The sequence below is a fragment of the Brevibacillus brevis NBRC 100599 genome, assembly GCF_000010165.1.
GTDB classification, from domain to species: domain Bacteria; phylum Bacillota; class Bacilli; order Brevibacillales; family Brevibacillaceae; genus Brevibacillus; species Brevibacillus brevis_D.
Window position 1 is genome coordinate 5637672 of the sequence record NC_012491.1, and the last position, 55270, is coordinate 5692941.

At 43.2% G+C, this 55270-nt stretch carries 72 protein-coding genes (2 of these 72 only partly in view); 5 read left to right on the plus strand and 67 right to left on the minus strand.

The genetic code is table 11. The annotated features are described in order from the left end of the window. The 24 genes from BBR47_RS26640 to BBR47_RS26755 all read right to left on the minus strand — a co-directional run. Window positions 1-1666 carry the 5' portion of a sulfatase-like hydrolase/transferase gene (locus tag BBR47_RS26640; RefSeq protein WP_015893548.1) on the minus strand. 398 nt of this gene lie to the left of the window's left edge, so the window shows 1666 of its 2064 coding nt (coding positions 1-1666); it begins with the start codon at window positions 1664-1666; the stop codon falls past the left edge of the window. An 18-nt stretch (window positions 1667-1684) separates the two neighbouring features. Further along, entirely contained in the window at window positions 1685-2389 is a 705-nt protein-coding gene (locus tag BBR47_RS26645; protein ID WP_015893549.1) for a cytidylyltransferase domain-containing protein, read from the minus strand. Further along, window positions 2386-3435 carry a nucleotidyltransferase family protein gene (locus BBR47_RS26650; protein WP_015893550.1) on the minus strand — a complete coding sequence of 350 codons (1050 nt, stop codon included), beginning with the start codon at window positions 3433-3435 and terminating at the stop codon, window positions 2386-2388. The genes BBR47_RS26645 and BBR47_RS26650 overlap by 4 nt, the downstream gene beginning before the upstream one ends. A 2-nt stretch (window positions 3436-3437) precedes the next feature. Further along, window positions 3438-4070, minus strand: a complete 633-nt coding sequence (locus BBR47_RS26655; RefSeq protein WP_015893551.1) for an acetyltransferase — start codon at window positions 4068-4070, stop codon at window positions 3438-3440. Beyond that, on the minus strand, window positions 4067-5140 hold the full coding sequence (neuB, locus tag BBR47_RS26660) for an N-acetylneuraminate synthase (protein WP_015893552.1): 1074 nt from the start codon (window positions 5138-5140) through the stop codon (window positions 4067-4069). Before neuB ends, BBR47_RS26655 begins: the two co-directional genes overlap by 4 nt. A gap of 2 nt (window positions 5141-5142) precedes the next feature. Continuing rightward, window positions 5143-5811: a PIG-L deacetylase family protein gene (locus BBR47_RS26665; RefSeq protein WP_015893553.1), complete on the minus strand. Its 669-nt coding sequence runs from the start codon at window positions 5809-5811 to the stop codon at window positions 5143-5145. Between the two features lie 23 nt (window positions 5812-5834). Beyond that, window positions 5835-7007 carry a UDP-N-acetylglucosamine 2-epimerase gene (gene neuC, locus BBR47_RS26670; RefSeq protein ID WP_015893554.1) on the minus strand — a complete coding sequence of 391 codons (1173 nt, stop codon included), beginning with the start codon at window positions 7005-7007 and terminating at the stop codon, window positions 5835-5837. Further along, window positions 7004-7666, minus strand: a complete 663-nt coding sequence (locus BBR47_RS26675; protein WP_015893555.1) for a class I SAM-dependent methyltransferase — start codon at window positions 7664-7666, stop codon at window positions 7004-7006. Before BBR47_RS26675 ends, neuC begins: the two co-directional genes overlap by 4 nt. 12 nt (window positions 7667-7678) lie before the next feature. Next, window positions 7679-8365 carry a WbqC family protein gene (locus BBR47_RS26680; RefSeq protein ID WP_015893556.1) on the minus strand — a complete coding sequence of 229 codons (687 nt, stop codon included), beginning with the start codon at window positions 8363-8365 and terminating at the stop codon, window positions 7679-7681. Between the two features lie 114 nt (window positions 8366-8479). Then, window positions 8480-9652 carry a LegC family aminotransferase gene (locus BBR47_RS26685; RefSeq protein WP_015893557.1) on the minus strand — a complete coding sequence of 391 codons (1173 nt, stop codon included), beginning with the start codon at window positions 9650-9652 and terminating at the stop codon, window positions 8480-8482. Then, window positions 9649-10659 (minus strand): NAD-dependent 4,6-dehydratase LegB, encoded by a 1011-nt coding sequence (locus BBR47_RS26690; protein ID WP_015893558.1) that lies wholly within the window; start codon window positions 10657-10659, stop codon window positions 9649-9651. The genes BBR47_RS26685 and BBR47_RS26690 overlap by 4 nt, the downstream gene beginning before the upstream one ends. 12 nt (window positions 10660-10671) lie before the next feature. Next, window positions 10672-12540, minus strand: coding sequence for a motility associated factor glycosyltransferase family protein (locus BBR47_RS26695; protein ID WP_015893559.1), 1869 nt, complete (start codon window positions 12538-12540; stop codon window positions 10672-10674). Next, entirely contained in the window at window positions 12537-13109 is a 573-nt protein-coding gene (locus BBR47_RS26700) for a hypothetical protein (RefSeq protein ID WP_015893560.1), read from the minus strand. The genes BBR47_RS26695 and BBR47_RS26700 overlap by 4 nt, the downstream gene beginning before the upstream one ends. A 130-nt stretch (window positions 13110-13239) precedes the next feature. Further along, window positions 13240-14064, minus strand: coding sequence for a flagellin (locus BBR47_RS26705; protein WP_015893561.1), 825 nt, complete (start codon window positions 14062-14064; stop codon window positions 13240-13242). A gap of 170 nt (window positions 14065-14234) precedes the next feature. Continuing rightward, window positions 14235-14483, minus strand: coding sequence for a carbon storage regulator CsrA (gene csrA, locus BBR47_RS26710; protein ID WP_015893562.1), 249 nt, complete (start codon window positions 14481-14483; stop codon window positions 14235-14237). A gap of 11 nt (window positions 14484-14494) precedes the next feature. Continuing rightward, window positions 14495-14911, minus strand: a complete 417-nt coding sequence (fliW, locus tag BBR47_RS26715; RefSeq protein ID WP_015893563.1) for a flagellar assembly protein FliW — start codon at window positions 14909-14911, stop codon at window positions 14495-14497. Window positions 14912-14924: 13 nt separating this feature from the next. Next, window positions 14925-15503, minus strand: a complete 579-nt coding sequence (locus BBR47_RS26720; RefSeq protein ID WP_015893564.1) for a DUF6470 family protein — start codon at window positions 15501-15503, stop codon at window positions 14925-14927. Window positions 15504-15527: 24 nt separating this feature from the next. Beyond that, window positions 15528-16430, minus strand: coding sequence for a flagellar hook-associated protein FlgL (gene flgL, locus BBR47_RS26725; protein ID WP_015893565.1), 903 nt, complete (start codon window positions 16428-16430; stop codon window positions 15528-15530). Between the two features lie 17 nt (window positions 16431-16447). Further along, window positions 16448-17935: a flagellar hook-associated protein FlgK gene (gene flgK / locus BBR47_RS26730; protein WP_015893566.1), complete on the minus strand. Its 1488-nt coding sequence runs from the start codon at window positions 17933-17935 to the stop codon at window positions 16448-16450. A 12-nt stretch (window positions 17936-17947) separates the two neighbouring features. Then, window positions 17948-18439 (minus strand): flagellar protein FlgN, encoded by a 492-nt coding sequence (locus BBR47_RS26735; RefSeq protein WP_015893567.1) that lies wholly within the window; start codon window positions 18437-18439, stop codon window positions 17948-17950. Between the two features lie 72 nt (window positions 18440-18511). After that, the gene (gene flgM / locus BBR47_RS26740; RefSeq protein ID WP_015893568.1) at window positions 18512-18787 is read right to left on the minus strand and encodes a flagellar biosynthesis anti-sigma factor FlgM; all 276 of its coding nucleotides are present in this window, start codon (window positions 18785-18787) and stop codon (window positions 18512-18514) included. Window positions 18788-18897: 110 nt separating this feature from the next. After that, complete coding sequence (locus BBR47_RS26745) at window positions 18898-19326, minus strand: TIGR03826 family flagellar region protein (RefSeq protein WP_015893569.1); 429 nt, start codon at window positions 19324-19326, stop codon at window positions 18898-18900. Between the two features lie 87 nt (window positions 19327-19413). Further along, window positions 19414-20193 carry a ComF family protein gene (locus BBR47_RS26750; RefSeq protein ID WP_015893570.1) on the minus strand — a complete coding sequence of 260 codons (780 nt, stop codon included), beginning with the start codon at window positions 20191-20193 and terminating at the stop codon, window positions 19414-19416. Continuing rightward, window positions 20190-21212, minus strand: a complete 1023-nt coding sequence (locus BBR47_RS26755; protein WP_050763846.1) for a helicase-related protein — start codon at window positions 21210-21212, stop codon at window positions 20190-20192. Before BBR47_RS26755 ends, BBR47_RS26750 begins: the two co-directional genes overlap by 4 nt. Window positions 21213-21549: 337 nt before the next feature. Between BBR47_RS26755 and BBR47_RS26760 the strand changes: the two genes are divergently transcribed. The 5 genes from BBR47_RS26760 (at window position 21550) to BBR47_RS26775 (ending at window position 24517) form a co-directional block, all read left to right on the plus strand. Further along, window positions 21550-22917, plus strand: a complete 1368-nt coding sequence (locus BBR47_RS26760; RefSeq protein WP_015893572.1) for a helix-turn-helix domain-containing protein — start codon at window positions 21550-21552, stop codon at window positions 22915-22917. Then, window positions 22917-23045, plus strand: coding sequence for a hypothetical protein (locus tag BBR47_RS31855; RefSeq protein WP_269446210.1), 129 nt, complete (start codon window positions 22917-22919; stop codon window positions 23043-23045). Before BBR47_RS26760 ends, BBR47_RS31855 begins: the two co-directional genes overlap by 1 nt. A 127-nt stretch (window positions 23046-23172) precedes the next feature. After that, window positions 23173-23484: an aspartyl-phosphate phosphatase Spo0E family protein gene (locus BBR47_RS26765; protein ID WP_015891243.1), complete on the plus strand. Its 312-nt coding sequence runs from the start codon at window positions 23173-23175 to the stop codon at window positions 23482-23484. 127 nt (window positions 23485-23611) lie between these two features. Continuing rightward, window positions 23612-24025, plus strand: coding sequence for a hypothetical protein (locus BBR47_RS26770; protein ID WP_015891242.1), 414 nt, complete (start codon window positions 23612-23614; stop codon window positions 24023-24025). A gap of 24 nt (window positions 24026-24049) precedes the next feature. Beyond that, window positions 24050-24517, plus strand: coding sequence for a hypothetical protein (locus BBR47_RS26775; protein WP_015891241.1), 468 nt, complete (start codon window positions 24050-24052; stop codon window positions 24515-24517). Between the two features lie 113 nt (window positions 24518-24630). Here BBR47_RS26775 and BBR47_RS26780 read toward each other — a convergent pair whose 3' ends face one another. From BBR47_RS26780 to BBR47_RS26965, 43 genes are all read right to left on the minus strand, one after another. Beyond that, the gene (locus BBR47_RS26780; RefSeq protein ID WP_197535039.1) at window positions 24631-25053 is read right to left on the minus strand and encodes a hypothetical protein; all 423 of its coding nucleotides are present in this window, start codon (window positions 25051-25053) and stop codon (window positions 24631-24633) included. A 230-nt stretch (window positions 25054-25283) separates the two neighbouring features. Continuing rightward, a complete protein-coding gene (locus tag BBR47_RS26785; protein ID WP_015891239.1) occupies window positions 25284-26123 on the minus strand; it encodes a hypothetical protein in 840 nt (279 codons plus the stop codon). A gap of 135 nt (window positions 26124-26258) precedes the next feature. Then, complete coding sequence (locus BBR47_RS31030; protein WP_155801093.1) at window positions 26259-26459, minus strand: hypothetical protein; 201 nt, start codon at window positions 26457-26459, stop codon at window positions 26259-26261. Then, the gene (locus BBR47_RS31035; RefSeq protein ID WP_155801092.1) at window positions 26456-26602 is read right to left on the minus strand and encodes a hypothetical protein; all 147 of its coding nucleotides are present in this window, start codon (window positions 26600-26602) and stop codon (window positions 26456-26458) included. The genes BBR47_RS31030 and BBR47_RS31035 overlap by 4 nt, the downstream gene beginning before the upstream one ends. A 171-nt stretch (window positions 26603-26773) precedes the next feature. After that, window positions 26774-27190 carry a hypothetical protein gene (locus tag BBR47_RS30685; protein WP_155801091.1) on the minus strand — a complete coding sequence of 139 codons (417 nt, stop codon included), beginning with the start codon at window positions 27188-27190 and terminating at the stop codon, window positions 26774-26776. Next, window positions 27168-27575, minus strand: a complete 408-nt coding sequence (locus BBR47_RS30690) for a hypothetical protein (RefSeq protein WP_081437243.1) — start codon at window positions 27573-27575, stop codon at window positions 27168-27170. Before BBR47_RS30690 ends, BBR47_RS30685 begins: the two co-directional genes overlap by 23 nt. Before the next feature lie 20 nt (window positions 27576-27595). After that, on the minus strand, window positions 27596-28591 hold the full coding sequence (locus BBR47_RS26795) for a hypothetical protein (protein ID WP_015891237.1): 996 nt from the start codon (window positions 28589-28591) through the stop codon (window positions 27596-27598). 201 nt (window positions 28592-28792) lie between these two features. Beyond that, window positions 28793-29476, minus strand: coding sequence for a glycoside hydrolase family 73 protein (locus tag BBR47_RS26800; RefSeq protein ID WP_015891236.1), 684 nt, complete (start codon window positions 29474-29476; stop codon window positions 28793-28795). After that, entirely contained in the window at window positions 29476-29763 is a 288-nt protein-coding gene (locus tag BBR47_RS26805; RefSeq protein WP_015891235.1) for a phage holin family protein, read from the minus strand. Before BBR47_RS26805 ends, BBR47_RS26800 begins: the two co-directional genes overlap by 1 nt. Next, on the minus strand, window positions 29764-30021 hold the full coding sequence (locus BBR47_RS26810) for a hemolysin XhlA family protein (protein ID WP_015891234.1): 258 nt from the start codon (window positions 30019-30021) through the stop codon (window positions 29764-29766). 77 nt (window positions 30022-30098) lie between these two features. Next, window positions 30099-31274 carry a polysaccharide deacetylase family protein gene (locus tag BBR47_RS26815; protein WP_015891233.1) on the minus strand — a complete coding sequence of 392 codons (1176 nt, stop codon included), beginning with the start codon at window positions 31272-31274 and terminating at the stop codon, window positions 30099-30101. Beyond that, window positions 31261-31437 (minus strand): hypothetical protein, encoded by a 177-nt coding sequence (locus tag BBR47_RS31040; RefSeq protein WP_015891232.1) that lies wholly within the window; start codon window positions 31435-31437, stop codon window positions 31261-31263. Before BBR47_RS31040 ends, BBR47_RS26815 begins: the two co-directional genes overlap by 14 nt. Next, window positions 31434-33107, minus strand: a complete 1674-nt coding sequence (locus tag BBR47_RS26820; RefSeq protein WP_015891231.1) for a hypothetical protein — start codon at window positions 33105-33107, stop codon at window positions 31434-31436. Before BBR47_RS26820 ends, BBR47_RS31040 begins: the two co-directional genes overlap by 4 nt. A 16-nt stretch (window positions 33108-33123) precedes the next feature. Further along, entirely contained in the window at window positions 33124-33678 is a 555-nt protein-coding gene (locus tag BBR47_RS26825) for a hypothetical protein (protein ID WP_015891230.1), read from the minus strand. Window position 33679: 1 nt separating this feature from the next. Beyond that, entirely contained in the window at window positions 33680-34000 is a 321-nt protein-coding gene (locus BBR47_RS26830; RefSeq protein WP_015891229.1) for a hypothetical protein, read from the minus strand. 4 nt (window positions 34001-34004) lie between these two features. Then, window positions 34005-34364: a hypothetical protein gene (locus BBR47_RS26835; RefSeq protein WP_015891228.1), complete on the minus strand. Its 360-nt coding sequence runs from the start codon at window positions 34362-34364 to the stop codon at window positions 34005-34007. A 12-nt stretch (window positions 34365-34376) separates the two neighbouring features. After that, window positions 34377-34979, minus strand: a complete 603-nt coding sequence (locus BBR47_RS26840) for a putative phage tail protein (protein WP_015891227.1) — start codon at window positions 34977-34979, stop codon at window positions 34377-34379. After that, complete coding sequence (locus tag BBR47_RS26845; protein WP_015891226.1) at window positions 34972-36030, minus strand: baseplate J/gp47 family protein; 1059 nt, start codon at window positions 36028-36030, stop codon at window positions 34972-34974. Before BBR47_RS26845 ends, BBR47_RS26840 begins: the two co-directional genes overlap by 8 nt. Next, on the minus strand, window positions 36030-36467 hold the full coding sequence (locus tag BBR47_RS26850) for a DUF2634 domain-containing protein (protein WP_015891225.1): 438 nt from the start codon (window positions 36465-36467) through the stop codon (window positions 36030-36032). The genes BBR47_RS26845 and BBR47_RS26850 overlap by 1 nt, the downstream gene beginning before the upstream one ends. Further along, window positions 36464-36928 (minus strand): DUF2577 domain-containing protein, encoded by a 465-nt coding sequence (locus tag BBR47_RS26855; protein WP_041749438.1) that lies wholly within the window; start codon window positions 36926-36928, stop codon window positions 36464-36466. Before BBR47_RS26855 ends, BBR47_RS26850 begins: the two co-directional genes overlap by 4 nt. An 11-nt stretch (window positions 36929-36939) precedes the next feature. Further along, window positions 36940-37956 carry an XkdQ/YqbQ family protein gene (locus BBR47_RS26860; protein ID WP_015891223.1) on the minus strand — a complete coding sequence of 339 codons (1017 nt, stop codon included), beginning with the start codon at window positions 37954-37956 and terminating at the stop codon, window positions 36940-36942. A 4-nt stretch (window positions 37957-37960) separates the two neighbouring features. Further along, window positions 37961-38374 (minus strand): hypothetical protein, encoded by a 414-nt coding sequence (locus BBR47_RS26865; protein ID WP_015891222.1) that lies wholly within the window; start codon window positions 38372-38374, stop codon window positions 37961-37963. Window positions 38375-38394: 20 nt separating this feature from the next. Next, window positions 38395-40104, minus strand: coding sequence for a tape measure protein (locus tag BBR47_RS26870; protein ID WP_155801090.1), 1710 nt, complete (start codon window positions 40102-40104; stop codon window positions 38395-38397). A gap of 301 nt (window positions 40105-40405) precedes the next feature. Then, complete coding sequence (locus BBR47_RS26875) at window positions 40406-40789, minus strand: phage tail assembly chaperone (protein ID WP_015891220.1); 384 nt, start codon at window positions 40787-40789, stop codon at window positions 40406-40408. A 24-nt stretch (window positions 40790-40813) separates the two neighbouring features. Further along, window positions 40814-41248 carry a phage tail tube protein gene (locus BBR47_RS26880; protein WP_015891219.1) on the minus strand — a complete coding sequence of 145 codons (435 nt, stop codon included), beginning with the start codon at window positions 41246-41248 and terminating at the stop codon, window positions 40814-40816. Window positions 41249-41267: 19 nt separating this feature from the next. Next, on the minus strand, window positions 41268-42326 hold the full coding sequence (locus tag BBR47_RS26885; RefSeq protein ID WP_015891218.1) for a phage tail sheath subtilisin-like domain-containing protein: 1059 nt from the start codon (window positions 42324-42326) through the stop codon (window positions 41268-41270). 12 nt (window positions 42327-42338) lie between these two features. After that, on the minus strand, window positions 42339-42767 hold the full coding sequence (locus tag BBR47_RS26890; RefSeq protein ID WP_015891217.1) for an HK97 gp10 family phage protein: 429 nt from the start codon (window positions 42765-42767) through the stop codon (window positions 42339-42341). Continuing rightward, entirely contained in the window at window positions 42760-43203 is a 444-nt protein-coding gene (locus BBR47_RS29850; protein WP_015891216.1) for a phage tail terminator family protein, read from the minus strand. The genes BBR47_RS26890 and BBR47_RS29850 overlap by 8 nt, the downstream gene beginning before the upstream one ends. Next, window positions 43200-43817 carry a phage head closure protein gene (locus tag BBR47_RS29855; protein ID WP_015891215.1) on the minus strand — a complete coding sequence of 206 codons (618 nt, stop codon included), beginning with the start codon at window positions 43815-43817 and terminating at the stop codon, window positions 43200-43202. Before BBR47_RS29855 ends, BBR47_RS29850 begins: the two co-directional genes overlap by 4 nt. Beyond that, entirely contained in the window at window positions 43814-44089 is a 276-nt protein-coding gene (locus BBR47_RS26905; protein ID WP_015891214.1) for a hypothetical protein, read from the minus strand. Before BBR47_RS26905 ends, BBR47_RS29855 begins: the two co-directional genes overlap by 4 nt. Next, window positions 44080-44196 carry a Rho termination factor N-terminal domain-containing protein gene (locus BBR47_RS32045; RefSeq protein WP_081437242.1) on the minus strand — a complete coding sequence of 39 codons (117 nt, stop codon included), beginning with the start codon at window positions 44194-44196 and terminating at the stop codon, window positions 44080-44082. The genes BBR47_RS26905 and BBR47_RS32045 overlap by 10 nt, the downstream gene beginning before the upstream one ends. A 41-nt stretch (window positions 44197-44237) precedes the next feature. Continuing rightward, window positions 44238-45518, minus strand: a complete 1281-nt coding sequence (locus BBR47_RS26910) for a phage major capsid protein (RefSeq protein ID WP_015891213.1) — start codon at window positions 45516-45518, stop codon at window positions 44238-44240. Continuing rightward, the gene (locus tag BBR47_RS26915; RefSeq protein ID WP_015891212.1) at window positions 45500-46093 is read right to left on the minus strand and encodes an HK97 family phage prohead protease; all 594 of its coding nucleotides are present in this window, start codon (window positions 46091-46093) and stop codon (window positions 45500-45502) included. The genes BBR47_RS26910 and BBR47_RS26915 overlap by 19 nt, the downstream gene beginning before the upstream one ends. Further along, window positions 46090-47304, minus strand: coding sequence for a phage portal protein (locus tag BBR47_RS26920; protein ID WP_015891211.1), 1215 nt, complete (start codon window positions 47302-47304; stop codon window positions 46090-46092). Before BBR47_RS26920 ends, BBR47_RS26915 begins: the two co-directional genes overlap by 4 nt. 5 nt (window positions 47305-47309) lie before the next feature. Beyond that, window positions 47310-49004, minus strand: coding sequence for a terminase large subunit (locus BBR47_RS26925; RefSeq protein ID WP_419761090.1), 1695 nt, complete (start codon window positions 49002-49004; stop codon window positions 47310-47312). A gap of 22 nt (window positions 49005-49026) precedes the next feature. Then, entirely contained in the window at window positions 49027-49380 is a 354-nt protein-coding gene (locus tag BBR47_RS26930; protein ID WP_015891209.1) for a P27 family phage terminase small subunit, read from the minus strand. A gap of 550 nt (window positions 49381-49930) precedes the next feature. Further along, window positions 49931-50575 (minus strand): hypothetical protein, encoded by a 645-nt coding sequence (locus BBR47_RS26940; RefSeq protein WP_015891207.1) that lies wholly within the window; start codon window positions 50573-50575, stop codon window positions 49931-49933. A gap of 67 nt (window positions 50576-50642) precedes the next feature. After that, complete coding sequence (locus BBR47_RS26945; RefSeq protein WP_015891206.1) at window positions 50643-51365, minus strand: glycosyltransferase; 723 nt, start codon at window positions 51363-51365, stop codon at window positions 50643-50645. Window positions 51366-51510: 145 nt separating this feature from the next. Continuing rightward, the gene (locus BBR47_RS31420; RefSeq protein ID WP_015891205.1) at window positions 51511-51675 is read right to left on the minus strand and encodes a hypothetical protein; all 165 of its coding nucleotides are present in this window, start codon (window positions 51673-51675) and stop codon (window positions 51511-51513) included. A gap of 33 nt (window positions 51676-51708) precedes the next feature. Beyond that, a complete protein-coding gene (locus BBR47_RS26950) occupies window positions 51709-52365 on the minus strand; it encodes a hypothetical protein (protein WP_015891204.1) in 657 nt (218 codons plus the stop codon). A 22-nt stretch (window positions 52366-52387) separates the two neighbouring features. Then, complete coding sequence (locus BBR47_RS29860; protein WP_050763832.1) at window positions 52388-53164, minus strand: Rha family transcriptional regulator; 777 nt, start codon at window positions 53162-53164, stop codon at window positions 52388-52390. Between the two features lie 141 nt (window positions 53165-53305). After that, entirely contained in the window at window positions 53306-54685 is a 1380-nt protein-coding gene (gene dnaB / locus BBR47_RS26960) for a replicative DNA helicase (protein WP_015891202.1), read from the minus strand. After that, window positions 54678-55270: the 3' portion of an ATP-binding protein gene (locus BBR47_RS26965; RefSeq protein ID WP_041749435.1), read on the minus strand. 58 nt of this gene lie beyond the right edge of the window; the window shows 593 of its 651 coding nt (coding positions 59-651); its start codon lies beyond the right edge, outside the window; its stop codon occupies window positions 54678-54680. The genes dnaB and BBR47_RS26965 overlap by 8 nt, the downstream gene beginning before the upstream one ends.

A 55270-nucleotide genomic window follows, 5' to 3' on the forward strand; every position in this document is an offset into this window, starting at 1 on the left:
CATTGTTTCCTTTTATCATCAACGGTATCTTCCGGCGACTATCATGTAAGATGTTACTCTCTTGCTCTTTCTCATTCTCTAAAAATGTTTGTCCATGATCCGAGTGCAAAACCACTAAAATTTCGTCATTTGTATATTTATTACTAATATAATCAAATAGCGTACCTAGAAACACATCGACTCGTTTGATTTCTTGATAGTATTTAATAATTTTATTCTCATCGTATTTTGTTAAGACAGATGTTTCTCCTTTATTCTTGGTATCTATACGGTACCTAAGATCTGTATTTGTTTGACCATATAAAGTATCTTCAATTTCATCAGGTACATTATGCAGATCCATAAGTGAAATGGACACATATTTATTATGCTTCTCAAAAGCCTCCAAATGCTCTATCGCTTCTGCTATGACTTCTCCACAATCCATGCCCCCACAAAAGTTTTGATACACGATTCGATCAAATCCCTTATAGTATCCAAATGAAGGGGTAGTTCTCCAGTTCGTACATATTTTAGTTGTAAAATAGCCCGCTTTCTTTAAATAACCTGGTAACAGCTCATTGAATTTTTCGAAAGCAAAATTGTACGTTGGATGCAGTAGCTTATGATTAGTCGCATATTTGCCTGTATTGATACTAGCCTTACTTGGTAAAGTCCATTCGCTAGTCGCATAGCAATTTGTAGATATAAATCCATCCCTGAAGAATTTATTTGTGTTCGGCATTAGATTATCCATGCCTTTTTGTTCTAAAAACTTGAATGCTAATCCATCAATGAATATCTTTAGTATTAATTTTGGATCTTCAGGTTGCTCCGCAACTTCAATAGGATTCCCCACAAAGATATTTTTATTTGTTTTAATCTTCACGTTCCCTTTGTCCAATTTAAGATAGTGGTATCTGTTGTATACAAAGTGTTCCTCTTCAAATTGGAATTTTTCATTGTTGACGGTTATATCGACTTTTGTAAATGGTTCAATTAAGGAAATCGGAACTATAGCAGGATTCTTTAGATTTAAATCTATCTCTCCTTTATTATTCTTTCCTTTAAACAATTCCGTTTTAAAATAGATCGCAGTGCTATTATCAACATCCGCTACTTTAAAAGATTTGTACATATTAACCATTAACTCTTCATCAGTGCCTGCATGCAAAATGTTTCTTACTAAACTTTTGCCATTTTGATCAAGTGGGAACGCCCTACCATCATTCTCGTTTAATATACTTCGGCAACGCTTAATCTCACTATATACCTGTTCGTTATTAGTTTTAGAATTTGTTAAGAGCATCCCTGAGACTCTTTGTATATTATCTAGCGCTCTGTCTTTCTCTTCTTGTCCCCTAGCATATTTACAAGCATACGTATAATACTCCAGGCTTTTTATCGCTTCTTTAGTCTCATAAATGATACCAAGGTTATAATTCATCTCGTAATGAAATGGATGCTTTCCAATACCTTCTATTAATATTTGGAGTGCATCGTTAAATTCACCTATTTGCAATTTATATGACGCTAAAAAAGAATAATAATCAGCATCTCTTAGGTATTTGGCATATTCATCTATCATTTCTTTGGCTTCTTCCAAGCAACTACTGTTTAATAATTCTTCGATTTTACGATTTAGTGTTTTCAGGTATCCGATTAAGCTTTTAACCTCTTGCTTCATGTTGATGACACCTCTCCGTTAGCTATTTTGAAATTGCATGTTGTTTTCCAATATTGTTTCAATAATCAAAAAGTCTAAAGGAGTGTCCAAATCGTATGAGCGCTCTTTAGGCATTACAAAACCAATTGTTTCACTTTGCAAGAAAGATCGGGTTCCGTATAACCAATTTGCCGATGCGACATATACTGCTCCGTTTAATACATATACATCTGGAGCATCCTGTCTCCTCAAAACTGGCTGTTTCGAGTCAATTACTGGTTCTAACATAGCCCCTTCCGATAGTTGATACATCCAGAATGGCGATTTGTCAGTCATTGTAACGGATACACACGCATTCGCCTTCTCATTAATACACTTCTCTAAACAACTATCAATATCATCTGTATTCCTTAACGGGGATGTAGGTTGAAGCAATACAATATAATCAAAGCCAGGCAACAACTCCATTGCGTGGAGGATAGGATCAATACCGGGCGTATCATCTTGAGCAAGTTCAGAAGGCCGAATAAAGGGAACTTCACATCCCCACTTCCTAGCTACTTCTGCTATTTCCTCATCATCTGTCGAAACAACTAAACGATCTATATACTTAGACTTCTTCGCAGCTTCAATAGTCCAAGCAATTAGAGGCTTACTAGCCAATTCACGAATGTTCTTCCGCGGAACTCCTTTCGATCCACCCCGCGCAGGAATAATCGCAAGCACAGTTTTATTGTCGATCATCCAAATACCTCCGCAAATTCCATATTGGCTCGTTCAAAGTCAGATAATCTGCCAATATCCAGCCAATATTCTCGTATTGGAAAAGCAGTTGTATATAGATTTCGTTTAATTAAGCCATCAAATAGCGTAGGCATATCATAGAATTCATTATTTGGAATATAATTTAAAGTGGTAGGATCTAATAGATAAATTCCCGCGTTAACAAAGTACTTCTGAATTGGTTTTTCCTCAATGCCTATAAGCTTTTGCCGATCCAATAGAGCAACACCATATGGGACTTGTTGGCTAAATTCCCTGACACACATGGTTCCTATCGATTGATAAGAATTATGAAAATCTAATAGTTGTTCAAAATTAATTTTCGTTAAGAGGTCACCGTTAATGACAAAAAAAGGTTTGGTTGGGCGAAGAGGAAGTAAACTTAGCGCCCCTGCTGTACCTAATCTCTTATTTTCTTCGATGTATGATATTTGAACCCCCCAACGAGAGCCATCCCCAAAGTAATCTCGAATCATCTCCGCCTTATAATTTACAGAAATATAAAAGCGATAGAATCCATATTCAATAAAATTCATGAGGATCGTTTCTAAAACTGGTCGTTCTCCCACTTTTAATAGTGGCTTTGGACAATCATCGGTGAGTGGTCTAAGCCTTGAACCCAGTCCTCCAGCCATTAAAACGACAATATTATCACGCTTTTCCGGTTGCATTAACTCTTCCAATGTCTCAACTTGAATAACACTGCCATCTTCATCTAGAACAGGAATTGCCCGTAACGCTTTAAATTTCATTAGTTGCAGAATATTATCTTTTGAATCATAAATAGAAGCCACGATTGGGAATGGATTCATTACACTTTCAATTGGATCGTTTAATGTTTTGCCTTTTAACAGCCCTCTACGAATATCACCATCTGTAATTGTCCCTAGAAGCCGTCGGTTATCATCTACAACAATTCCTATTTGTTTTGCTCCTGAGTCTATGATTTCAAGCGCCCTTAAAATCTCTGTGGAAGGAGAGACTAGAATTTTTTCCCAATTTAACATAGCTATACCTCCTTTGCAGGAACACCAACAACTTTTACACCCTCTGTAACGTTTCGTGTTACCACAGAACCAGCACCTATGATACTGTTCTTTCCGATACGTATACCTTGTATTACCGTAGCACCTGCACCGACATGTACGTTATCGCCTATAATTACATCACCACAGATGATAGCCCCTGGGGATATATGAACGTTGTCACCTATAAGGCAATCGTGTTCAATCGTAGCCCTTGTATTAATAATTGTGTTTGCACCGACGATACATCCTGGCTGTACAATCACACCTGCCATTACCTGTACCCCTTCTAGTAGCGTCGTGTCTTTAGATAGAATCGCAGACGGATGGATTACATTTTCAAAATGATATCCACTATTTTTAAAGGAATAAAAGAGCTCTCTTCGAATACCCGGGTATCCTATTGAACCAATTCCATTAACCAATTTATATTGAGTAGGGTCGAAGCTTCGTATAATATCATCCGCACCCAATCTTTTCACTCCAAAAATAATTTTCATTTGATCTTCTGAATCAGGCGTTGTAAATCCCTTAACATCGAAGCTCGTCATTAGGAGGGTATTCATAAGCACTTTCGAATGCCCTCCTCCACCTAATACGATAATTGGCAGTCTCATTCTCTGATCATCTCGTCCTCTTGATAAGAGCGGACAGCTTTTTTTCCTAACCAAGACCAGTATTGTATTGGAGATATCCCTCCTGCTGGACGTTTTACGGTCAAATTTTCAACAGTGAATATTTCTCCCGCTGCTATATCTCGCGCTGCAACAAGACTTTTTTGGGCCACTTCTTTGTTTTTTCGTTCCGAACTCGTAGGAATCTTAGTTACCGATCCTAATGCGTCTTCCACCTCCCGGATAGACTTTACCAACGCACAGAGTTCTGTTGGATTTAACGAAGCCTTGTGATCAGGACCTGGCAATTCTTTATCTAGAGTAAAATGCTTTTCAATTACACTTGCTCCTCTTGCTACTGCAGCGATTGCAACAGAAATACCATTGGTATGATCTGACAATCCTACTCTAAGGTGAAAAGCGTTTTTCAGGGTATCCATAGCCTTAAGATTCACATCCCAAAAAGGAGTGGGATATTCTGTTGTGCAATGGAGCAATGTAACATTTTTTTGCAACATTTGTTGACCCTGCTCAGTGAAGTAGGCCAGATCGAACTCACTAATGGAACTAGGAGCAACGGAACTGGTGTACCCAAAGGCTAAAACACTTAAAGCTGATTCAATTTCACCAAGCGTACTCATGCCCGTTGAAAGAATAATTGGTTTTCCTGATTGAGAGACATGAAGCAGGAGGGGAGCGTTTGTCAAATCTCCCGAAGATATTTTGATAACTGGTACATCAAGTTCTTTAATTAGAAATTCAGAGCTTACATGGTCAAACGGGGTCGAAAGAAACTGTATTTTTTTTGCCAAACAATGCTGTACCAAAACTTGATGCTCTTGATGACTCAATTCCAATTTTTTCAGCATCTCAAATTGGGATTCCGAATTACCAGTATTAATCATTTGATAATCTGCCTTTCTGGCAGATTTGCTTACCAAATTTTCTGCTTTAAAGGTTTGGAATTTCACTGCGTCTGCACCCGCCGCAGAAGCAACATTAACTAACTCAACTGCCAACTCTAACGAACCATTGTGATTAACTCCTGCTTCTGCAATGATGTATGCGTTCATTTTCACAATATCTCCTTAAGCAACATAAATGCTTCTGCAGATTCGCAACCTGCGGCCACTCCCCGAACCCTCGCTTGCGCCTGTACTGCCTGGTTACTCCGTGGGAAAGGAAACTCCCCCATTTCGCTCTGAAATACATTCAGTATATCCAGCTTTTTCTCTAGATACGGCGTAATATCGCTAAACACGTTAGGTCGAAACCCGTTATTATCCGGATTAATACCAAAGTCAGTCTCTGACAGAGTTTCATAAGCAAGTACCTTTTTTACTGAACTGTATCGAAACCACTTGCTGCATGAAACTACTGCATCAAACACTACTTTATGATCTGAATGAACATCTCCTCGATAAGGTAAGTACATAATTTCCGGTTCTAATTGATTTATTACAGTTCCAATCTGAGCGACGATGCTCTGCATAGGGATTGTATCGAGATTAGTCGTAGGGAGCTTAAGGTTATATACATTGTTAAATCCGTACATTGTTTTAACTTTTGCTATTTCTCGCTCTCTCCGATCTATCTGCTCATCGGTGTGGCCAAGATTACTGTGCATTCCCGTTACAATGAGCCAACTTACTTCATCTTCATTAGCAATGTGTTTGAGCAACGTCCCCCCACAACCAAGCGTTTCATCGTCTGGATGAGGAGCAATAACTAGCACTTTTTTCATAATCACTTATCCCCCTCTTTCCTTTAATAGGTTATTTTTTTCGCAAGTAGTTTTTCACGAGACGGAAGTGACAACAAGATTTGCAATGTTTTATCGACCATAAACCCATCACCATATATAAACTGCTCATTTTCGAGTTCATTTCTATAGTCTACGTCGTAGAGTGCTTTTTGCAGCGCGCCTCTTACATCCTCCTCATTAGCAGGTACAAATTGAACGTTCTTTCCAGCAATTCTTCCTTTTTGACGCTCTCCGACGTTTACTGATGGTAAACATAGATACGGAGCCTCATGGATTGCCAAAGAAGAATTCCCAACCAAGCATCTTGCATTTCTTAGTAAATTCACAAATATATTACGCTCTAAATTCTTATATAAACATACCTGAGGATGGTGAGCATACTCTTGCAAAACTTGTACAATATCTTGGTAACCAGGATCACTGTTTGGAGACCCAATAAAAATGTGTAAGCCTGTTTGTATACATTGTTCAATGCATAATCTTAATTCTTCTGCAGTTTGGGCTACAGTTGAACTCAAAGGATGATATATAAGCACAATATAATCCTTTTTAACACCTTCTCCTAAAAGGTTAGCTATCTCCTCTACACCTAAGGCTGGTTCCATCCGCAAGCGATCGATACCTGGGCTGCCTACAGTAAAAACCCGCCAAGGCTCTTCCCCGAGCTTTTTAATTCGCTCCGAATGTTCTTCCATCATGGTCAAATGAACATGGCTTAGTTTTGTTGTTGCATGCCTAATTTGTTCATCGACATCCCCACCGGTTGGACTTGTATTATCACCGCCAGCTATATGCACTACAGGTATATTCATGTAAGACGCCGTTAAAGATCCGATGATTGCTTCTTCTCGGTCACCAAGGATTAACAATAAGTCAGGTTGTACACGCAATAAAGTCTGTGCAAGTGATTGCATTAATATGGCAGAAGACTTTGCTTTACTTGAAAATGAATCCGCGTACAGCAAGTTTTCAATGTGATCCACTATACGAAATTCATCTTTATCTATCTGTCGAACTGAATAATCATGCAAAGGAGACAAATGAGCACCAGAAACTATTACACCTAGATCGAAGTCCAGATGACTATCAATTCCTTTTAATAATGGATACAAAAGGTCATATTCAGACCTAATCCCAGTAAGCGCAAGGATATTTATTTTTTTATTACCACTCATAGATCTGCACCTTTTTCGTAACTCACAATCCAATGTTTACCATGATACTGTCCGAAATCATATCCAAATTCACCGATAGTCAACTTTTCATTAGGGAAGCATTTTGAGAGATCGTCTTTATCCAGTATTATGACGATTGCTCCTTCTTGACCGGGTACAGTAGATTCATATAAATTGTTACCCAAAGAACGACTATAGGTATGTGAAAAGTCGCCTATCGCTCCCATCGTTCCAAGAAATATTCCGCCCCTACGAAGCACCCTATTAATTTCTTTCATAGCAGCGTAAAAACCAGACCAGTCGTTATAGTATAAAACTTGCCAAGCAACAACTACATCGAATGAATTATCTGGAAAAGGAATTCTCCCGTCCGTTAATAACTTTAGATCAGGAGTGATGCCCATGGATTCCAATCTATTTGTTAATTTTTCGATGGCACTCTCACTAATCTCTACTCCAGATACTTGGAAGCCCTTCTTGCAAAAGTGTATAAAATCGGCTCCTCCACCAAAACCATAGTCTAATACTTTCTTGTGTTTCTCATTATTTAAAAGTCTATGTGAAACCCTAACCAAAATATCATTAGGATAAGTCATTCCATTGCTTGAAGAACTATAGATGTCGTCCCACAATTTCACATTTGTCTCTCTAGCATCCATTTCTTTCGCTCCCTATCTTTGATTAGAATACAGGTACTCCTGAATTAACTCTTCTGGCGAATTTAATAGCATATCAATCATAGACAATCCAGAAATAAATTCTCCTTGGACTTGTGGGTAAACAGGAGATATTGACTCAAGATAATATATTTCAACACCAGATTCGATAAATTTTTTTTCATTAAGGTAGCTTTTCGAACCATATCCACTGATGTACTCCGTTGCACACAGCTCCTTACAAATATTAAGAACTAAGTCCGACTTCTCTCCAGTAACCTGAAGCTCTGATAAAAAGACAACTTGAGTATTAATTTTTAAACTATCCATCAAAAAAATAAAAAAAGCTTGATTTGCTTCTAATAAGGTAGAATACCTTTGTTGATAAAGGAACTCTATTTTCTCAGCATATAATTCCCAATTTGGCGCTGAGCGATATGCGCTTTGAATGGATTTCCAATGCTTCATCATCCATCTATCCGACGCTAATCTCTTTTCAGAAATTACATCTGTTAAATTCCCTGTAATCGGTATTGTTAACCAATAGTCACTGTTTTTATCTCTTATTCTATTCCGATTTTGCACACCATTTTTTTGGTATTGAACACTATCCATCACAACGAAAACATCAGACATTGCAATTTTTTTAAAGTACGGTGCCCATGGTATATACTGGCTCTGATGTATAGATATTTTCTTCATATATACCTCCAAACAAGATTACTAATATAACAATTTGGTCAATCGCTAGTTTCTCGTAAAGGGGTATCACATTTGTAGAGTTCCACTAATGCCTGTAACTCCGCCTCATCATCCTTATCTAGCTAAACCTGGGCTACTTGGAATATTAATAATTCTTCTAGCTAAACTTCCAACTACATCTAAGTTCATCTTGGGGCAATTTTGATACATCGAAATCTCATGAAGCGGCTTCCAAACTGGTCTAGTCATGAAACCCGCCTCATTCGCTGCTTTAAGTAATTTCTCTTTTTCAGAAGCAAATTGTTCTTCTAACATAAGAACTTGTAGCCAATAATTGCTTTTTGCAAAAGAAGGCTCCATAAACAGCTTAACCCCATCTACCTGAAGAAAAGCATTAGCATACATGTTTGCTAAAGTACGCTTTTGTTCAATGAATTTGGATAACATTTCAAGTTGAGCACAACCTAAAGCAGCATTCAAATTGGGCATTCTATAATTAAAGCCTATGTGATCGTGATCGAACGCCCATGGGTGTGGCTTTTTCGCTGTTGTAGTGATATGTTTAGCCATCTTCCCTAATTCATCATTATTAGTGAGAATAGCTCCCCCTCCACCTGTTGTAACTACTTTGTTTCCGTTAAAACTAACAGCAGACAATTTGCCCCAATTCCCCGTGTGTCGCCCTTTATAATAAGAACCGAGTGATTCAGCAGCATCTTCAACTAGTTCTATCTTATAGCGATCGCAAATTTCTAACAAAGCGTCCATATCAACTGGGTGGCCAAAAGTATGCATAGGAAGTACTGCCTTTATTCTTCTTCCTGTGATCTTGTTATAGCATCCGTCTTTGCGTTGTACACTGATTTCCATTAGATAATGATCCAACTTCACCGGATCAAGTCCTAGTGTTTCATAACTGCTGTCCACAAAATGAGGAATAGCTCCGCAATAAGAGATAGCATTAGCACTGGCGATAAATGTTAATGCAGGCACAAGTACCTCATCATTCGGTTCCACACCAGCAAGTTTAAGACAAACATGTACTGCAGCTGTTCCATTTACTACTGCTATTGCATGTTTTACACCCGTATAATCTGCTAACATCTCTTCAAACTTATTCACATACTTTCCAACTGAGGAGACCCATCCAGTATCAATGCACTCTTTCACATATAACCACTCATTCCCCTGAAACGAAGGCTCATGGAGAGGAACAAAATGCTCCTGTTTAGAGGTTACTTTTTGCAACGCTTCTAAAATGGCCTGTATGCGAAATGTAGTTGTCATATATTGTACATCCTTGTCTTATAATTTTTCAGATTTGATGATGTAGTAAACCAATCAATTGTTTCTTTCAGCCCCCGTTTGAAGCCATCACGCTCACCGTAGGTTGGGTACCAACCAAGTAATTCTTTTGCTTTTGTGTTATCTGCCCACAGGCGTTCCACTTCGCTTTTTTCAGGTCTTAAGCGTTGGTCTTCGGTAAGAATTTCGATATTTACACTCATTAATTCTGCTATCAAATTAGCCGTCTCACCTATTGAAATTTCATAGTTACTTCCAATATTAATGACTTCGCCAATTGATTTTTCGGATTTTGCGACAGAAATAAATCCATTTACCGTATCTTTTACATAATTAAAATCACGAGTGGGGTGAATCGATCCCAATTTAATTGCTTTTTCGCCGCTTGCAATTTGGGTAATAATTGTAGGAATAACAGCACGAGCAGATTGTCGCGGTCCATAGGTATTGAATGGTCTAATAATTGAAACTGGTAAATTGAAAGAATTATAAAAAGATAAGGCTAATTGATCTGCACCAATTTTACTGGCTGAATAAGGTGACTGTCCTTGCAGTGGATGCTCTTCTGTAATGGGTACGAACTTAGCTGTTCCATAGACTTCACTAGTTGAAGTATGAACCACTTTTTCAATATTAAGTTCTCTAGCTGCTTGAAGAACATTTAATGTACCCTTGATATTAGTATCAACATATGTGTCAGGTGAATGGTACGAATATGGGATAGCAATAAGTGAAGCTAAATGAAGTACAACATCATACCCCGTCATCGCTTTCTTAACACCGTAAGGATCTCGAACATCACCTGCAAAAACGTTTAATTCCTTTGTAATTTCATGTGGAGAGTGATCTAACCATCCCCAAGAATTAAATGAATTGTAATTTACAAATGCACAAACATCGTATCCCTGACGAACTAATTCTTCTACAAGATGTGATCCAATAAATCCATCCGCACCAGTTACGAGTATTTTCTTTCCTCTTAGGCTCATCTTATCTCCCCGCTATACTAAATTTCTCTTCTCCAACACAATGTCGTCCATCTCTTCCAGCAGTTTTTTGGTAAGGAGCAAGTCCTCCTGGCACACTCTCAAATAATCGCCAAATTCATCTGTTACTTTCTTAGCTTTACTAACTGGATCAGGACTAAATCTTACTTCTTCGAATACATTCATCACTAATTGAAAGATAATATTATTCATTGGCTGAATGATTACCAGATTATATTTATTCTTCTGTAGTCTATCAAACATCTTGTCAAATACATTAAACAGCTTTTCTAACTGGGGCGTATTTCGCGTAGTAATATAGTGCTTCATTTCAGTTATGATGTCTTCAAAACGCCTGAATATCTTAGAGAGCTCTTCGGCACTACGAGACATTTCCAAAACCGTTTTCTTGAAATGTTCTAGATCATACTTAATGTCATGCTCAAGTTGTTCAAACCAATCATGAGCAACTACATTAGATGTGATTAAACTCGTTTCAATTATTTCTTCCAGACTCTTATAAACGGTCCCTTCTATGTGAGCTCCGCCCTTACTGCTATTCATAATTTTTGCAGTAGGAAATGCTGTAATTGCTTGTTCCATTTCCTTTCTCATATCTATATGCAACCGGCTACTAAGTGTAAGATTTCCCTCTACATCTACCACATTTAGTGCATTATTTTTTTGTTGATCACTTAATGCAGTATCAATATAATCTATTCCCTTTGCATAGTTAAGATCTGCTCGGTAAGCAAAATTTTGACCTACAAGGATAATAGGTGAAAATTGCTTGCGGAGTAGCACTTCTAAAGCAAGTGTTGCAACACTTGTAAAATACCCAATTTGCTCAATAGGTGCCCCATCGATTCGTTTCAAAAATAAATTGACTATACTATCTCTTTCCACCGAAAAATTCGCCATTTTTCCTGGATAATCCATTATTGTTTCAAAACCAATCGTGCTACCAAAAATCAGAGGAACTTGATCAATTCCTTGACTCTTAATGTTAGTAAATACCTTTTGATTCAAAATACTTCCGTCATATGAAAATGTTCCATCAGGTTCTATTCCCTGACTAAGTAGTGCATTAACTGCAGAGCCTACTGAAAAAATATAAGCTAAGCCATTGGATTTAATATATCGTAAATTCTCATACTCATCATTTAAAGACGGTCCTGCAGAGACAATTATCGCCGGTTTTCCTTTAAAGGCCTCTGACTCCTTACTCATGAAATCAGGAGTGCTCATCATATAAGGGATATTTCGAAAACCATTAATTATTTTTCTCTTGGCAAAAAGCTTACCAGTATTTATAGATTGCCTTCTCTCATATATGACTTGACGAAAGGTATCCATAAAGTTCTTGGTTTCATCAGCAAATATCCGTTCATAGCTAGGTAAAATGGCTATGTAAATCTCTTCACTCAGAAGGTTTGTAAAAGAGAGTAGGTTATTTCTACAATCATCCGGATTTTCTTCAACCATTATTTTCTTCATTCTTTTTCCTGGAGACCATAATTCTAGATTTTTGTGCCGCAACAATTCTTGAAATATCTCAAAATTAGGCTCATATATAGAAAAGCTTGTTTCAGGGTACATTTCAACAAATGTGTCGATATGATAGCCCAGCCCGACACCATAAAATAGTACATGCTTTTCACCGATATCTTTAATTGATTCGATAAATCTGTTTGCTTCTTGTATTGGATTATACTTACTATGAATATAGTTCAGTCCAGACTCCTTCGTAATAGCAATTACTAGATCATTTGTTTTAGATTGTTCTACACTAACCTTATCTCTACTTTTTATGATCGAATCCTTATACTTTTCCCAAACATTTGGATACCTGCTCTTTAATACAGTAATATTATTGAGGATCATCCTTTGACTCCCTCATTTCTCGCATTGCCTTCAAGAGTTGTTTGGATGACCTCAAAGCGTGGGATCAATTCATATTCAATAATGTCACCAATCATAACCGTATCCACCTGTCGAATTGCTTGATCCAGGTTTTCTAATTCTCCGACGAATGAAAGGTCATTATTGATGGTTACAATATATTCTGATGCTGTTTGAATCCACTTCAGCCCCTCTATTAACTGACCAAGTTGGAGCCAAGTTTCCTCAGCTGGCGATCCAGCGTAAAATTCCTTGACCAAATTTGGTAGTATAGCAAGAGCTTGTGCCGTGTAATCATGAATCGATCCTAGTGTTTCCTTATGTAATTGTTCTTCTGTTACTACAATTGGCTCGATTGTATTAATACTATCTAGATTATTCATTATTACATTTTCAAAATGATCATATATTTCTTCTCCGTTAATTTTCAGGCCGCAAAAAACTAAGTTATTTTTTGTTACAAATGCGTCAATGACAGATAAAATATTGCTCGCATTCTCAATATTAGATATATCAATCATCAATTCTTGTTCTCTCAATAGTATTTTCATATTCTTACTACCTCCCTTACTACTCTCATTTATATATCGGTAACTTTTAGTTGCTTAATTACAGGATAAAAGTGGCAAAAAAAAGTATGAGCTTCTAGTTAGAAGCTCATACTTTTTAATTGAATATAGATTAACGGAGCAATTGCAGTACGCCTTGTGGCAATTGGTTAGCTTGTGCCAACATTGCTTGGGACGCTTGAGTCAAAATGTTATTCTTAGTGAATGCCATTTGCTCTTTCGCCATATCAACGTCACGGATACGGGATTCAGCAGCAGTCAGGTTCTCAGAAGTGATGTTCAGGTTGTTGATAGTGTTTTCCAGACGGTTTTGGTTCGCACCCAGGTAAGAACGAGCAGCAGATACTTTGTTGATTTGAGCTTCAACGTCGCCCAGTGCAGATTTTGCACCAGATTGAGTACCAAGAGCATATGCTTTTACTGCAGATGCAACAGCTGTAAGGTCGAATTTAGTAACATCCAAAGTCAGTGTTTGAGCTTTTTCTTGACCAATTTGCAGATCGATATTTTTGCTGCCGTTACCATTCAGCAGAGAAATACCGTTGAATTTGGTGTTGTCTTTGATGTTGTCAACCTCTTTGCTCAGTTCAGATACTTCTTCTTGGATACGAGCACGGTCTTCAGTATCAGTGTAAGTTCCGTTTGCAGATTGTGTTGCCAGTTCTTTAATACGAACGAGCATGTTGTTCACAGTTTGCAAAGCACCTTCAGCAGTTTGGATCAAAGAGATACCGTCTTGGGAGTTGCGGGAAGCTTGTTCCATACCACGAACTTGTGCACGCATACGCTCGGAGATGGAGAGACCAGCAGCATCGTCAGCCGCACGGTTGATGCGGTAGCCGGAAGACAATTTTTCAACGTTTTTAGACAGGTTGCCAGTGTTTACACCCAGTTGACGATGAGTGTTTTGAGCAGACATATTGTGTTGGATAATCATGTAAAGTTCCTCCTTGAGTTGTCGACAGTCACGTCCCTGTGACTGTTGCTTATATTTGAGACGAATCACAATCGCGCGCTCGTGACTTTGCCTCTACATTATTATTATCGGTTAGTAGCTTCTGGGTGTTTAGTGCTTTTTCTACTTTTTTTGCAAAAAAAAAAGATGATCTACTGATCATCTCTTTTTTCCTTACTTGTTTGAAAAAGTTGTTTCATAGACGCCCAATCACTTTGACTCTTCATCGCCAACCGATTTTCTTCCTGAATGGCATCAAATATCTCTTTCCGATACACATCCAAATTACGTGGTGCGTCGATTCCGAGTTTAATCTGGTCTCCATCAATAGAAATGATTTTAATCTCGATGGTGTCTCCGATCATGATCGATTCATTTTTCTTTCGAGAAAGGACCAGCATGTAAACACCACCTACTTTTGATCGACAACACATTGCTCAAACAATGGCTGACGAATGGAGTATGTATCTTCCTGCAAAATGACCTGTCTGCCCATCCGATTTGTCATATTTACTACAATTGGTGCCTTTAGATTAACTGTAGCTTTATTGTTTTCGCGTATAGAAACAATAGAAAACACACCGATTTGAGAGTCTTCCATCACTCGCAATGCCTCTCTTGCTACTTCCGAGAGCTCAAAACTGTAATCCGGGAAAAAGGCAAAGGGATCAATGACCCAAAATCCTACATCTATCTCTTCTGTCGATTGAATCAGAAAAAAAGGATTTCCCTCTTCTTGCATCAACTGAAAAAATTGCAGATGGGAAAACCCCGGGATGCCATCTTCAAAAAATAGCTTACCCATTTCCACTTGTTGACTTGTGTCCATGTTTTCCCCTCACTTACATCTTTTGATCCAGTTGACCGCCGACCACATCTATTTTCAGACTATTATATTGTATCATATATGGCTCTACCTTGCCTGCTGTATACGAAAACTCTGGAGGTCTCGTAACAGGATCTATGCTCATCCCGTTACGTTGTACGTTAATCACGGTTGGTTTGAGGTCCACATTAATTTCGACTCCATCATCCATTGACGTTGCGGGAGGAGTGTAGCCCCCCTCCAACGCCCGTAAGCCTTTTTCTCGTCCAATTGACGCTATAGCATTCTCTTTTGTATATATCTTCATTAATCGGTCGCCCTCTTGACTCTTTTCTGCGATAGCCTCGAGAGCCTTTTGTTTTCCATAAGAAGCACTGCTATCACTAAACTCTACAGAGGTCATGATGCCTATATTAGCACGCGCCTGACTCGAATCTATATTTAATATAATGCTACCTTGCTCAATCGAAAGCGTAGCCGGCTTTTGGCGTAAATTCATCTCTGCTTGCGGTTGTTTTATTTCATGAACAGGTTTACTAATGTTCAAACCTAACCGAGCAAACGTACTCTGCATTTGAATGTGCGGAATTTGCATTGGTCATTCTCCTTCATTTTCAATCTAGCGAAGGAAGTCCAACAATGATGGTTGAATGATCCGAGCTCCAGATCCTAACGCTGCAGAATGAACACTTTCTTGTGTTTTTAAATTTGTCATTACCTTCGCCATGTCTGCATCTTCATTCTTTGACAGTAATCCCGTGATACCAACCTCTTGTGTGTTCAAGCGTTCTGCAATTAGTTCTACGCGGTTCACACTTGCACCTAATGAAGCTCTTTCTGCCAGCAATTTATCATATTGTTGATTAATAGCGGGTTGAAACTGTGCTGCACTTCTCCCATTGTTAAGCTCAGTAATGATATTATCTAGCGCTTTGAACATATTGTTTGCGTTATCAGGGAAATTAAAAATGTTTTGAGCATTAATATTCGAGGTTACAAAGACATTTTGACTCACTTCCAAATTAATGGGAGAGCTATTCGTACTAACGAAGTCACCTTTTCCACCATTGGCCGTTAAATCATAAGGTGCTTTATTTGTATCTGTACCAGCAAATATATACTTACCATTAATTTGTTGATTGGCTAATGTACCTAAATGATTCTTTAATTCCTGAATCTCTGACCCCATCGTTTTCAAGTCATCAGGTGAAATAGCCCCGTCCGCAGAATAAATCAGGAGTTCCTTTACACGCTTCATGACATTTCCTACTTCATCCATGGTACCATCGGTCATATCCATCCACGATTTTGCTTCATCTACATTCCGTTTGTATTGGTCATTCTCCATTAAAGATGACCGATAAAACATCCCCCGCGCTGCAACTACAGGATCATCGGATGGCTTTTCAATTTTGCTACCGGACGCAAGTTGATGTTGCAGCTTATCCATGTTTCGCATGGAATTATGCAGATTCCGTAGCATATTACTATTCAACATATTCTGCGTTACACGTACTGCCATAAATTATTCCCTCCTAATTAGAGGCCAACTCGGCCCATGCCGTTGATGACTTTGTCCAAAATTTCGTCCATGCTTGTCATAACACGAGCAGAAGCACTGTATGCATGTTGGTATTTCACCATTTCTGCCATTTCATCATCAATCGATACGCCAGATACAGATTGACGTTGGCTGTCCACAGTACCTACAAGCATCTCGGAGTTCAATTGGTTACGTTCGGCTTCCTGGGCGTCAACTCCCAATTGGCTGATTGTGTAGCGATAGTAGTTATCCAGCGTAGAGCTTTCAGCCAAATCGTTAGGTCCAGTGCCAGCAGCCAGTACCTTGAACTTAATTGAAGCAATAGCCAGAGCGCTCTTGTTATTTCCAACAGGAGTGCTTCCTGCTTCTTCTTGTGCAGCCGCAATCGCATCCAAGCTCTTCATAATTTCTGGATTAATGACAATCCCAGACGCACTCGTTGGATAATTTTTGGATGCTGGATTAGCAGCCAGCGAATTCGCATCCACAAAGAAAGGCAGATCCTGTACAGTGCCATTGTTAATATCACTCAAGCTTCGTCCTGCCCGGTGCAGATCATTGATTTCCTTCGTCAGATTCACCGCCAAAACATCCAAGCGTTTCAGCATGCCCGGCACGATCTGATCACGGGATTGGAGGGTTCCTGCCATGTAGCCGGTTGTCGGCACAAACGCCGCTCCGCCTAACGTCATGTCACTCATGCCCGTAGCTGGATTCTGTACAGTAGCTACCGGCTGCGATGTAATTCCAGTAACAAACTCACGACCTTCAATGGTCACATTAACCATACCGGCTGTTGACTGCGTCGCACGTACCTCCACCAGCTTGGAGAGCTTGTCCAAAAGCACGTCACGCTGGTCATAGAGATCATTTGGCTGATAGCCATGTGGTACAACGTTAGCTATCTGATTGTTCAAGTTAGCAATCTGTTGGCCCAATGAATTGATCTCCATCGATTTTACATTGACCACGTTATTGAGATCAGTTTGTACTTCCTTAATATGATTGGTCAGCGTATTAAACGTATCCGCTACTGCCTTGCTTCGTTCCCGAACAACTGCGCGAGCTGATGTATCAGTAGGGTCCTTGGCGAGGTCCTGCCATGCTTGCCACATTTGGTCCATAACCTTTTGCAAACCAGTGTCAGACGGTTCGTTCATGATGCCTTCCAATTTCTCCAACGTTTCCAAACGACCATCCCAGTAACCTTGGCGTTTGTACTCATTCCGATACTGAATATCCAAAAACTCTTCCCGCAGACGCTGGATACTAGTAGCTTGAACCCCTGTTCCGAGCAACCCTGGCTCGATACTCGCTTGCATCCCTACATAAGGCAAACCAGTCGTAGCCTGCATATTCACGCGCTGGCGGCTGTAGCCTTCCGTATTCGCATTGGAGATATTGTGTCCCGTTGTATTTAGCGCGGACTGTTGAGCGAACAAGCCGCGTTTGCTGACTTCAATTCCATGAAAAGTAGAGCGCATTTCGACACCTCTTTACGCTTTTTTGTTGAAAAAAGTTCGATTAGCCTGACGATACGTATCCGAGGTCGGCCTTCCGTAGATGAAGTCGTCCTCGGGCGTATCCGTGATCAGGTCGAGCGTCATGTTGACAAAAGAAAGGGATTGCTCCAGTAACTGCTGATTCAGGTTGTTAGCATCGCGCAGTTCAGTCACAATCCGGCTTAGCTCATTACGACAGGAGTTGAGTCGCATCTTCTCTTCCGCACTGGTCGTCAACTTGATCAATTCAGCCAGTGTGCCTTCTTGCAGCGCAAAGCCCTTCTGTGCTGTCAGTTCTTTTACGACTTGCTGGCGGGCTGCTTCAGCTTCTGTGACGCCCTTGATCAGTTTTTGCTCCTGGCGTGTAATGGCTATAAGTTCATCCACATTTCCTTTTACCAGCACTTCTTTCTTGTGCATAGCTAAGGTATACAAGGCTTTGTGCAACTGGATCAAGTTGTCGAGCAGATCGTAGAGTCTGTTCATTCCTTGCTTCTCCTCATCTTCCATCGAAAACTATTCAAAGAGGCTGTTCAAAAAGCCTTCTTTTGGTCTGTGTTACAGCTTTTTCCAAAAGGACAGGAGCTTATCAGCGATCCGCTCACTTGAGACGTGATATCTTCCTTCCTCTACTTGCTTCTTCAACTGCTCCACCTTTTCCCGACGTTGCGGAGAGTTGACATCTTCTACTTGCTTTTGCATTTCCAGCGCTTCTGTGGAAATGTTTACTTCATCCTTGCCCATCGGGATTTTGCCGCTTTTGCCTACCTGATTGTTGCCTGTCTTGTTGTAAGCATTGATCATCCCGACACGGTTAGGTTCATTAATCCGCATCTGATTACCATCCTCTCATACCAACGGTCTTTTCATAGAAAAAACCGATGACACCTCTTAGTAGTATCATCGGCAATTTCATCATGTACGATTAGTTTTTTTGCACAAAACTATTCGTCACTATTCTGCTTTCTTCGATAAGCTGCATTAGCCAGTTCGGCGCGTTGGAATTCGTCCAATCGTTGCTCTACCTCGAGTTGCTGCGTAATTTCATGCTTCAAGCCTTTTAGACAAGATTCGCAAATATTGCCTGCTCGAATCAAAAAACCGCATCGCTCACATGGATAGCCAAGGTTGGGACTTCCGGCAACCGAAATGCGCCCTTCCTTGATAAACTTCGTGATTTGCTTCACGCTCACACCAGTGGCTTCGCTCACTTGATGAATATTCGATCCGCGATTTTCGCGCTTACGCAAATACTGGGCACATGCCTCATATTCTTGTTCCACTTCTTTATTGCATTTGGGGCAAATGTCACGGACTGCTTGTACAAATACAGCATCACACCGCGAGCAGTTTGCCAACTTGCCCATAGACATATCGGACAACCCCTTTTCCGTTCAGAAAGTTCATACGGTTCCATATCCGTTGTATGCCTACATCATAGCTTAATTTTTCCAAACTGGCTATCGGTATATTGTCAAGGAATACATATCACAGCTTGGCCCCAAATACTCTCTGATTGTCCTCGCGCACGAACGCAGCGTCGAGCCAGTCGTATAAATATCGTCAAGGAGCAGGATTTTAGCAGCAGAGGGTATATCCTGGCCATCCCACACAAAAGCTTCGCGCATACTCTCCTGACGTGCTGCCCGCCCTTTTTGCTTGCTTAGCTTTGGGGTGTCCTTCGCCCGGAGAAGCAACGGTTTGACAGGAATTTTGATTACTGCTCCTAAATGACGAGCCAGCAAGTCAACCTGATTGAAGCCGCGTTCCCTCAAACGCTGTGGATGTAGGGGAACCGTCGTGATACAGGTAAACCCCATAGATCTGTAATAACGCTGAACTGTAATGGCGAGAAGCGTACCGTAAAATGAAGCTAGCCGTTCGTCACCGCGGTATTTAAACAATCCGAGCAAATCCCTCTCTCCCTTTTCATAGCGAAGCAAACTCCGATTTGCCACCAATATTTTACCATCTTCCCCATGAACACAATCCCTGCATAGCCCTTCACTGCCGATACTAGTCTGCAACTCCCTATCGCGCCCGCACCGTTGGCAAATATCATGCCCAATCAACGGTAAAGCATCAAGACAAGCTCCACACAACATAATCCCTTTTAACATGCGATAGGTGACCGGATACCCCGCCTGATCCGATAGCTGTCGCGCTTTTTCTCGAGCGATCGATTCCTTTTGAAATGCTAGGATACGCCCACCACAACGGACACACACCCCACTGGTCATGAATGCCCCCTTTGTTCCGCCAGCCTTTGAGCCAAACTGTTCATCTGTGAAATCTGCCTGACAGCCCGCTTTGGAGGAGTAGATCGTTCTGCTTGTAAAAATAGAACGCTACCTGTCGTATCATCGACTGACCGCCCAACTCTCCCTGCTATCTGCACCAATGACGCCTCGTCAAATACTGGCGCCTCCGCACCAACCACTACTACGTCACTCTTTGGTATGGTCACACCCCGCTCCAGAATTGTTGTCGTCACCATGACGGTATAACGTTTTTCCCGAAAGGCGAGTACCTTCTCCTCCCGCATAGGGTCTGCCGCATGAACTCCAGCCATCTCCCCCACATGAGCAGGAAGCCACTTGCGAAGGTATGATAGCACCCTATCAATTTCATCAACCCGTGGTACAAAAACAAAAACTTGTCGGTCTTTATTCAGAGATGTACGCACTGCATCAATAAATGGTGCCACGATTCGATTCGTCTGAACGCGCTTGTGTAAGCCTTGTACCGTGAGAATCTTGGGGACAGGAAGCGCAGCACCATGATAGCGCCCAGGTAACAGAACATGTGTATCAGAGAAAAGCGGTATCGCCCCAGACGAGCCTATGGTTGAGCGTCCTTTTCTAACCAGCCGCTTTTGCAAATATCCCGGAGGTGTCGCGCTTAAATAAAGCAGCTTCCCATTCTTTTTCACTGCTCTGGATAGAGCGCGATACAAAATAGGATCATTATGATAAGGGAACGCGTCAGCCTCGTCGAGAACCACCAGCAAAAAACGCCGATGGAAGCGCACAACCTGATGCGTGGTCGCAATCGTGATGTCACTCTCTTCCCACTTTTCCGAGCTCGAACCGTGGACGGCAATCACTTTAGCCCCTGGAAAAACTCGCTGAATCCTCGGAGCCAGCTCCAACACGACGTCTTTTCGAGGTGTTGCAATCAAAACGCGACCACCTGCAGCAAGTGCTTCTGTAACTGAAGGGAATAATAGCTCTGTTTTGCCTGCTCCACAAACAACCAATCATGAATACTAAAATTATCATAAATATGCCTCGGTCATATCAATCGAGGCATTTATTGCATATTTAATGAAGGAACTCATTGCCTTTCTGTAATCCTTACTCCGCCTTCACAAATTTTTCAATGTATTTTGCTATTTTGCCGTTCTTCCTTGGTGAAAATCTGGTACATCGTTTTTTGGACTTCCAACCATTGTTGATACAGGGTGTACTCGAAATGAACAAATCATGCAGGACGATAGTCCTAGTTACCAAATATTTACATTCGGTAACTCTTTTTGTAAAATATAGGGAGTTTGATGTTTCTTTTTTTTTTTGCTAAGGAGGAGTAGGTTTAATATGGGGCAAGGCAAGACAGTTCAACGATCGTTACGTTCAGAAGTTGAGCATCACCTAAAAGAGCGTGGTTACACACTGACTAAACTTGGCGAGATAACAGGTATTAATCAGGGAGTACTGAGCGATATTTTTAATCGAACTCCTTCTCGGGCTATGACGATTGGTCATCTGGATGCACTTGCTGTAGCTTTTAATCAAGCCCCTGGATGGCTTTATGATCTGTATGTAACGGAATGTATCGTCGAGGGAAAAGTGTCTCGTTCACGAGTTGTTCCCTATCTGGTTCGATGTGCAGAAATAGGCAGGCAGGATTGTATCGAGTTAATTGTCCCTATACTTTTGGATAATCAGAAAAACCTGTCCATCCTGTTTTCCGTGGCTGAGAAGCTTTTTACAAATGGGAAGCGACAGGAGTCAATCCCGTTTTATCAACTTGTTATTGAATCGGAAAAAGACAGCCATTGTGATCGTTTTGTAATGTCTCAGTATAGGCTTTTCCGTGCAGTGCAAGGGGGAGCTGATTCAGAGAAAAAGTGGAAGGCTGTCATCTGTTTTCACCCTTATCGAAACAGGTTGCCTGAAAATTATCAATTAGATGCGTTACTACAATTAGCAAATGTGTGCTTTACGCTCCATAACTGGAAGGAGGTAGAGCGATATGCAGATGAACTAAAAGAGTTAGCAACCGTGATCTATAATGAAGAAATACAAAGATGGGAAATTGATGGAGTGAGGGGAATACTTGAAACAGAGCGCCATCTTGTCGTGTATTATGGACAGGGCTTCTTACTAAAGGGACTCGCTTTACAATTACAAGAGCGGTATGAAGAAGCCATTTCTTATGTACAAGCGTATGCTGAGCTGGGCTGGTTTGAATTCCGTGATGATCTAGCTGAAATGGAAATTGAAAAGTTTCGTGGATGGGCGAAAGCGAATAATTACACTCTGAATTTATTAATGGGGCGTACAGAGTTACTTTCTGAGTATGTTAATCATCTTGCTAATAACCCACCTGAAATTTTAGCGGGTATGTTTACCATTATGGAGACAGCCAATCGATTCGGACTATCTGTAGATGACATTGTGGAGCGTTTTTCTAAGGAAATTGCTTGCTTTCAAGATTATAAAGACCCTTTTAGTCTTACCCGCCATCTTCATTTTCGGTATCATTTGGCGATATATCAGCTCGATAAGGGGCGAGTTGCAGAAGGTATTACAGAAACACTACGCTGCCTTGCGTTAGCGAGTAAGATGATGGAGCAGGAAAAGTTCCAAAGCTGTGTCGCTATGTTCTGGAAATATAGACATAGTGCTTCTGACCAGCAGATAGATGAATTCCAAAACATTTTGGAAGGGAGAAATAAATAATGCGGAGTATGATACTTCTACTTACTGTTTTGTTCGGACTTTCTCACGGAATCGTTGTACCAGAACATCAGGAGGTGCTTAGTAGTCATCACATTGTAACTACGTATACCCACGGTGCAGGAGGTTAAGTAGTAGTAAAACACCCTTTCGGGTGTTTTTTTTATCATTCAAAATTTTTCAAAGGTCGTTTTGCTGAATGTTAGTTTATAGTAATAAATGTACATAAATTAATGTACAAAAATGTAAAAACAGGAGGTGAATACCATAGGAGCTATTGCACACGAAAAGGGCGTTCCATCCCATTGCCAGGTAAACGGAACGCCCACAGGAGGAGCAGCTAGAGCTCCTATAAATAAATGTATCACGCAATCCTTAGATCGGGAAGGAGGAACTTATCACGATATAGAGCACTTGAAAAACATTGTGGAACAATTGCGTGAACAACTGGAGCAACTATATTTAGAGAAGAATGATTTGTTGGACGATGAAGTCGTAGAATTAAGCCAGAAATTAGATCAGTACATTCTGCTAATTCAATCAAAAATGATGCTAAAAAATAGAAACTAAGGTGTTACAGAAGAAACTACAAATCTCTATACGATCAACATATAAAATAGGTATATTTTGCCTATTTTGCATTTTAACTTATTTTGGTAGAATTACAATAATCTGGCGATATAATCTGGAGGTTAGTATGAAACGGATTCTTAGAACTGCTGTTCTTTCAACTGTATTAGGTGTCCTCGCTCTATCTACGTCAATAGCAATAGCTGCGGAGAGCAATGCCGCTCCATTAGGTAGCGGTGACGACTTCGGAATAGACATGTATGCATCCAATATCCATGATATAACCGGAAAATCTGCTTATATGTGGGCTTACACGGAAGGAGAAGGAAGCGAACTCGCGAAGGTACGCGTCTATTCCTATTTCTACGTGAATGGAAAGATGGAGAAAGCGGACTACGAAAATGGTACAAGGTACGCATCTATCGATTACGATGCATCTGCTAAATATTTGATGGATGCCAAAATCACATCGTCCCATTACGCCTACAACAAGGCAGGTGACAAGGTTACGAGAACGTCCGAGAAGGTATACCAAAACTAAAGCATTTAGGAGGTATTTGAGGTTATGAAAAAACGCAACCTAGTAATTTCGGGTGTTGTTTTAGCTGGCGCTATTTTCGCAGGTAGCAGCCTATACGCAAGTGAAGACGTGGAGCAGTTCGAACAAGGAAATCAAATGAAAACACTTAGCGCATTGGGGATCGAAGCAAAGTCCGACGATTTAGTAGCTATGAAAACTTTGACTGACGAAAAGGGACAAGAGTGGATTTATAACGAATTCACCAGAAGAGCGCCTTTGATGGATAAAATAGAAGAGGAACGTTCGGTAAAAGTGAAAGATGCTTTCATTGAAGTACAGGACGAGATCATGCAACAGCACACGAAGAAGGGGGATTCCATTCCGGTTATCCTTCTGGATGAAGAGTTAAAAGAAGGCTCCTTCTCGTTTAACAGAGAAGATGGAGAGGTGCTGATCTTCAAACTAAAGTACAATGACGACAAAGGAAAATGGGATTACGAGCAGGAAAAGTAAATATCGTTAATTTACACAGGGGATAGCACTCGCTATCCCCTATTTTATTGAACTGTATTGACAATAGGTACTAATAAAAAAAACGTCTCCTCAAAACAGGGACGGGTTATTTTCTAGCCAGCTAGAATAAAATCGACGAATACTGGTGAGCGCAGCATCCCGCTTTTTGTCCAGTTTCTCATTTTGACGCGTGCTTTAATTTGAGGCTGCAGATAAACATACTCACGATCTTCACCAGTTATTAACTGTTTCGCCACTCCATAAAACGCCTTCTTATGCGTACGTGGCACGCCGTGCTCAATGACACCTGCAGGTCGACCGTTATAGTATGCTAACCAGCCAAAGTCACCTTTCCTGTATCCTGCGATCTGGACGTCTACATACGTATAGTTGATGATCTTGGTGAAATCGTCTGTACGTTTATCCGCATGGTATCGCCCATCCTTACGCTTTGCGACTATGCCCTCCATGTTTCTTGCGACAATTGCGTCCCATAAATCCTCGCCTCGTCCGTCAATGTACGCGATTTTGCTCATAGTTGGGGTATCCGTTATTGCCCGGCCACGGACAGACACAACTACAGAGTATACGTGATACTGTGAAATCAGATAAAGTTACAACTGAAGATTTTGTTGAGAATACAGTGGGAAAAGCAAAATTACTATTAATCTTCTGGTATATAGGTACGGCACTTGCTTTAGGTACTTTAGTTTTTGGGATTATTAGATTCCTAAAACCTTAAAAAAAGCGCTTAATAGCGCTTTTTTCATTTGCTCTCTTGCCGCATGAAAAGAAGATATCTATGTTTATCCCTGTCGTAAATGTAAAGATGATTACTTTCAATCTCAGTTGGCTTATTGCCCAAAACAATCCGATTTGAATCTAAGGAATACAAAACAAAAAGTGGCTGATTTTGCACTGTTTCTATATGTGGGATAATCATTTTATATGAATTCTTTCCGGCGGGATTCTCTATTTTAAATTCATCACGATACAAATGAATTGAAAAATGAAAATAGACTAAAGCAAAAAGTGTGCTTGCCAAAATTGAGCCAAGTAGAGACAGCCAATCTGTTTCTTTGATCATTAGACGATACGTTGTAAATGCTGAACTGCAATATATGGAAAAGTAAGCACTAACGAAGTGTGTCAGAAGCAGAAATTTATAATATCGTTTGTTTTTGCTGTAATCAAGTTCATATTCTTCTTTACGAATTAGTTTTGAGTACAATGCCACGAACTTTCTTATAGCCAAATGGACCATGATGATACTGAAACTAATTAATAAGGTTATAATAATGAGCACGCCAAGCAAAATTAAAAAATATGAATCGTTGTCATTTTCTGCTATTGAAATGGCTATTCCTCCACCTAGTAAATGCGAGAAAATAATCAGTATCAGTGTAAACATTAGCTGTTTATAGCCGGTTTCCCAACTTTGTTGATCCTTTGTATCGAATATTTTATCGAAGTCAGACTTTTTTACATATCTAATGAATGCTTTGATTAGCTTTACAACTGTCGAAATCAGGAATACCCCAAAGACAATGATCATAATTAAGGGATAATCTCTAGCAAAAATTGATAAGAAAGGTATTTCGTTCATACTTACCACTCCATTAACAAAAGGATATTTCATTTACTTTTTTAGTTATATACTTTAACTTTGAATATTCTCATATGAAAAAGTCTTTTTTTACAGAAGAGAAAAAGTTAGAGATTACAAATAAAGCCCGACTTTTTAGTGGGGCAGCACAGTTATTCTCCAGCCGTCAGGTGGTCCAACTACGAGTGAACTACATCCCCATTCTGGTGGTCCGTACATTTGCCAACCAACACCGCCGTCCAGGCTCAGGTTCCAATCAGGGTCGGATACTTTTAGCTGCCAACCGGGACCACCATCAAATTTTACACCTTCCCAATCAGGACCTGAAGTTTTCATAACCCAACCTGGACCGCATCAAGCTTCATTCCGTCTTCCATCTTCCACTCAGGACCAGTAAATAGAAATTGGGGTCTTTCTCCAAGATCAAAACTCAGTGCGGTGCCGCGTTCACCAATATCCTTTAGAATGTGGTTGAACATTCTATCACCTCGCTTTTCTCAATCATACAATTGTTCCATAAAATAGAAAATCCCTCCCGTGGATGTAATTCCGAAGGAGGACTCTTTTTGTTGATGGATCGTTGGTCAGTCGTAGCCTGTGACGTGAGGGTAGCGGGCAACGATACAAAAAGTCCCCCTTATATAGGAGGACTAAGCTTCTCCACCAAAGCGCTTGAATATATCCATTGCACCATTCAAAAGTTTAACGCCTTCCGGAAGAGAATCCCACATTCTCTTTAAATAAGAAGGACGCAAGGTATCCCCTTCTTTCTTTTCCTTCAAATCAGTAATAGTATCGATTGCATCAGCAGCGTCTTCTGGCTTTAGTGAAGAGTTACTTCGAATGGCTTCAATAAACTGCTGGATTTTATCTTGATCTTCATGGCCCCATACTCCAGAAAGGGAAGCTTGAGAACCAGTATTTACTTGTGATTGATTAATACTATTTCGGTCGCCAATTTTTACACTGTTATCGTTCACATAAACAACCGCCTTTTCGATATTAATAAACCCTAATTGTTTCAAGATCCTAAGAGAAGGTTCTTTATCTTCGATGATATGATTCACAACAGTAGGCAAATTCACACATGGACTTTTTTTTTTCGCGAGATTGCGATATGAAGTCTTCGGTGAAACTGAAAACAATAATCGCAAAATCGGGATCAAAGTAATATTGCTCGCTACACCAGCATTCAAACAGTTGTTCTTCATCTATCGGTGTGTCTAAAGGAAACGTTCGACCTTTATGACCATTGGGGCATAAAAGCATTTTTTTAGAAATTAACTCAAATCCATTCATTCTGCTAAGATACTTTAATACATCGTAATGAAGCACTCCACTAAGACCAAGTTCAGCAAGTACGTTATTAACTGTAAAATTAACGATCGGAATATCATTGGAGGCCCATCTTTCAAGCAATGCGGTAATTTCTCTGTATGGTATCGCAGCCATATGATATCCACCTCCTAAATTTACTCGTTATTAACTACTGTTGCTTCACCTGTTGCAGCTTCGTTTATTGTGGTTTGCTTCATCGTGAAACAAACATGAATAAATGCTTCTATAACGGTGGTAATAATTCCTTCAGTTACTGACTTTAAAAATTTAAAGCCACCCTGCCTAATGTTTATTTCGAAAGAAACTGGCATTTTTATGCTGGTAGTTGGATCAGTATAAACAAATTCGCAAGATTCGTCATTTGTGTCGTCAGTAGGTATATCTAGTTCTTTGATTGCCGCTACTATTTTTCTATACGTTTCATCATTTCTAAGGTTAACCCCTTTTTGGCTACGATCCGCCGTGAATCGGATAGAACCAACTGTACTGGGGAGGTTTATTTCAGTTGAAACTAGATCAGCAGATAATATTGCAGAAATTAGTTTTGCTTCTTCTTTCGTTACAGTTGTCCACGAATGCCACTTGTATGGCTCGGCAAAGCCTAATAATTTCATAGCAATTTCAACGTAGGTTTTTCTATAGGTGTGTGCACACCTTACTTCAATTACCTGTTCCCCGAAATGGATTACTATCGAAGTAAAGTGAGCATAGAGTGCTGGGCGTTTCCCGTAGTTATATTTATGTGTAGTTCTTTTACCCTCGACAAACTTAATAAACACATCAGAGCCTTCTTGGACAACGCTACATATTTGTATTCCTTGTCGCAGTTCAGGTTGCCATTCGTGGCCTATATTTTCTTTAGAAACATGCTTTTCATTAATTAATACTTTAATAAAATCCTCTGCTGATTTTGATTTATCCGGAAAATTAGAATCAGGTTTGCATAGAGTAAGACCAGTAGGTGAGCCAGCAAATTGAAACTGCTTTTCTAAATGAAGCAGTTGGTCACCTTGTCCTTTTTCGACACAATCCTTTAAAATGTCTTCAATTTCTCTTCCTCTTGTCTTAACACTATGTAATTGGGCATAAGAACGTATGAGAGTATCAGGTATATTTTCAAAGGATGACATCAATAACCCGCCTTCATCATTTTTCTGATAAGGACCCAAGTGTATTCAGATTATATTACTTAATCTGGAATAATAGACTGGGAACTTGTGTATGAGTCTCTAGTCCCAGTCTATCCTTTTCTTCCAAAATTGTCCATTAAACAATTTTACCTAGTCTACTTAAGTTCATTCCCCACCCTATTACTATCAATTATCCATTGATTATCTATTCATCATACGATCTAAAAGTGTAAACATAAGCCAGGGCAATTCAGTCAACATACCTGCTGGATCGTCAGCTAAACGCTGCTTCCAAACAGCAGGATCATTTAACAGTCCCTTGGCAGCAAGGCTGTCAATCGCCTTCAAGCCAGCTTCTCGTTCCCATTGCTCCAGCTCCAGCTTTAATTCTGGTTGTTTCTTATCCACAGAGTTGCCAGACTTATCGACATCATACTGGTGAAGGTTATACGTTTCGATCAAGTTGATCAGTTTCTGTGGATAGGTCGGATCAGTCGCATACCCGCCTTCTTTGATCTTCTGGCAGGCTATCTTGTAATCAGCCCCAAGGACGCCATGGTATCGAGTAGGTTTGTCCCTTGTACCGTTCAGGATAAGGGCTGAGTGATCGGCAATCGATTCGGCCAAGTTATTGTATTTCCGGAATTCCGCGCTTGTTTTAATTGGGGTCGATCCTACATACTCCGTAGTCGGCATGTTAACGCTGCCCGCGGTGCCGGTTCCTTTGATACCAAACAGGTTGTTGGCATTGATGGTTAATCCACTTTTTCCCCAATTGCTTTCCAAGATCGCCTGGGCAATGGTCAGCGAGGCTGGTACCCGTGTCTTTTTCATATCGGCAACAGCTGCAGGCGCGATTTTTGCGATAAACTCTTGCTGGGTCATTATTGATCACCTTCCCTTTTTACAAATGTCTGCTTCCACAACTGGTGCCCCAGTGTTGCGATCCCAGCAGCGAGAATGCCCTGAATCGTCGCTTGCACACTTATTGCTCCCATCACTCCCCAAGCTAGTCCAACACCGCTTACAGTCAAAAGCCAAGGAATTAACCAGTCAGCTACCCGTGGCGTTTTCTTGAGCATCGTTCCAATCAACAACAGTGCGACTACAACAATCAAAATTTCATCCAGTAGGTATTGGCTGACCAATGCCAACAGGTCCGTTTCTTTCATTTAGTTCATCCCCTTCCACAGCAACGCTATTGCTCCAGCAATCAGCGCACCAATTACCGTACGCCAGAGCCATTTTTGATTATCAGCAACTTCATTCAATCGATGATGTGCTGATTTCCCGTATTGTAGTGCTTCATTCGCTTTCTCTTTCGCCTCTTCCGCTGTAACACGAACATCAGTCATAGAGTCCAGTTTTGTCTCTACTCGGACAATCCGCTCTCTGATATCAGATAGTACCTGCATCTCATTGTTTGACATGAGATTTTCCTCCTCACCCCCTTGGGGCAAAAGTAAAAGGAGCCGCGTTAGCAGCTCCCCTAAAAACTCTATTCGTTTTACAACCCACAACTGTCCAGCCATTCGCTCATTGTCACTGTATCGATGTCATTTCGCCGGGAATATGCGTAATCAACAACCTCTTGGAAGTTGCTTACGTTGTACTCGATACTGGACGAGGCTTCACCACTAACGATCTTGTGGAACATGAACAAACATACGCCCCCAACCTTTGCCGCATCATCAATGTGACCTTTTAGTGTGGCGGGTGTAATCGTATGCTCAACATTCCGAATCTTGATCGTCCGTTTATCCGGTGGCGGTGTGGTCGCTGTATCCTCTTGGACAGTGCGACCCGCTCTGCGAGATTGCATCACTTGCAGCACCCTTGCGTCATACGCGCCATATGGATACGCCAAAATATTCGATGCTCGAGGAAATCCGTTTGCATTCAGCCATTTTTCAGCGTCCGTTACCTCTTTCTCGATTTCCGCAGTATCTTTCAGGTCTTTGAGCGTCGTGTGGTTCATCGTATGGTTGGCCATGTCCCAGCCATAAGCGTACATTTCTTTTAGCTGTTGTAGCGTGCAATAGCCAGACCACCCTACGTGCGACGGAATGACGGCAATGACACCTGGTAGATTATATTTTCCCATGTACTTGAACGCTTCGGTGTACTGTGAAGACCAACCATCGTCAAACATGAAAATTACCTTACCGCGCTGCGATTCATCTCGAATGATCGAATCAAAAATGATCGAAGCCGTAGTGTTATCGTTGGACTTAATCCGGATTTGCATAGAGACGATATCCCGGGTAAGGCTTGCGGCTCCAACGGGCTCCAGCTTGCTGACGTCGATGATATGCTCATTCCACCCCTGCGCCATCCGCCATCCTCGCACGGTGTAGCCCAAAAATTCGGCATAGCCAGTATCATGAGCCAAATAGAGCTGGAACTCGTAGATGTCAGTCAAATTGTCTACATAGAATCTAATCTTCAAGGTCTTTGCACCTGACAAGTTTAAGAGGACGTTTCGGCGTGCGGCAATCGATGTGCCTGTCGAAGTGATTTGCAGCTTGCCATTGTTAAATGACACTGATCCGCCGCCGTATGCTTTTAGCCAGGAATTTGTATCACTAAATGGCTCCACAAGTCTGCCTTTCTTGAAGTCCCGGACTTGAGCTAATATCAAGTCTTTGTTTTTCTTGTCTGTTGCAGGACTAGACCATGCCATTTTCACCGCCACCCTTTTGTGCTTTTTTCAATTTTGCATTCTCTTTTCGCAAAGCTTCAATTTCTTTCTGTAGAGCCTCATCCTGCTTTTTCTCTGCTTCCCCTGCTGGTGTGTATACCCAATCACCTAGCGATCCATCAGGATTACGCTTCCGGTATCTCATGCTTTGATCGCCCCCGATAAACTCGATGCTGCCGCTGTTGAGTTTGCGTCATTACTGGACAACGTCAATTTCAAATGGAGTTGAGCGTTACCAGTGGCATACGTTCCGATGAACTCTGTTTCCACGATCCCCGTGATAACAGGGGCAGTCGTTTTTGTCATGGCCTTATAGGATTCGGCAGCGCCAGCCGCCACGATAGAAAGAGCTCCGTCCACATTCAAATCTCCCGTTTCATGTTGGAACCAAGCTAGGACTTCTTTGGCTGTCGTGGATTGAGGAGATAGCTTGTAGCGTGCATGGGCTGTTTTGAGGCGTGTTTTTGTCACCGAACGGGTCAAGGAAAACGTGAGGACTGTTGTTGCTCCTAACGAGTCTGCTGCTGTTATGACGAGACTGTTCGCTCCGGCAACCATCTGCTTTGGTGTAATGGTGATCGACCACGCGCCACCGCTGATCGATATGGGGACATCTGCACCGCCGTTCATGCGATACTTCATTGCTACTGCTTGTCCATCTGGATCGGAAACCGTCCCTTTGATTGTAATGGGGGAATCATCCGACAAATTATCATTGTTAGAGACAAATGAATGTGTAAGTGTCGGAGGGCGATTCAAAGCTACGGTAAAGGTGCGTTCTGCAATGATGGAAGTACCGCCCTTGTTGTCTTCTGACCATACTTCTAACAGGTGAGTTGTTCCCTCATCCAGTAGCCCAGAAACGGCTGTCGTACCATCCTTAATGGCCCCGCCCGCAAAGGTGAACGTTTTACTAAAAGCGAGTGGATTTACGCCGTCCGCAGATGCTTGCAGGATACGATAGGGAGTGCCTTTGTTGACACGTACATAGACGGATACGATATCACCAGGATCAGTGTCCAATGTGGTGCCCGTGACCGCATAAGTATTACCCACAGACAACTTGACCCCGCTTGCTGGAGCAGTGAGTGTGAGCGTCTGGCCGAAGTTGTCCTCATACGTAACGGTTACGGTATAAGCGTAGTAGTAGGTATATGATACCGAAGATGGTCCATACACTGTGCCGGAATAGCTTTGGGAGTAGTTGTATTTTCGCGTATCAGGCTTAGATACCGTACCCGAATAGGTGCCTGTTGCAGAGGCGCCATATGTTTTTTCACCGCCACCCTCGTCATTTAAAAGTTGACATCTTCCCGCTGATGACCCGGTGCGTTGCAAAGTGCCAGTGTATCCTTCCCCGTCTGAATAAGGTATGGAGGATGGTAACGCCGACAATGCGCCGCTTTGCGCTCCGCTACAAGACCCGCCATAGTCGTACCAAGAATCGCGAGAAGCTGATACTGTTTTTTGACCAGGAGGGCTACCGCTGACTACATAGGGAGTTGATCCGCCTGATTTAGACAAGGTGCCGCTATAAGTTCCATCGTTGTAACTGATCGAAGACTGAAAACTATCTGTACTGCTTGTACGAGTCTCCGATACGGTTTTTGTGTTCGGCACGCTGGATGTGGTATATCGGGTATATGAACCATCGCTGACATTGACCGTCACTTCGCTGCCATTGACAGAGTGTGTAACTTTGCCCGTATTGACCGCGACTGACACAACACGCCGTAGATTCGGAATAGTTATCTTTTGTGACCGGCTTTGCGATGTAGACTCAGGTATGCTCACAACGGTTGATTTACTAGCCATCTAACCGCCTCCTTTCTTACGTTACGGCTATTCTCACGCTATAGGTATCAATCGACCCTCGCCTCATGCGTTTTGCCACCGTATCAATCTCCACCGTTGACCTTGCAAGGATGGCATTGGAAGAATAAGTTGCTGTGGGAGCCGCGTTTAATGTAATGACTTGGGTCAACGCATTAATTGCGGTGATGATACGCTCCTCCTGATTGTTGACAGATGCTAACGTCACCTCTTGCCCAACTGCAAATCCTGCCACCGATGCAACGGTAACGTTCGTTCCGGAGATCGACTGGATGGTTGTTCTCGTCTTATCCAAGGAAATGACCGCATCCTGGATGCCGTCAAATGTGTCGACGAAAATCCCATTATTTCCGGCGGTCCTGTCACCTGTTGTGATCTTGGCGTGCAAATGGAGAATTCGGTTTTCCATTTTGATTACGATGTCGTCGATACCCTTAATGCCTTCCTCTATGTGATTCATGCGCCTCGCTGTGTAACGGGTGCCCTCCTGAATCGTTTCACCTGTTTCTGGATTAACAAGTCGATCAGCCCAAAATTGACGTTCGTATGGCATCCTACACCACTCCTACTTCAAACGGTATTTCGAACAATAGTAAGACGCCCGTTTCATGAGAGGTAATATTGGCGTCGGAAGTAATCATTGCCGTTCCACTTGCATCGACTAACTTTGCTTCTGTGATGGTCCCTGCTGCATCCAAGGCGTCTAGGTAGACGTATAACTGCACAACCGTTTTCTGTGCGCTGGTAAGGTGCTTCGTTTGTGTAATCGGGCGAATATCCGATTTTCCATCTACGGTGATGATGGCATTGACTACTTTTGCACTCACCGCATTGCGTATGAATTCCAAAAAGGCTGGTTCCACTTTTAACGCCATCTAATCACCCTTTTCCGTATGCACGAAATGGAGAAGTTGTTTTGATGATCACTTGTGTAAACGGTTCGAAAGATTCTTCGAACACTTCTCCTTCTTTGACTGTAAAGGTGTGCGTGTTAATGGTGAAGGTCAAATCGCTCGTTCCATCGTTTTTGATAACAAACCCATACATGGGCTCAGTGAAAATTTGGGTAGTATCTGTGGCACCGCTAAAAGGCTCTTTTGCAGATAAGCCGCGAAGTTGCACGAACATAGCGCCTTTATTACCCTGAATTTCCTGAAATTCATCCTTCGTCACATTGAAATATTGCGGGACCGGAAGTAGACCGCCGTCACGTAATATATGTTTTGTTCCAATAGGCATCTGATTCCCTCCTTATTCCGTGGCTGTAAACATCGGCATTCCTGGTACAACAAAGACAGGCAAGGTCGGGGCATTCACCACAATTTCATTTGGATAAAAAGTATTGCACACAAAGTAGTCCACTTGGAAAGAAGCATTCCGCAACTTTATAATGATGGTCGGAGCTTCTGGAGAGAGCAAGAATTCTGCACCGATATAAGCTGGCTTTGTTTCTTCGATGGCCGCTCGGATATCAGACAGTTTGAGGCCATCCAGTTTTCGAATAATAAACCGAAGTGATCCATCATAGGTGACTGTTCCTTGACCATCTGTATATGCATCAAGAATCGCTTGCAAGAGTGCCAAGGATACTTTGCCCTGGCTCCGCATTTTCGACTTGATGGCAGCCCGGCGTTCGGAAATTTGTTTATGTTTATTGGCGGCTAGTCCGAGCTCCTTTTCGTAATAGTCCAGTGCCCAGGTTGCTGTATCTACCGACAACTGTTGTTGTAGATCGATAATCTTGGCTTCCTGCTTGTCTAATTGTTTAGCGTCTGCTTCGAAAATCACCCGAAATGTGGAGGAGTTACGTTGATGAGGTTGTAGGCGCTTCAGCATCTCATTTGCCTTAGACATTTACACTCACCGTCCCTAAGACCGCTACTTCCGTGTTACCGATAAGAATATTGGACGTTCCGCCGTTGATGGTGAGGCCCGTATAGTCCGCCACGGCATCTGTGTCCAATATGAGAGCTCCTACTTTTGCATAACTAACCAACGTCTCGACAAAAGCAGCATCCCTTAGATAATGGGTCATTTTTGAAGTGATTCCGTCTATAGCCTGTTGTTGTGAGAATCCAGGATTTAAAACAGCGGTGACTCGTATTTCGATTGTCACACCCGTTGCGCTGGCCACCGTAGCAAACGCTCCTATTGGAGCAGCTCCTTCTCCTTTTCCATTCGCACCTGGGTCGATGTACTTCTGCACCGCAGCGACGATATTATTGCTTGCAGGTTTTCGGTCACTATCAATAATGACCACTTTCACTGTGTTATTTCCTGCCCACAACGGTATGACTCGTGCATCACCGACACCCGCCACTTCCTTTGCCCAATTGCGAAAATGAGCCTTGTTCCCGCTCGATGCAGGTGTACGAATGTGCTCGTAGTACCTTTTCCGTAGGTCTGTGTCTGATTCTTCTGCAAAACCGTCTGATGTGGAACTCGGATTTGTGACAGCAGTAAACCCTGACAATGTGACCGGAAACAACGTGATGGTGTTGGCAGGTACATTTCCAGAAGGCCCTTCTATCAATGCTTCAATCATGACCATCCCGCTACTTGTAATATCCTTTGATTCCGTAGATCGAAACTGTGTGCCGCTTGGTGTCTCGAACAAGTCTCCTATCCGGATCGTACCTGTCCCTGTGACAGTAACACTTCCTTTGGAGCGAGTGCCCGCCCTACGTTCCTGTCCCGTCCTTTCCCTAACCCGTTGTGTCAATTCGGCTCCTGACAAATTATCGATACTAAGTTTGTCTTCGACTTCCTCAATCCTGTCATCTTGTTTGGCCATCTTTTCGGCTACAGGGGCAAGTGCATCAAAGATAAAGCTCCCGGGGAGTTTGTCATATTTGTCCGGTACTGCTGCCAATAACATAGCGAGATGTTCTTCTTTGAATGCCACTAAATCAACACCGCCTTTTCTAGCGTGCCGTAAATGCTTGATACTTCAAAACCGATTACTAACCGAGAGCCTTCGTGCGAAAACGAAAAGCCATCCACCCGCGTAATGGCATCATTTTGTAACAACGCCTCTCGTATCATTCGCTCATACTCAGCCTTGGAAAAGTCGGGATGGAAGTTCTGTCCAATCAGTACATGATGCTCGCTGCCGTAGCCTGTTCCCTGGTAGATCAAACTGTTTTTAACGGTTCGAAGTGTTTTCTCTATCCAGACCTTCAAGTATTCCAGACCCGTTACCTCGATCAGTTTCCCGTCTTTTAAAACAAAATCACCCGCATCGAAATCCCATAAGAACGTTTTGTGTACGTTCTTGGGCTTTGTCTGCTGGGTGATATGAGTTTCTGGCAATTTTAGTTGAGTGATCTGAGGTAAACTCATTCATCCGGCTCCTTCCATACACGATCTTTGACAAACCACAGTTTCAGTGATTCGTCTGGCTGCAAAATAACTTGATCGCCTACTTTCAGCCCATCGGTATACGTGATGGTTGCCTTGATCTTATTTTCTGGACTATCGAGATTGTCCGTGATAGGGACAGCCAGCTTTGTGATGCGCTCCTGTATACTTCCACCATTTCGATAAAATGAAATCGTTGCTGGGCACTTCTCATCCTGTCCGGACATCAGCAGGTCCGTTAATTCGATGGTACGCTTGTAGCCGGGCATAAGACTTTCGCCAATAATCAGGTGCCGCCTCTCTAAGATAATGCTGTCACCATATTGAATTTTGAGAGGCGTTACAGAAACAACCGTCCCGACCCGTGGAGCTGTACTCGGCGGGTTACGGTTCTCGTTGTGCATCTTTACAAACATTTCAGCGAGTCGATCAATGCTGCTCACGTAATCGCCTCCTATTTAACGTCCTCGGGTAAAGCCAAATCCAGTTGCATCGTATGAATTTGATTCCTTACTTCATGCTTGGCGCTGGTAATCATAAATCGATTTTGCATACCAGTGACTGGCTCCGTTACATCGAGCAGACGGCCTGCTTTAAAAGCAACGTCACCCAATAGCTGGATACTGTTTGTCTCATGGATTCGTGCCAGGCGCTTCAACAGAATTCGAGAGACTTCCCGAGCCTTTGCCGCGTCCTCTGCATCGATCTTATACACGTCTTCTAGCAAACCGTATTTTCGTATCAGTTCCTCGTCCTGGGACATCGCCACGATCTCATACTTGGGCTTTGACTTTTCTTTCTCGTTTCGCTCGATAAGGATTTTCACGCGGTTTCGCATTTCCTCAATGGATCTCGTGCGATCCGCACCTAATGGGTTTGCCATGACGTCCACAGGTGCGATGTTCTCAGCCAGCTTGAAGGTGCCTTTGATGAGCAAATCTTTCATTTCCTCGAAATAGATTTTTCCTTGCCGCATCTCGACGTTGTAGCGTTTACCGCTCCGTCGTTCATGCAGCTTGTAAATCGTCTCAATAATTTCGGCTGGGCTTTTCTCCAAGAAAATGTCGTCGATTGGAGTGGCCATGTCCGGAACATTGCCGATTAGCATACCGAAATCACTGAGAATCTTCGTAATGGCTTGTGATGCTGGGATTTTGTTAAATTGATACACGCTCTTTGACTTACCAAGATACCAGGCATAATCATATACGGTGTATGTAATCGCGCTACGTCCCTGTCTCCCTTCTTTCACGACCACACCACGGTTTATTTCTTCACCATCTTTGAGAAGCAACACAACGTCTCCAAGATCGCATGGATTGACGGGGAAGTATTTCGCATCCGACCAGTTCACATCAAAACTCATCGCGGACATAAGAGACAGATTCGAGTCCCATGAGATACTGCCCACCAAGGGCGTGAGGTCGTGGCTTTTCTGACCGTCGTTTTTGATTAGTAGAACTTGAAACATCACGTCAGCTCCTTGCCGTGCTCACAAATGGGAATTCTATCATCTGCAAGGTATAGTCAATATCGCCGCTACGACCTACACCATGCTCAAAATTCGTAATAGCAACCGCCATGTTCAACGATTGAACCCCCTGCGAGTCAACGATGACCAGCCGTATCGGAATCCGCATCTTGCGCCACCGCTTAATTGTATTTACATACTCCATCCCCCACATGCTACGGTTTTGCAAGAATGGATAGTCTCGGATCGGGAAAAAGCTTTTGATATCGACGGATTGAAGCCCTTCCAGCCCGATCAATAGTAATGACTGTTGCAGCCCGTCCACCTGCTCCGTACCCCAAGGAGACGGTACGTTGTACTCAGATGGAGGTACGGGCAGTTGCAAGACCTCTGCATTGGTGTTAATCGACAAGAACACATTGATCAAGTCAACACCCCCTATGTGCTCCACATATGACGCTCAATTCGTCCCAGCAAGCTGTCTGCTAAATCTATCGGACTTAAATTATCGCGTAACGTCGCCTTTGTATTCTTGTCTGTTGCCTTGGTGTTATTAGCAAGCGCATTCGTGTTGGCCATCAATGCGCGTTCCATTTTTTCGCTACTCGCTTTGCGCTTGTCCAGTTGTTCCTTCCGAGCGCTGGCTATGTCGTCTTGCATACCTGTAAAGTTTTTGTCTCGCTTTGTCCTCTCTACTGCGAACTTAACTGGCGAGAAATACTCTGTATCGCCCATAGTTGGAGCTGCGGCAGATGATTTTACCGCACCGAAGTTGACAGCTATGGCTTCCATGCCTGCCATTTCTCGCATTGCATTCAAGGGGATAAGCATATCCCTTACGCCATTTTCTGTCAGTGTCACTAGACCATTCCACATGACAGCAGCTCCATACTTGATCGCCTCGAATGCGAAGTTAAATCCGTTAATCAAGTAGTTCGCCGTGCCTATCACAACGTTTGTGCCTTCCTCAGTTCTAATCACAATGTAATCCCAAGTTGATGACAAAGTTTCCTTGATAACGTCCCAGTTATTCACTACTTCTTTGGATATGCCTATTAAGACCCCAAAAGGACCGCCAAGTACAGCCGCCAGCCATTTCCCTTTTTCTCCAAGTTCATCCCACTTGTTCCACAGCCAAATTGAATACCCGACCAGTACACCCACACCCAATATGATGAGCCCTATAGGGTTGGCGTACATGGCTGCATTTAAAGCTAGTTGTTTTATGGTCAGGACGCCCATCGCGATATGGAGCGCACCATAGGCGGATGCAACACCGAATACAATTGGTTCGATCTTTGACCAGTTATCAATCACATAGGACGAGAAATCCACCACGTTCTTGGCTATCTTTTTCGTACCCTCGTAGACCTTCAATAACCTTCCAGAGAACTCGTCCGCCCATTTGGCCTCAGTGCCTTTTTCCATGAGTGCTTGGATGCCATACAAATCTTCCCTAATTGAAAGGAACAAAGGCTTGGTCAGGTCTGCTAGCATCTGTGTACCTGTTTCCTTGATGTTCTCCAGTGTATAGGTGAAGGTGCTTGACATTTCCTGCATGGAGCCCTTGAATCGTCCTTGTAAGCCCTTGAACAAGAGGGGAATTGCCTTTTCCGCAAACAATTCTCCTCTCTCGCTCATCTTCATGACCTCAGCAGTCGATTTGCCCATCTCTTGTGCTAATATGCGCCAGGCTGGTACACCGCGTTCGGCCAATTGGTTTATCTCTTCCGCACTTACCTTGCCTTTTGATTGGATTTGACCAATAGCTAAGGCGATCCCCTTGAATTCGTCAACCGTACCTCCTGTTGCGGCTACTGCATCACCCAGCGTATACATAATGGGGATTAATCCCTCGCCTGCAAACCCCATGCCTAGCATGATTTTGGCGGCGTCCTGGAGCCCGGCAAAGTTAAACGGTGATATTGCTGCGAGCTTCTTCAAATCAAGAACCATATTTTTTGCTGCTGCTGCTGATCCGAGGAGGATATCAAAAGATTTCTCCGCGGTTTCTGCTCCTGCATTTGCCTTGATCCCTAATCCGATAGCCGCTGTACCCATAGCCGCTGTTGCCATTCCAACTACGGTAGCCGCATTTTTTGCGCCTGATTTAATCGAATCCCACGTCTGCTTACCCTGTCGTTCCAAGTCTTGAAGTGTTCGCCTGTATCTGACGGTACCCGATCCTATCCGGTTCAGAATCGATGTTACTCCATCTCTGAGGCGCAAAATTAAGCTAACACTACCTGTTGACACTTCACCACCCGCTTTCAACGCAAATAGGCGCACAAGCGTGCGCCTATCTACATACTCTGTTCTTTCAGTGCCACGACCATAGACTGTAACATCAACCTTTTGGTTACAAAATCGACGTTAAGCAGATATTCGGCCGTGAATCCTTTTTGCAAGTAGTGGTGGAGAAAATAGAAATCTTCGTCACCACTACTAATTAGTTTTTTATTTCATCGTCCACCATTCGCACGCTTCCTGCGAATCCAGACAGTTTTAGAGCATGTCCGCTAATAGCTGCAATCTCACCTGCGCGGAAAAGCATTTCAACAATATCTGTCGGCTCAACACAACCGTACTCCTTCTGTAAATCGGGGTCTTTTAGATTGGGTGTGATAACACAATGGTACGCTGCAAACTGATCGGCTTTCATCGTGTCATCTTGAGCCATCGCAAGCGTTTCAACGGCAATCTCTCTAGGTGGTTCTTGAATAATAATTTCCCCATCGAGCGAATCGACAAAAAGTTTGAGTGTTTTTAACTGGCGGTTTTTAATCTGGTCTTTGCGCGAAAGTAAATCTTTTACAGTAAGTGTTTTTCCCATTTTATCCTCCATTTTTATCAGGTATTAACCTGGAATCATATCTAACATTTCATAATCGCTAAATCTAAACGGGATGTCTTCGGAGCCAACTGTTTTTTGTGCAAATTTCAGCAGCATGAACTCTGAAAAGGTTGTGTCATATAGCGCAACACGTTCAGCCCCGTGTGCTTCTGGATCAGCGACTTTACCTACTATGCTAGACCTCGGGTAGATGCCTTTTCTCACATTTGCCGCCATTTTCCGTTGTACACGAGAATAGATTTTCTTAATCTTCATAGTGCCTTCCCCGGACCAGCCAAGACCTTTCTGAAAGGTGCCAGGCTCATTCGCAAAATTGAGCTCTTCGTATGCGATGGTTATTTTTGCCTCAAACTCGTCTACTTCCATCCACAATTCGCCGTCCACCCATATACGTCCATATGTTCCGTTAATGACACGACTTGCATCTGGCCTCTTCATATGCTGTCACCCTCCTTCCTTAAACAGAGATTTTCATTTTCAGGTCTTCTACAGCATCCACAAATTTCACATTGTCGCCCATCAGAAACACCTTTGACTCAAAGGTTCTCTCCTTGACCTTTTGATCGTCCCAGGTGCTTGTGTCTTTCCCGATGCTTTCCCATGCTTGCCGCTGTGAATCAACATCGACACCAACAGCATTGTCTGCGGCAGGGTCGAGTATAGTCCCTCTCAGCCCGCGAAGATATGAGTTAGTCGCGATGATAAACAGCACTTGGTTATCGTAACTGTTATTGACTTTGCCGACGTATTCATCGTTGAAGGTGCGTGTAATGTCCTCTTTGACCAGATCGTGACCTTCAATGATCTTGATTTTTTTGAAATCCGCTTTTTTATCGGTTGAAAGGGTAGTCAAGGAATTTACTCCACGGGCGATTTTTATTTTGTCGCCATCATTGATCAGAATAAGCTTTCCTTTGTCAATATCATCGTCAGGAGTTTCACTTTCGGTGATTGCCTCTACTTCCGGCAATACGAAAAAGGTAGAACTCCGAGTCAGTGGCAACCCGGCTAGAATCCCAGCGATGCGGGCTGTGTATTGAGAAGCCGTGTACGTATTTGAACCAACTTTGATACCCTCGGTCGTGAAATTAATGATGCCTTCGTGATCGGCAGCAACGTTTGGCAGCACTGCTTTAAACGTTTTTTTGTTAACTTCGCGCCACGTTTTTATCTGTGTGGCTATGGTAGTTGAATCCGCTGCTGCAATATCAGGAATAGCTAGATAGTTCCACCGTTTGCTTGCCAGACGGTTAAGTGCATCGTTGTAGTCGGTCGCGGCAGCAGCAATCCGTTCCACGATTACTTTCGACGGTGCGCCTAAAAAGGCATCCTTGATGTATTGTAAGTTTTTTGCAGTCCAATCGCTGGGCTTTACATCGGAAATATTCTTGTACTCTATCGTATCAAACGATCCTGTCCCATCTTTCAGTATGAGTGACACGATACCGCGCTGGCTTCGCTGAATAGCGGAAACGGCCAGTGACGAAAAAATGATCGATATTTCTGGCAACCCCACGGCGTCTACCTCCTATAATCGTTGTAGTATTTTCTGATATTCTTGTTGCAATATAGATGGATAAACTCGATTGATTTCTTGCCTCGCCTTGTCAAAAACATGAAAGCCGAGCACGAAACTAACCTCTTGTTTATTTGGTTCAGGACCTACCATCCTGTGGCCATGCTCGATCAGGTGGGCGTGTCTGCTCTTACTGTACGCTCTGATCTTATACTCGCCTGTAGTCCGGTCCACCCACGCTTTTCCCCGTTTTATGGACGCAAAGTATTCGCCAGTATCTTCAACTACAGATTGCTTGGCCCTTTTGAGTACCATCTTCCGCGCAACCCCACCAGCATTTCGCATCATGCGCTTGGCTTCGTTGGGAAAGTGACGCTCCAGGTCACGTATATTGCTGAGAAAGTCATCCAGACCTGTCCAATCAACGTCAAAGCTACTCATGACTTATGCTCAACTCCTGCATTTTCGCTGTATTATCATCATCCATTGGATCTTCTGAAGCATCGTCGTGAAAAGAGAAATCAAAATCGAAATGCAATACGCCATCAATGATATTTGACCTTGCATTGCTTATCGTAATCGTCCTATCTTCAACTGCGAAATTGAGCCCAAACAACACATCCAACTTGTCTTGGACGTCATATGCTTCTTCCTTGTAAACGTAACGATCAGATGGGAAAAAGAGAATGCGACATGTCATCTCTCGATAGGTGGAAAACATAGTCGAGTCATTTACCCCTGTTTCCAGCATTGTGAAAAATGACGGTCTGGAAAATCCCTCTTTTACATCAGTACTGTGGATTTTTACCTTCGGGAATGCGGCCTTGATCTTATTCGTGATCGCCCCGTTTATCTGAGCTCGCGTTAACCTACTCATGGAATCACCCTTTCAAGCTGTAAAACAAGCGTTTCATGTCGGTTGAACGGGTCCTCAATAAAACGGATGTCATAACGTTGTCCCTCGATCTTCACAAACATATCCGCTGTGATACCTGGGCGATATTGAATCGTGACTGTTGCATTGTTCGATGTCTCAATGGTGTTGCTGACATTTCGCTCCGCACCGCCTTTAAATTCGACCTGTGCAGGCAGGGAATACAGAAGCTCTGGCTTTGGAATTAGCTCGTACATGCTATTCTCAACGAATGTGTTTTTCCAAATTTCAATCTTGTCTCGAAGTCGTGCCAAGTTCGTCTGTACATCGTCATAGGCTTGGCAAACCAGTTCGATCAATTCATCTCCTTTGCTGTATGTCCTCAAGATCAGATAGTCTTTTCCGTTGTGTCTAAGCTTTTGCTCGTTTTCGTATTCAAAGGAATGGATCTCAAATACCACTGTTGGCTTGAGGTTATTAGCAATGGCCTGATAGAACTCAGTTCGTGACACAGACTTTTGATTGGCATACACGCTACGGGTTGTTTCGGAAACACTGGCTGTCGCACCATTCGATTGCAAGACGGTAATCAGCTCTACAAGTTCATCCCACGTCATTTGCTCCCTCCAGCATGAATCATCAAGTTGTGGAGCCTGAACTGGAGATGTCTTGGCATGGCCTCTTTGCTATCCCGGCTCTGATATCGCCATGTGGCATAGTCACAAACAAAAAGAAGATGATTGGGGTTGGTTCCAACCAGCACCACCCCTTTTTCATCTTCTAGCTCTGTTATGACACCTTTGACAATCGCTGTGAGGTAAGAATCGCGGACAGCAGTTCGAATGCCTAGACGCTCTTTCACAAGCCCTACGGCTGTTTCTACGTCCATCCCAACGCCCCCTTGATGGCCGTGATTATTTCAGCTTTCAGCATAGTAGACGACACGCCTTCAATGCCATGTTCCGAAGCAAACTGTAGCAATTCGCTTTTGGTCATAGCATCTAAGTCAGGCTGCGTCACGGGGCTGCTGAAAGCTGTTACGGGTTTGTTGGTGCGGCAATATCCACAAGGACGAACGATTCCGGTTTAACAGGTTTCCCGTCATATCGACCAACGCCCCGAATCGCCGTTTGGTCCTCGCGGAATTTGTAGTGGGCTGACATATCGACACGTGTACCCTCACGTTCGATAAGGGTGTACTTGTCAAACACACCAAATAGAATTTTATCCTTTGGCAAATAGTTATTAAACACAACTCGCAAACCAAGGAAATTCGGTTGAGACAAGTTAGGCAGCATCACAACGTCTTTCCCTTCTGAATTTACATGCAAGGAGAGGACAGCCAATTTTGCGTAGTATGTTTGGCGATGAACGACTGCAACGATCTCTCCAGATGCATCCTCGCCCGTGTCAATTAAACCAAGTAGAGGAACCAGTTCCTGATACTTAGCTGAAGCTGACTTCTTGTTTGCTGCCGGAATTGCTGGCAAAATTCCCTCTGGCTGTTTACCTGCATTACCAGTTCCAGTCAAGATAGCCTTGTCCAAGGCTTTTGCAATCGAACGTGCGATCCGCTTCGTCAAATAATCGTCAAGGTTGATAATACTGTCTTCCAGCAGTGAATTGTCGATGTAAACAACTCGCCCAACCTTAAAACCATCGAACTGAACGGCAGTCAAAGCTGAATCATCATTTTCTGGCAATGCTCCCCGTTGTTCAAGCCATGTAGCCTCGGCAGTGTCCACATCAAGAATGAGTTTGACTCGTCCACCCGCTGTGATTTTATCCACCAAAGGATAAAGCGTTGTAAAATCACCGATGCGATCGCGAATCCGGTTAACGACAATATCCGGAATAACCAGCTCGGCTCCTGCTTCACCTGGAGGAAGAACGTTGCCGTTGGCTCGGGATTGCAAACGCGAACGGAGCTCACCGTAAAAGTCCTCTACTTCTCGTGTGAAATATTCCTGATTGATTGCTCTTTTGCCCATTTCCTTTCCACCTCTTTCATTGTCATTCTGCTTGCTGCGAGATTCGTTACTCGGTGCCTTGCTGTTCAACTGGTCCAGCTCGCCTTCTAGTTCAGCAATCTCGCCCTCCAGCTTTGATTTCTTTTCAGCTAGGTCTGCCTTCTCGGCATCCAGTTTGCCTACCTCTTCTTCCACTGCTGCGATCTCCTCGTCTGTGTTCGCCTCATCAATTGCAACCTCCAGCTCAGCGGACCGCGTATTAAAGGCTTCTTCCTGTGAAAGCAATTCGGTCAGTGCCGCCTTCCGCTGTTCGATCTTTTTACCCAGCATCAGTTGTCTAAGAGCCATGTCCTTTTCAACCTCTCTTTCAATTGGTGTTTGCGCTGCTGCATCTGCCGTTCTCGATGTTGTGTGACCTCTGCCTTTCGTGCCTGCACGCCAGTATCCTCATAAGCCGGAAATGTACAAACGGAAACTTCATGAAGATCGATCTCTTTGATTGTCCACTTCACCGTTCCGTCATCCCGCCAGTCCGCTTCCTCTCGTACAATGTTGAAGCCAAAGCTACACTGGTCCACGTCGCCACGCTTCACACGCTCGTATAGGTTCACGGCATCACTGTCGTTCGGGTTGATCTTGACTCGGCCCCATAGCCCATGGCTGTCTACCCTGAGTTCCAGTGTCCCTGACTTATTTCGTCCTAGGACAAACATCGTGTCATGGTTAATAAGTGCTCGAATGTCATTTCCGAGTGTTTTATCGAAAGCCCCTGGCTCGATTTCCTCGAATGCTCCCGGCCATAACTCCGTTTGGCGATTGAATACGGCAAAATAGCCTTCGATGATCATTTCTTGACTATCCGGTTCTGCCCGCGTCTTGAGTTCTGTAAGCAAGCTACGAGTTTGCTTCAATTCCCTACTCATCCATCATCACCCCCTTGATTCAATTTCTTCTGATCGCCAATCATGCCAGCAGGAATGTAGTTTTCCAGGATGACCCGCTCGTTCAGGCCCTCGAGAGGCGATTGGCCCAACCAATCCCGGACCTCGTTGCCTAACATCAAGCCACGGACGTAGAGATTGCTACCCACCTCTGCAAGTTCCTTCGTGTCGTAGGCGTAAAGCGACCTCGGATTAAACTTGAAGTATAAATCTGAAGCGAAAAGCAATTTGCGCGTAAGTTCTTGCTCAATTCCTTTCGCTAATGGCAGGATTCGAGTCTGGATAAAGGCGTTGTACTCATCCTTTTTGAAGTCACCAACACCAACAAAAAAAGGCGGTACGCCCAGCATCGCGGCTACCGTCCTTTTATCGATTTGGACTGATTCATGAATGGCAATATCTTGCAAGCTGAGTGGTCGGACCTGTTCAATCTTGATGATCGATTCCGGAATGATCCATGGCTTGCCACTCTTCCCATCACCGATGTAACGCTCAATAATTTTGTCGCGCTCTTCCTGACTGGTGAACTGCGAAGTATCCGCATCAACACTGACGATGATGGAAGGTCGCCACTTATCCCCCATGAAAGCTTTCTTTGTTGCTGCTGCTTGTTTTAGATTGCCAATAACATCCCGCAAGATTAGACGATAGCCACGGCCAATCCAAGGTCTTTCGGGGTCGGGGTTGATCTTGAAGTGCAGGACCTCATCGTGTTCATATATACGCCCCTGAATCGTTACCTGATAGCCCGTCACTAGTCCAAGGCTGTTCTGAGTCGATGACGGGAACCCAACTATACTTGATGGCAACGGAATCAACTCATCAATTAACCCGTCACGCGTTGTTGGGAACACGATGCAATTCCCGTCTCCCTCCAGCAGCATCGTATGTACTATGAAATACATCCAATCCTTACGCGTCATGGGGCTGTAAGGGTCGATATCGATTTTACGCGCCAGGGCATTTCGTACACGGATATCCCCATCTTCGACATTCTGCATCAAATGAACAGTCATGCTGCTGATCAGGTCCGCAATGCGACCAATGGCCATTCGTACCTCGGGATTATCTGATAGCCGCACATAGCCGTCCGGTACAAGGATCGATGTATCCCCACCAGCCATGAAAATTCCCACTGGAGACTGAGATTCCGACCTTGATTGTGGACCAGTTCGGTTCCGTCTTTTGCCCATGATACCTACTCACCTCCTTTTAGCCATTCGTTGGTGGACTTGCCTTTGTCCGTATCCTCAATGAACCGCACGCACGCAAAAACAGACGCATCAAAAAGGTCGATACGCTTCTTCTCATCGACTTTTTCATACTGGATCATGTCGTCTGTCTTCTCTACGCCCCTTACGTTTTGCACACAGTATTCGTACGCTTCACTATGCAGGTAATACAGTTTGCCAGACTTGGCTTTTTGTTCAATTCGGCGGAATCCTTGCGACTTGCGCCAAAAAAATTGCGGTTCATCTATCAGCCTAAAACCTGCATTTTTTGCGTCTCGAAAGAACTCAGCGGAAAACTTTCGGTCAAATCCGATTTGCTTGATTTTGAACCCGCTCCGTCGCATTTCCACGAACCAATTGACCACTTCTGCATGGTTTGTAACGGGCGTGTTCGTCATCGTCAACCATCCATCATCTTGCCAACCAAACAGTGGGATGCCGTCCTCGTCCGCCTTCGCCGCCGCCGCGACAATAGGGAACCACGCGTGCGTGATGACAACAGCGATATCTTGGTATTCTCCATACAACGCTGCTGCGGTAAGGTCATGCATCTTCGCCATGTCCGCTCCGCCATACCAAATGATCGGCAGACTGGTCAACTCTTTAAGAGTCCACTTGTGTTCGCGGTCACTAGCACGGAACTCGTGGATATCGAAGTAGGCAAGCATCGCGGAAGTGTAAATATTGAGCGATTTCGCCAGAAAATCCTTACGTTGCTGCGGATCGTTCTGTGCTTGCAGTGCGTCATTGAGGATATCTTCCGGCCGGATCGTCACACCGTAGTTCGGATTCGCTTTTTCATGCTGTACTGGTTCCGTGTAATCTACATTCCCGCGCTCATCCTGGTCAGCTTTGGCGATGAACACAAAATAAGCCTCATCAGGGGCTGTGCCATCAAGGATTTTTTTGCAATACTGGAGCCGCTGGTAGCAAAAGCTGCTCATATCATCGCCAGCAGTCGTAATCCCGATCATCAACTTGTTTGTAAATGCCTTCATAGCTTCTTTGATGATGTTGTATTGCTTTGGCTTTGTGTAGGCGTGCAACTCGTCCGCAATGGCAATGTTACAGTTCAGCGAATCCTGACGATCCGGGTTTGCTGCCAAGGCTTCAATGTAGATTGAGCCGTCGCCCATTTCGCCAGTGATGCTGTGTTCCTGGTTATTGTTCAGGATGCGGAAGCTTTCTTCTTCCCCCATCCTCTTGATGTTGAATAGGATGAACTCGAATGCCTGTTTCGACTGCTTCAAAGCGTGGGCCGTGATGTAGATAGTCGCCCCTGATCTTCGACTAAGCAACGCAAGCGCCCAAGCAAGCGCGGCAACGAGCCGAGTCTTACCGTTTTTCCGAGGAATAAAAATAAACGCCTCTTTGTATCGGCGTTCCTCAGTGCCTGCTTTGAAAAATCCAAGCAGGTTGTAAATGATAAATTTTTGCCACGGTTCAAGGAGAAACGGCTTCCCACGTAATGGCGTACCGTCCAGTGCTTCGCCCTTATCATGAACAAAGGTTCGCTCGATAATGCCGATAACGAACTCCGCGTCTTTCGTGCGAAAATCATACTCCGGTTTTTTTAAGTCTCTAAGGAATCGTCGGCACGCTTGAACTAACTCTCTGCCAGCGATCTTCCTACCCTCGACGATGCTCTTGGCGTACTCCATCACAACGTCAAGGTTCTTTGCCTCACTCAAGTCCACTTAGCGCTGCAGCCAGCGCGGACGTCTTTTTCTTCTCAATCTTGATTCCGTCGATGGTTTTCGGATTCAAGCACAAGCGATCCGTGTACGCCAAAATATCTTTTCGGAGGGATTCGAGTGTAGCGACGATAGGCGCTTTTTTCGTACTACCATCTGCTGTTGAAACTTCGTATTGGTACCCCTCCGAAGCAAAGCGCTCATTCAAAATAGCGTATTGCTCCACCAGTTCTGCATAAATTTCGATGATCCGATCGTACTCTTTTTTGTACGTTCCCAAGCTTTTCATATCACGAATGGTCGTGCGTTTCACCGCCGCTTTCGTCACTTTAGTCACCGCCATCACCTCCCGAAAAAAATTTTCCCAGAACTCGCGCTATTGGAAATGGCTGGCCGAGTCGGTCCACCGAAAAAAAATTTAAAATTTTAAAAAGTGGGGGGATTTTTTTTTTCAAACTTTGAACGAACTCTTTCCTGCCAAGCTTGTCCTAATGCTGTTAGCTCGTGAGTCACCCTGTCATGCATAGCATTGTGCTGCTTGTCACTGAGAGAAATAAGGTTCCAGTCCACGAACGCTAGTTCAGGGTAAAACTCCAACGGGTAAATATGATGCACAGTAGTAGCAGGTTCAGTCTTACCGTACCGCTTACTCTCCTGACACATGTATTTATCTCTTCGTAAGATAGCTTCCCGCTTCCGCTTCCAACGCCGTGACTTGTATACCGACTGGCTCAATGCTCTTCCCCCTTTCTAATTTGTCAGACCAAAACAAAACCGCCCAGGTATATTCCCCTGAGCGGCTTATTCATCGTGCGTACACTTAGTATAGAGCGGTTTCCGATTTATTTGCAAAAAACGTCAAAAGCGTCAGATGTGTCAGATATGTCAACCTGTCAGGAGCCTAACAATTCGTCACTGTATAGCTCCCTTGCCATTCGTTTCACAATGTCCCGCTTGATCTCGTTTAATCGTTGTCGGGATACACCTACGTGTCTGGCAATGCTGTTCATACGCATTCCGTCCATCATGCATTCCATGACTGTTCTGTATTTATCATCCTGGAGGTTTAATGCAAACTCGTTTATCTTCCGCACTTTGTCTTCAAGGTTTTTCATTCGCTGGATTTGCTTTTCGTATCGTTCTTCCGAAATGGTCAGGCTAGAGAGGCGCAATCCTTTCCCGCTCGGCATACCTGCTGCATCACCATAGGTAGCGACTAATTTCTCTTGTATCATCGGATTCGAAGATATCGCCCTGTCGATTTCCTTCCTCAGACGTTCTACCTCTTTGACCATCCAATTAAATCCCTTGATTTCTTCCTCGACTTTCGTGACTACTTCAAGAGCTGGCTCAAGATTAATAAAGGCGAGCTGCCCGCTCCGATCCATTAACCCTTGATTCTCTATGATGTAATTGTCCCACTCCGGGCAGGTTTCGATTTTACCAACGTGGAGGTTATGGACACTACAGATCGATTTCTTGCCCCATTGAGTAGCGGGACATTTTTCGCAAACACGTTCGATCAGTTTATCGTTCACCTACACCGCCTACCCTTTTCTTGTGAAATATTATGTTAAATTCCAATTCTTGTTCATCCGCTTCACGTTAGATCAATTTTCGAGAAGCGAGTATACGCAAACGAATCGACCTCGCCAGAACCCGACTTCCCGACATTAAATAACTGTCTCCGGCTTTCCAAGTGTGACTCTTTTTGTTCGTTCTACGAACTGCAATGTAATTACGAGGATGAGAAGCGTAAATTTTATAGCCTCTTGCCAGACAGGCCCTTATAAATTTCGCATCTTCCCCAAGCGAAATGTTAGCAAAACGTACGCGGTTACATACACGTTTTCTAAATAATATAGTTCCCCCTGCAAGCGCCCTCACGAACTTATTGTGCTGTTTAGGGTAACGTAAAATTAATAGCTTTCTTGATTGGAGATAAGTCATAAATGCTCTTTTCCCAACCATATCAGCTCCTGTACGATGAAGATCATTCATTTGCTGCTTTAAATAATGTGGTGAGTAGTAATCGTCATCATCAAACTTTGCGATGAATGGGTATTTCGTTTTGCTGATCGCATAATTCAAGCATCTGCCCAAAGAGACCCTTTCTGGAACTTTGTAGACAGAAATGTTTTTATAGCCCCGTACTTTTTGGCGGTATTTTGCCAAGCTCATGCTATCTTTATTTATCACAATTATCAGCTCTTTTTTCTGATACAACTGGGTCTTATAATTAGCGATGATGTTATTAAAAAAACGTGGTCGGTTAGTGCAAGTTATAACGGAAACTCCGCCCCGAATGCTGTTTATATTTTTTCTCATCGCTCACTCCCCCTTTTTCGAAAGTTTGTATACTTTATTCAAACTCCTATAAGAGAGAAAGGTACAAGTTTACATGGACAAAATCACAATTTCTCTTGTGTATCCAGGTGCATTCGATCCTCGCCACTGGATACACGTTATCAATTTAATTAATCAATCCGGTTTTCTCTTCCGCCTCGATTGCCATTTCATCCACATGGCCTGACAAGCATCCCAAGGTACAAAAATGATCGACAGAAGGTTTCTTGTTTACCAATATCCACTCTGGCTTGTCCCCCACGATCTCTTCATCACAAAATGCACATTGCATCGCTTTTCCCTCCTTGTTTGTGGGTGAAGAAGATTAATCCACTTGCAAAACGTGTGCATTGTAGTCTTTGTTTGCTTTCCCAAGTAAGTAGGCCAGTTGCTCCAGGTTGGCAACCTGTTTATCGAATGCGTTAGCTGTTTGAGTCCTTCCAACTCGTGAATGCATTGCCGCTTTATTCTTGCTTTGATCCGCCGTGCGATGGATTCCCGATATAGCATCTAACACGGTGTCAAAATCAAGGTTTCTTAAAAAGCAGATCAGCTCTTGTTCTTCTAAGGTGAAAATAGGATCACTCATATCGTTATCGCCAATGGTGGCATCGTAGTTACTTGCTTCTTCGATTCCTTCTGGAGTAATAACGCTACTATTGAACCAAGCAGTATAATCGGTGTCATTTGCCATAACAGCCACAGTGATTTGGGAGCTAGAAATAAATTTGCTAAATGAATGATCTCTCAAACCGAAAGCAAAATCTGTTTCCCCCAACTTTACAATCAGAGTATCTCCCTCAACTGCCACGTCACCCTCTAGGTATTCAACATCGACGTTTACCCCGGAGATACCAATAAACGGATCATTTCCGATACCCTTGTTAAATTCAAGGCTGCATGTTGCTCCATACTTCTTCATCACTTCGAAAAGGTGCATTGCTTCTCCAGCGTTTGAATTAATCATCTGAATGGTTGTCATATAAATCCGCTCCTTTAGTGGTTTAGTTAAAAATTCGTTCACTTTTTGCTTTAGCTAACATTCCGACGAGAATAGAGTGAAACTTGTCTAGCACTCCCATTCGCACCATGACATCGATCCCATTGACCATTTTTTTGAGTGTTGATTCGGCATATGACCGGCCGTTACTTTTGATTCGTTCGGCATTAATCTTGTCTCGCTCCCGCTGCACCCGCTCTAAGACGTTAATGCCATGTTGATCCTTCATCGTGTCATAGATACGGTTGTATATTTCGTTGTGCCCCATTCTAGTCCAGCGAGAGTATTCGTTAATTAAATCGACTACCTTGGCAGCGTCCGGCACAGCCGTCAGATTGTCTGTAATTGTTTCAAAGCCGCTCTTTAGCGCCTTTAGTTCCTGATCGCGCCGGGCATCCTCCTTTTCTTTCTGGACCGCCTGATTCGCCAGATAAGCAACCATTTCCATCGTTGTCAATTGCGGTTGTGTTTGTTGGGAAATTGTTTGCTCCAACAAATTAAAGGCTTTTATATAGTCCTCTTTAAATCGTCCGGCATCCTTTCCGGTATAACCCATAACCAAGAAGGTAAACCCGTCTCGAGTCATATCTACCTTCGGATAAACTCGCCCTCTTTCATTCGTATAGATTGACTCCTCAAAATTGAGGAGTCGGAATTCACTGCTGCAATCGAGGTTTCGTATATCTCGTAATACGTTGTCGTGTCCTTTCCCGAACTTTTCAGCAACTAACAGGCTATCTGTTACTGCTTTTCCATTCCCGATGAAAACGAGCTTGTCCAACGGATTTCCCTCCTCGGAATAATTTTTGGAATAATTTAAGTGGATATTGACAAAGGTCATTACAACCAATTCGCCTAAAACCCGAGAATTTTACAACCAGGCATCCAATGAAATAGGTAACTCATTTCAAAACAATCTTTCTCATTGCCGCCATTGCGTATCCCGCTCCTCTGGTTCATCGTCAATTGTTTGTTGCTTACCAAAACGATGATCGAGACTCACGAACTTATTGAACTCCTTGAGGAATGCCAGCTCCACCGTTCCAATAGGTCCGTTCCGTTGTTTCGCAATGATGACCTCCAAGATGTTCTTGTTTTCCGTTGCTTTATCGTAGTAATCATCACGATAGAGAAAGGCGACCAAATCTGCTTCTTGCTCAATTTGACCTGACTCACGTAAGTCACTCATCATCGGCCGCTTATCCTGTCGCTGTTCTACACCGCGACTGAGCTGAGAGAGCGCGATCACAGGGACTTCCAACTCACGAGCCATGCTTTTGAGTGTCCGGGCTATCTCAGACACTTCCTGCTCTCTGCTTCGCCCTGGCTTGTCCATCCTAATTTTCGTTAGGTAGTCAATGATGACCAAGCCAAGCCCTTCTTGCTGCTTCATACTCCGGCATTTTGACCGAAGCTCTCCAAGTGCGATCTCAGGCGTATCGTCTATATAGATGTTGGTCTTGGAAACGATGCCCAAGGCGTGTGTCAAACGAATCCAGTCATCCCCTTCCAGCCAACCGCTTCGTAGCTTTGAGGCGTCAATATTGCCTTCCGCACACACCATTCGTGTCACAAGTTTCCCAGCACTCATTTCCAATGAGAAGATCATGATTGGTTCGCTTATACTCTTCGAGGCGTTCTGTGCGATATTTAGCGCCAGAGCTGTTTTTCCGATGGATGGTCGAGCCGCCAGAATGATCAAATCTTGCTTATGAAATCCGCTTGTCATTTTGTCCAAATCAGGATATCCAGACGTCACCCCAATCGTCCTCCCGCGCTGCTGAAACGTTCTGTCAATTTCTTCGTATGCCTCGAGCGCAACTTCCCTGATTGGTCGTACAGACCGCTTTTTACCACGTTCCCGAATCTCAGCAGCCAGTTTCTCGGACTGAGCAAGCACTTCATCGACATTTTCATTGTTGAGACTGTCCTTGTACACTTGGTAGTTGATTTCAATAAGCTTTCTGCGCCGGGCCTTGTGTAAAACGATCCCTGCATAGTAGTCGATGTTCTCTGCCGTCGGTGTATAGCTAACCAATTCTGTAATGTACGGGACGCCCCCCACGTTATCGAGCGCCTTCTTTTCTTGTAAATGACTTGTTATCGTTACCAGGTCAATCGGATCGCCTTTCTCATACAAGTCAGCCATGCCTTGATAGAGGATTTGATGTCGTGTCCGGTAGAAATCCATAGCTGTTAGCTCATCGATGACTTTTGTAATAACTGGGGGCTTACAGAAGATCGCCCCGAGTACCGCTTTCTCCGCTTCTTCGCTGTGGGGCATCTCCTGAATATCAATCATGCTTCATCAATCTCCTGTTTAGTTGCTCCGTGTTTTCAATGTGCAAGTCAAAGCGGCGACTGTCTCCGGTCAACTCTTCCAAAACGCTGGACTCAATAATGCGCTCCATCAAGCGGGTACCCCATCCTTTTTGGCGTTCGTTAAACCTTGACTCCAGCTCCTTGACCGTAAAGTTTGAACCGTACAATATGGGGCTTCTGTTCTGTCTACCGTTTAACACTGTGAACAATTCCCCCATTTCCCAATCCGCCGGAATCTCTGCGCCCAGCTCGTCGATGATCAAAACATCTGCAGCTCTGTAGGCGTTTAGGTAATCCCATTTGCCGATCGGTTTGCGAGTATGAGCAATCAAGAGTTTGGCTGTCGTATACACGACACTGATACCATGATTTCGCAATTCTTTCGTCGCCGCCGACAGCAGATGGCTCTTTCCGAGTCCGTTTTCTCCAAATAGGTATATTCCTTTGGCTCCCCACTCCTCGATGCCGCGAGTAAAGTCCTGGATCACCTGAAAGCCACGGATGGTTCCAGTTTCCGTCTCATATTCCGTTAAAGTAGCCCCTATAACCATTTGGTCATCATCGC

Coding starts and splice junctions, on each gene's coding strand:
- BBR47_RS26775 (WP_015891241.1), top strand. CDS start 24,050: ATGAAAAAACGCAACCTAGTAATTTCGGGTGTTGTTTTAGCTGGCGCT.
- BBR47_RS29855 (WP_015891215.1), bottom strand. CDS start 43,817: ATGACGTGGGATGAACTTGTAGAGCTGATTACCGTCTTGCAATCGAAT.
- BBR47_RS26815 (WP_015891233.1), bottom strand. CDS start 31,274: ATGGCATGGTCTAGTCCTGCAACAGACAAGAAAAACAAAGACTTGATA.
- flgM (WP_015893568.1), bottom strand. CDS start 18,787: ATGCGGATTAATGAACCTAACCGTGTCGGGATGATCAATGCTTACAAC.
- BBR47_RS26680 (WP_015893556.1), bottom strand. CDS start 8,365: ATGAAGAAAATATCTATACATCAGAGCCAGTATATACCATGGGCACCG.
- dnaB (WP_015891202.1), bottom strand. CDS start 54,685: ATGATTGATATTCAGGAGATGCCCCACAGCGAAGAAGCGGAGAAAGCG.
- BBR47_RS26795 (WP_015891237.1), bottom strand. CDS start 28,591: ATGTCATCCTTTGAAAATATACCTGATACTCTCATACGTTCTTATGCC.
- BBR47_RS26705 (WP_015893561.1), bottom strand. CDS start 14,064: ATGATTATCCAACACAATATGTCTGCTCAAAACACTCATCGTCAACTG.
- BBR47_RS26645 (WP_015893549.1), bottom strand. CDS start 2,389: ATGATCGACAATAAAACTGTGCTTGCGATTATTCCTGCGCGGGGTGGA.
- BBR47_RS26825 (WP_015891230.1), bottom strand. CDS start 33,678: ATGCCATACGAACGTCAATTTTGGGCTGATCGACTTGTTAATCCAGAA.
- BBR47_RS31030 (WP_155801093.1), bottom strand. CDS start 26,459: ATGAAAACTTCAGGTCCTGATTGGGAAGGTGTAAAATTTGATGGTGGT.
- BBR47_RS26675 (WP_015893555.1), bottom strand. CDS start 7,666: ATGGATGCTAGAGAGACAAATGTGAAATTGTGGGACGACATCTATAGT.
- BBR47_RS26860 (WP_015891223.1), bottom strand. CDS start 37,956: ATGTTTCAAGTTCTACTAATCAAAAACGACGGTCAGAAAAGCCACGAC.
- BBR47_RS26760 (WP_015893572.1), top strand. CDS start 21,550: ATGGGGCAAGGCAAGACAGTTCAACGATCGTTACGTTCAGAAGTTGAG.
- BBR47_RS26800 (WP_015891236.1), bottom strand. CDS start 29,476: ATGACCCAGCAAGAGTTTATCGCAAAAATCGCGCCTGCAGCTGTTGCC.
- neuC (WP_015893554.1), bottom strand. CDS start 7,007: ATGAGTGGTAATAAAAAAATAAATATCCTTGCGCTTACTGGGATTAGG.
- BBR47_RS31040 (WP_015891232.1), bottom strand. CDS start 31,437: ATGAGATACCGGAAGCGTAATCCTGATGGATCGCTAGGTGATTGGGTA.
- BBR47_RS26840 (WP_015891227.1), bottom strand. CDS start 34,979: ATGTCTAAGGCAAATGAGATGCTGAAGCGCCTACAACCTCATCAACGT.
- BBR47_RS26655 (WP_015893551.1), bottom strand. CDS start 4,070: ATGAGACTGCCAATTATCGTATTAGGTGGAGGAGGGCATTCGAAAGTG.
- BBR47_RS26910 (WP_015891213.1), bottom strand. CDS start 45,518: ATGGCTCTTAGACAACTGATGCTGGGTAAAAAGATCGAACAGCGGAAG.
- BBR47_RS26920 (WP_015891211.1), bottom strand. CDS start 47,304: ATGGGCAAAAGACGGAACCGAACTGGTCCACAATCAAGGTCGGAATCT.
- flgL (WP_015893565.1), bottom strand. CDS start 16,430: ATGGCAGTACGTGTAACGCAGAATATGTTGAATAGTAATATGCTACGG.
- flgK (WP_015893566.1), bottom strand. CDS start 17,935: ATGCGCTCTACTTTTCATGGAATTGAAGTCAGCAAACGCGGCTTGTTC.
- BBR47_RS30690 (WP_081437243.1), bottom strand. CDS start 27,575: ATGGCTGCGATACCATACAGAGAAATTACCGCATTGCTTGAAAGATGG.
- BBR47_RS26650 (WP_015893550.1), bottom strand. CDS start 3,435: ATGTTAAATTGGGAAAAAATTCTAGTCTCTCCTTCCACAGAGATTTTA.
- BBR47_RS31035 (WP_155801092.1), bottom strand. CDS start 26,602: ATGTTCAACCACATTCTAAAGGATATTGGTGAACGCGGCACCGCACTG.
- BBR47_RS26690 (WP_015893558.1), bottom strand. CDS start 10,659: ATGAGCCTAAGAGGAAAGAAAATACTCGTAACTGGTGCGGATGGATTT.
- BBR47_RS29850 (WP_015891216.1), bottom strand. CDS start 43,203: ATGAGTAGGTTAACGCGAGCTCAGATAAACGGGGCGATCACGAATAAG.
- BBR47_RS26770 (WP_015891242.1), top strand. CDS start 23,612: ATGAAACGGATTCTTAGAACTGCTGTTCTTTCAACTGTATTAGGTGTC.
- BBR47_RS26735 (WP_015893567.1), bottom strand. CDS start 18,439: ATGAACAGACTCTACGATCTGCTCGACAACTTGATCCAGTTGCACAAA.
- BBR47_RS26810 (WP_015891234.1), bottom strand. CDS start 30,021: ATGTCAAACAATGAGATGCAGGTACTATCTGATATCAGAGAGCGGATT.
- BBR47_RS26915 (WP_015891212.1), bottom strand. CDS start 46,093: ATGAGTAGGGAATTGAAGCAAACTCGTAGCTTGCTTACAGAACTCAAG.
- BBR47_RS32045 (WP_081437242.1), bottom strand. CDS start 44,196: ATGACCAAAAGCGAATTGCTACAGTTTGCTTCGGAACATGGCATTGAA.
- BBR47_RS26665 (WP_015893553.1), bottom strand. CDS start 5,811: ATGAAAAAAGTGCTAGTTATTGCTCCTCATCCAGACGATGAAACGCTT.
- BBR47_RS31855 (WP_269446210.1), top strand. CDS start 22,917: ATGCGGAGTATGATACTTCTACTTACTGTTTTGTTCGGACTTTCTCAC.
- BBR47_RS26950 (WP_015891204.1), bottom strand. CDS start 52,365: ATGACAACCATTCAGATGATTAATTCAAACGCTGGAGAAGCAATGCAC.
- BBR47_RS26905 (WP_015891214.1), bottom strand. CDS start 44,089: ATGGACGTAGAAACAGCCGTAGGGCTTGTGAAAGAGCGTCTAGGCATT.
- BBR47_RS26750 (WP_015893570.1), bottom strand. CDS start 20,193: ATGACCAGTGGGGTGTGTGTCCGTTGTGGTGGGCGTATCCTAGCATTT.
- BBR47_RS26685 (WP_015893557.1), bottom strand. CDS start 9,652: ATGACAACTACATTTCGCATACAGGCCATTTTAGAAGCGTTGCAAAAA.
- BBR47_RS26850 (WP_015891225.1), bottom strand. CDS start 36,467: ATGAGTTTACCTCAGATCACTCAACTAAAATTGCCAGAAACTCATATC.
- fliW (WP_015893563.1), bottom strand. CDS start 14,911: ATGGACACAAGTCAACAAGTGGAAATGGGTAAGCTATTTTTTGAAGAT.
- csrA (WP_015893562.1), bottom strand. CDS start 14,483: ATGCTGGTCCTTTCTCGAAAGAAAAATGAATCGATCATGATCGGAGAC.
- BBR47_RS26890 (WP_015891217.1), bottom strand. CDS start 42,767: ATGAGTAGCTTTGACGTTGATTGGACAGGTCTGGATGACTTTCTCAGC.
- BBR47_RS26945 (WP_015891206.1), bottom strand. CDS start 51,365: ATGAGAAAAAATATAAACAGCATTCGGGGCGGAGTTTCCGTTATAACT.
- neuB (WP_015893552.1), bottom strand. CDS start 5,140: ATGAACGCATACATCATTGCAGAAGCAGGAGTTAATCACAATGGTTCG.
- BBR47_RS26720 (WP_015893564.1), bottom strand. CDS start 15,503: ATGCAAATTCCGCACATTCAAATGCAGAGTACGTTTGCTCGGTTAGGT.
- BBR47_RS26700 (WP_015893560.1), bottom strand. CDS start 13,109: ATGAAAATACTATTGAGAGAACAAGAATTGATGATTGATATATCTAAT.
- BBR47_RS26925 (WP_419761090.1), bottom strand. CDS start 49,004: ATGGAGTACGCCAAGAGCATCGTCGAGGGTAGGAAGATCGCTGGCAGA.
- BBR47_RS26805 (WP_015891235.1), bottom strand. CDS start 29,763: ATGAAAGAAACGGACCTGTTGGCATTGGTCAGCCAATACCTACTGGAT.
- BBR47_RS26780 (WP_197535039.1), bottom strand. CDS start 25,053: ATGAGCAAAATCGCGTACATTGACGGACGAGGCGAGGATTTATGGGAC.
- BBR47_RS26820 (WP_015891231.1), bottom strand. CDS start 33,107: ATGGCTAGTAAATCAACCGTTGTGAGCATACCTGAGTCTACATCGCAA.
- BBR47_RS26835 (WP_015891228.1), bottom strand. CDS start 34,364: ATGCCTATTGGAACAAAACATATATTACGTGACGGCGGTCTACTTCCG.
- BBR47_RS26745 (WP_015893569.1), bottom strand. CDS start 19,326: ATGTCTATGGGCAAGTTGGCAAACTGCTCGCGGTGTGATGCTGTATTT.
- BBR47_RS26695 (WP_015893559.1), bottom strand. CDS start 12,540: ATGATCCTCAATAATATTACTGTATTAAAGAGCAGGTATCCAAATGTT.
- BBR47_RS26785 (WP_015891239.1), bottom strand. CDS start 26,123: ATGAACGAAATACCTTTCTTATCAATTTTTGCTAGAGATTATCCCTTA.
- BBR47_RS26875 (WP_015891220.1), bottom strand. CDS start 40,789: ATGGGAAAAACACTTACTGTAAAAGATTTACTTTCGCGCAAAGACCAG.
- BBR47_RS26930 (WP_015891209.1), bottom strand. CDS start 49,380: ATGGCGGTGACTAAAGTGACGAAAGCGGCGGTGAAACGCACGACCATT.
- BBR47_RS31420 (WP_015891205.1), bottom strand. CDS start 51,675: ATGCAATGTGCATTTTGTGATGAAGAGATCGTGGGGGACAAGCCAGAG.
- BBR47_RS26830 (WP_015891229.1), bottom strand. CDS start 34,000: ATGGCGTTAAAAGTGGAACCAGCCTTTTTGGAATTCATACGCAATGCG.
- BBR47_RS26880 (WP_015891219.1), bottom strand. CDS start 41,248: ATGAAGAGGCCAGATGCAAGTCGTGTCATTAACGGAACATATGGACGT.